The organism is Microvirga sp. Mcv34, from assembly GCF_024519725.1.
GTDB lineage: Bacteria > Pseudomonadota > Alphaproteobacteria > Rhizobiales > Beijerinckiaceae > Microvirga.
Genome location: NZ_JALJRK010000043.1, coordinates 1 through 44,409 on the forward strand (window position 1 = coordinate 1; position 44,409 = coordinate 44,409).

General features: G+C 58.1%; 42 protein-coding genes. 11 read left to right on the plus strand and 31 right to left on the minus strand.

The genetic code is table 11. From position 1 onward, the window contains the following. Positions 1-151: 151 nt before the first annotated feature. From OC446_RS19935 to OC446_RS19975, 10 genes are all read right to left on the minus strand, one after another. On the minus strand, positions 152-1,162 hold the full coding sequence (locus OC446_RS19935; RefSeq protein ID WP_262030765.1) for a hypothetical protein: 1,011 nt from the start codon (positions 1,160-1,162) through the stop codon (positions 152-154). A gap of 162 nt (positions 1,163-1,324) precedes the next feature. Next, entirely contained in the window at positions 1,325-2,020 is a 696-nt protein-coding gene (locus OC446_RS19940; RefSeq protein ID WP_262030766.1) for a thermonuclease family protein, read from the minus strand. Positions 2,021-2,522: 502 nt separating this feature from the next. Then, positions 2,523-3,233: an XF1762 family protein gene (locus tag OC446_RS31080; RefSeq protein WP_410055101.1), complete on the minus strand. Its 711-nt coding sequence runs from the start codon at positions 3,231-3,233 to the stop codon at positions 2,523-2,525. Next, positions 3,199-3,651: a hypothetical protein gene (locus OC446_RS19945; protein ID WP_262030767.1), complete on the minus strand. Its 453-nt coding sequence runs from the start codon at positions 3,649-3,651 to the stop codon at positions 3,199-3,201. The genes OC446_RS31080 and OC446_RS19945 overlap by 35 nt, the downstream gene beginning before the upstream one ends. Positions 3,652-3,671: 20 nt before the next feature. Then, positions 3,672-4,322, minus strand: coding sequence for a hypothetical protein (locus OC446_RS19950; protein ID WP_262030768.1), 651 nt, complete (start codon positions 4,320-4,322; stop codon positions 3,672-3,674). A 174-nt stretch (positions 4,323-4,496) separates the two neighbouring features. Next, positions 4,497-5,294, minus strand: coding sequence for a hypothetical protein (locus OC446_RS19955; RefSeq protein WP_262030769.1), 798 nt, complete (start codon positions 5,292-5,294; stop codon positions 4,497-4,499). 80 nt (positions 5,295-5,374) lie between these two features. Further along, positions 5,375-5,674: a hypothetical protein gene (locus OC446_RS19960; RefSeq protein ID WP_262030770.1), complete on the minus strand. Its 300-nt coding sequence runs from the start codon at positions 5,672-5,674 to the stop codon at positions 5,375-5,377. A 173-nt stretch (positions 5,675-5,847) separates the two neighbouring features. Continuing rightward, positions 5,848-6,051 (minus strand): hypothetical protein, encoded by a 204-nt coding sequence (locus OC446_RS19965; protein WP_262030771.1) that lies wholly within the window; start codon positions 6,049-6,051, stop codon positions 5,848-5,850. A 10-nt stretch (positions 6,052-6,061) separates the two neighbouring features. Next, positions 6,062-7,216: a M50 family metallopeptidase gene (locus OC446_RS19970; RefSeq protein ID WP_262030772.1), complete on the minus strand. Its 1,155-nt coding sequence runs from the start codon at positions 7,214-7,216 to the stop codon at positions 6,062-6,064. Between the two features lie 120 nt (positions 7,217-7,336). Further along, complete coding sequence (locus OC446_RS19975; protein ID WP_262030773.1) at positions 7,337-7,624, minus strand: hypothetical protein; 288 nt, start codon at positions 7,622-7,624, stop codon at positions 7,337-7,339. Positions 7,625-7,746: 122 nt separating this feature from the next. Between OC446_RS19975 and OC446_RS19980 the strand changes: the two genes are divergently transcribed. Continuing rightward, complete coding sequence (locus OC446_RS19980) at positions 7,747-8,637, plus strand: M10 family metallopeptidase C-terminal domain-containing protein (protein WP_262030774.1); 891 nt, start codon at positions 7,747-7,749, stop codon at positions 8,635-8,637. 112 nt (positions 8,638-8,749) lie between these two features. Here OC446_RS19980 and OC446_RS19985 read toward each other — a convergent pair whose 3' ends face one another. The 14 genes from OC446_RS19985 to repC form a co-directional block, all read right to left on the minus strand. Next, on the minus strand, positions 8,750-9,391 hold the full coding sequence (locus OC446_RS19985) for a hypothetical protein (RefSeq protein ID WP_262030775.1): 642 nt from the start codon (positions 9,389-9,391) through the stop codon (positions 8,750-8,752). Positions 9,392-10,477: 1,086 nt separating this feature from the next. Beyond that, on the minus strand, positions 10,478-10,858 hold the full coding sequence (locus OC446_RS19990) for a hypothetical protein (RefSeq protein WP_262030776.1): 381 nt from the start codon (positions 10,856-10,858) through the stop codon (positions 10,478-10,480). An 87-nt stretch (positions 10,859-10,945) separates the two neighbouring features. Then, complete coding sequence (locus OC446_RS19995; protein WP_262030777.1) at positions 10,946-11,281, minus strand: hypothetical protein; 336 nt, start codon at positions 11,279-11,281, stop codon at positions 10,946-10,948. Beyond that, positions 11,247-11,660, minus strand: coding sequence for a hypothetical protein (locus OC446_RS20000; protein WP_262030778.1), 414 nt, complete (start codon positions 11,658-11,660; stop codon positions 11,247-11,249). The genes OC446_RS19995 and OC446_RS20000 overlap by 35 nt, the downstream gene beginning before the upstream one ends. Before the next feature lie 20 nt (positions 11,661-11,680). Beyond that, positions 11,681-12,229 (minus strand): hypothetical protein, encoded by a 549-nt coding sequence (locus OC446_RS20005; RefSeq protein ID WP_262030779.1) that lies wholly within the window; start codon positions 12,227-12,229, stop codon positions 11,681-11,683. A gap of 21 nt (positions 12,230-12,250) precedes the next feature. Next, positions 12,251-13,522 (minus strand): hypothetical protein, encoded by a 1,272-nt coding sequence (locus tag OC446_RS20010; protein WP_262030780.1) that lies wholly within the window; start codon positions 13,520-13,522, stop codon positions 12,251-12,253. Positions 13,523-13,560: 38 nt separating this feature from the next. Then, positions 13,561-14,880 carry a site-specific DNA-methyltransferase gene (locus tag OC446_RS20015; RefSeq protein WP_262030781.1) on the minus strand — a complete coding sequence of 440 codons (1,320 nt, stop codon included), beginning with the start codon at positions 14,878-14,880 and terminating at the stop codon, positions 13,561-13,563. 98 nt (positions 14,881-14,978) lie between these two features. Beyond that, complete coding sequence (ssb, locus tag OC446_RS20020) at positions 14,979-15,398, minus strand: single-stranded DNA-binding protein (RefSeq protein WP_262030782.1); 420 nt, start codon at positions 15,396-15,398, stop codon at positions 14,979-14,981. Between the two features lie 95 nt (positions 15,399-15,493). Next, positions 15,494-16,516, minus strand: a complete 1,023-nt coding sequence (locus OC446_RS20025; RefSeq protein ID WP_262030783.1) for a GcrA family cell cycle regulator — start codon at positions 16,514-16,516, stop codon at positions 15,494-15,496. Positions 16,517-16,848: 332 nt separating this feature from the next. Beyond that, positions 16,849-18,576: an AAA family ATPase gene (locus OC446_RS20030; protein WP_262030784.1), complete on the minus strand. Its 1,728-nt coding sequence runs from the start codon at positions 18,574-18,576 to the stop codon at positions 16,849-16,851. 275 nt (positions 18,577-18,851) lie between these two features. Next, a complete protein-coding gene (locus OC446_RS20035) occupies positions 18,852-20,216 on the minus strand; it encodes a DUF192 domain-containing protein (protein ID WP_262030785.1) in 1,365 nt (454 codons plus the stop codon). Positions 20,217-20,220: 4 nt separating this feature from the next. Next, positions 20,221-20,976: a tetratricopeptide repeat protein gene (locus OC446_RS20040; protein WP_262030786.1), complete on the minus strand. Its 756-nt coding sequence runs from the start codon at positions 20,974-20,976 to the stop codon at positions 20,221-20,223. Between the two features lie 98 nt (positions 20,977-21,074). Beyond that, a complete protein-coding gene (locus tag OC446_RS20045) occupies positions 21,075-21,407 on the minus strand; it encodes a hypothetical protein (protein WP_262030787.1) in 333 nt (110 codons plus the stop codon). Positions 21,408-22,092: 685 nt separating this feature from the next. Continuing rightward, positions 22,093-23,394, minus strand: coding sequence for a plasmid replication protein RepC (gene repC / locus OC446_RS20050; RefSeq protein WP_262030788.1), 1,302 nt, complete (start codon positions 23,392-23,394; stop codon positions 22,093-22,095). Positions 23,395-24,233: 839 nt separating this feature from the next. Between repC and OC446_RS20055 the strand changes: the two genes are divergently transcribed. Continuing rightward, entirely contained in the window at positions 24,234-25,043 is an 810-nt protein-coding gene (locus OC446_RS20055; RefSeq protein WP_262030789.1) for a hypothetical protein, read from the plus strand. A gap of 65 nt (positions 25,044-25,108) precedes the next feature. Here OC446_RS20055 and OC446_RS20060 read toward each other — a convergent pair whose 3' ends face one another. Then, complete coding sequence (locus OC446_RS20060; RefSeq protein WP_262030790.1) at positions 25,109-25,351, minus strand: hypothetical protein; 243 nt, start codon at positions 25,349-25,351, stop codon at positions 25,109-25,111. 898 nt (positions 25,352-26,249) lie between these two features. On the opposite strand from OC446_RS20060, the gene OC446_RS20065 reads away from it, so the two are divergent. The 3 genes from OC446_RS20065 (at position 26,250) to OC446_RS20075 (ending at position 30,870) form a co-directional block, all read left to right on the plus strand. Beyond that, the gene (locus tag OC446_RS20065) at positions 26,250-26,630 is read left to right on the plus strand and encodes a hypothetical protein (protein ID WP_262030791.1); all 381 of its coding nucleotides are present in this window, start codon (positions 26,250-26,252) and stop codon (positions 26,628-26,630) included. After that, positions 26,614-29,760, plus strand: a complete 3,147-nt coding sequence (locus OC446_RS20070; protein ID WP_262030792.1) for a hypothetical protein — start codon at positions 26,614-26,616, stop codon at positions 29,758-29,760. Before OC446_RS20065 ends, OC446_RS20070 begins: the two co-directional genes overlap by 17 nt. A 516-nt stretch (positions 29,761-30,276) precedes the next feature. Next, entirely contained in the window at positions 30,277-30,870 is a 594-nt protein-coding gene (locus OC446_RS20075; protein ID WP_262030793.1) for a hypothetical protein, read from the plus strand. Between the two features lie 73 nt (positions 30,871-30,943). On the opposite strand, the gene OC446_RS20080 is transcribed toward OC446_RS20075, so the two are convergent. Further along, positions 30,944-31,246, minus strand: coding sequence for a hypothetical protein (locus tag OC446_RS20080; RefSeq protein ID WP_262030794.1), 303 nt, complete (start codon positions 31,244-31,246; stop codon positions 30,944-30,946). 585 nt (positions 31,247-31,831) lie between these two features. Here OC446_RS20080 and OC446_RS20085 point away from each other — a divergent pair. The 3 genes from OC446_RS20085 to OC446_RS20095 are packed head-to-tail and all read left to right on the plus strand — an operon-like array spanning position 31,832 to position 33,702. Next, the gene (locus OC446_RS20085; protein WP_262030795.1) at positions 31,832-32,233 is read left to right on the plus strand and encodes a hypothetical protein; all 402 of its coding nucleotides are present in this window, start codon (positions 31,832-31,834) and stop codon (positions 32,231-32,233) included. A 44-nt stretch (positions 32,234-32,277) separates the two neighbouring features. Next, positions 32,278-33,153, plus strand: a complete 876-nt coding sequence (locus OC446_RS20090; RefSeq protein WP_262030796.1) for a hypothetical protein — start codon at positions 32,278-32,280, stop codon at positions 33,151-33,153. Between the two features lie 15 nt (positions 33,154-33,168). After that, on the plus strand, positions 33,169-33,702 hold the full coding sequence (locus tag OC446_RS20095; RefSeq protein ID WP_262030797.1) for a hypothetical protein: 534 nt from the start codon (positions 33,169-33,171) through the stop codon (positions 33,700-33,702). Between the two features lie 25 nt (positions 33,703-33,727). On the opposite strand, the gene OC446_RS20100 is transcribed toward OC446_RS20095, so the two are convergent. Beyond that, positions 33,728-33,964: a hypothetical protein gene (locus OC446_RS20100; RefSeq protein WP_262030798.1), complete on the minus strand. Its 237-nt coding sequence runs from the start codon at positions 33,962-33,964 to the stop codon at positions 33,728-33,730. A 1,555-nt stretch (positions 33,965-35,519) separates the two neighbouring features. Here OC446_RS20100 and OC446_RS20110 point away from each other — a divergent pair. Next, complete coding sequence (locus OC446_RS20110) at positions 35,520-36,272, plus strand: hypothetical protein (RefSeq protein WP_262030800.1); 753 nt, start codon at positions 35,520-35,522, stop codon at positions 36,270-36,272. Between the two features lie 35 nt (positions 36,273-36,307). On the opposite strand, the gene OC446_RS20115 is transcribed toward OC446_RS20110, so the two are convergent. The 4 genes from OC446_RS20115 to OC446_RS20130 form a co-directional block, all read right to left on the minus strand. Beyond that, the gene (locus tag OC446_RS20115) at positions 36,308-37,075 is read right to left on the minus strand and encodes a hypothetical protein (RefSeq protein ID WP_262030801.1); all 768 of its coding nucleotides are present in this window, start codon (positions 37,073-37,075) and stop codon (positions 36,308-36,310) included. Positions 37,076-37,609: 534 nt separating this feature from the next. Next, a complete protein-coding gene (locus OC446_RS20120) occupies positions 37,610-38,404 on the minus strand; it encodes a hypothetical protein (protein ID WP_262030802.1) in 795 nt (264 codons plus the stop codon). Between the two features lie 223 nt (positions 38,405-38,627). Further along, complete coding sequence (locus tag OC446_RS20125; protein WP_262030803.1) at positions 38,628-39,320, minus strand: YcbK family protein; 693 nt, start codon at positions 39,318-39,320, stop codon at positions 38,628-38,630. A gap of 96 nt (positions 39,321-39,416) precedes the next feature. Next, entirely contained in the window at positions 39,417-41,981 is a 2,565-nt protein-coding gene (locus OC446_RS20130; protein ID WP_262030804.1) for a DEAD/DEAH box helicase, read from the minus strand. A 139-nt stretch (positions 41,982-42,120) separates the two neighbouring features. On the opposite strand from OC446_RS20130, the gene OC446_RS20135 reads away from it, so the two are divergent. Beyond that, positions 42,121-43,707 carry a hypothetical protein gene (locus OC446_RS20135; protein ID WP_262030805.1) on the plus strand — a complete coding sequence of 529 codons (1,587 nt, stop codon included), beginning with the start codon at positions 42,121-42,123 and terminating at the stop codon, positions 43,705-43,707. 9 nt (positions 43,708-43,716) lie between these two features. After that, positions 43,717-44,361, plus strand: coding sequence for a hypothetical protein (locus tag OC446_RS20140; protein ID WP_262030806.1), 645 nt, complete (start codon positions 43,717-43,719; stop codon positions 44,359-44,361). Positions 44,362-44,409 lie beyond the last annotated feature (48 nt).

Sequence of the window (44,409 nt, forward strand, 5' to 3'; positions counted from 1 at the left end):
CAACATCGCACGCCGGACCAGATTTCGGAATCGCTCGTCAGTGACAGAACACTAGGGCAGAGGTAGAGGCGAGGAGAAGAACGGCCGTTGCCGATTTGAAAAGAAGCTTCATGACGTTAGGCTCGATCGTAGTGGCGGCTGGAATGGTTGCTTATTGCTGCTGCATTTGAAAGCAGACGTCCTCGGGCCCGATGTCCCGCTCACCGTGGCGCTTGAAGGTTTGTCCGCCCCATTCCAGGTCTTCCCTCATGCAGCGGCCGCCGGCTTGCCAGAAAGCAACTACGAGGCGGCTGTTCAGGCGATAATGCAGGTCGAGGTACATGTTGTCCTCTCCGCCGAGTGGGAAGTTGTAGACCTGGCCCGTAGAGACATCAGCCGCGTACGCGAAGCGGCAGCCTGCGCCGCATCCGATCTCGATCATCGCGAGGCGCCCGGCGAAGTTCGCGCCATCCTTCATGCCTTCCCGGATCCTGGTCCTGTAGCTGTTGGCGTCGCGGTCCCGTCCCTTGAAGTCGGGGAATTTGACTGGTCCGCGGTAGGAGTCCGCGAGGGCATAGCGGCCGAATTCTGCATTGCCAGGAGCCTTAGCTGCCGAACTTTGGCTGGGCGCAACCTGCTCTTTGGGGGCGGCACTCCAGGACATGGTTGAGCCACTCGGTGGCGTTGCACCGGAGCATCGCGCCTGGACTTTCTCGATGACTGCCTTAGCGCCTTTAAGCGAGACCCAGTCTCGTTGTCCTCCAGGCTTCTGATACTGAGCATCCTTTTCGATCTCAGCGATGAGGTCACCTTTGAGTAGGTCGAAGAGGGCATGCCTTACGGGTTGCTGAACCGAGAGGTCCCATTCGCCGGTACTAACGTTCTCAACGAGCGATCCTTTGAGGCTCACTTCCTTGCCGCCGCGCCGGAGCGTGATGCCTGCGGGACCGCCATCGCCCTGCTTGCCTTCTGGCATCGGGGCGTAATTGGCGAATATGACGTCGATGGAGCTCTTTTGGCTGCAGGTAAGGGTCAAGACGATGTCGTCGGTGTCCGGGGTTCCGAGCGCGGCAGAGGTTTGGTCCTCGGCGGCTTCCCAGACATGGCTCGGGCTAGGCTCACGGATCTCCACCGCCAGCGCGGCTGTTGAAATGGACGAGAGAATAAAGGCGGCAACGACCACCTTCCCGGAGTTTCTGAAATTCAACACGGTTAATGCCCCAACTTCGTATGTCCGCGTTTTTAGGTGCGGTCGCCCTTTGACGCATCCTAACACGATTTATACCCGAGTTAGACCGCAGTCTTTGTCCGCTTCCTTTGCTGATTTGCTGACGCGAAAGGATACTTATCCTCGGGGGGCCCGCCAGCCGGCTGCGACTGCTTCATCTTCGGAGCAGAACCAGCGTTCGCCTGCCCCCTCATTGATTGCGGTTCGCTCATAGCTGCCGCTTCCTGGCAGATGATAAATCTTCTCGCCTTTTGCGCTGATGTTTCCTTTGATCTTGCAGCCGCCGGCCACTGAACCTGGGATGGAGTTCGTCGGGCGAGCCGGCACAGGGGCTGAGGTTTCCCGCTCCCCGCGGCGCCAATCCCATGGTGGGGTAAAGGATCCAGCCCACAGCCCCCGCTTCGCCTTCCGAGCCGCTTCCTCCTGAGGAACGTAGTCCGTCCCGTATTGGCGATAGGCGAGAGCATACCCCTGTTCGATCAGCCACCCGTTGAGGTCGGTACCGTTAACCGAGCATTGAGCCACCACGCGTTGGTACCGGTCGATATCCTTTTGCCGACACGTTACATTCGAGGACCCGATTTTGTCCGACAAAGCGAGGGCGGCCTGTTGACCGCATCGATAGGCTTTCCCGTCTGCTCCCTGGCATGTCTGGGCGCTCTCCGGGGCGTCGGCACCGTGGAATCTAATCCGGGTACCCCGAATTTCGATTGTGTCGCCGTCGATCACGCTGGCTCGGCCAGTAACGGACTGAGCCATAAGCGGGCTGACGGATAGAACGAGTGCCGTAAGAGCAATTGAGGTTCTGAGCATTTTTGATTTGCGGATTTATCGTACGAGGAGTGATCAATAGCGTGATCGCAGATGAGGATCACCATTTGGCTGAGCCTCATCCACGGGCCAAATCAGAAGCTATGTCGATATCCTGAATTGCTCTACGGTTCCAGTAAGGCCGCAGCATCGGCAGACGCACTGGCTGCTATCGTCCCAGTCATGGCTCTGATCTTCAGAAGCATCGGGATCAGTCCCGTCCGGCGTTTGCCGGACCCAGACCAAAGCGGCGATATCGATCCGACTGCTGTCCTTGCATCCAGGGCAGGATAGGGGACTATGGCTGGCATCATCGGCGGTGAACCGGCTGGACTGCGTCATGGTTCGCGATCCTCCTTTATGGGGGTTACTTGGTTTGAATGGCGGGCCTCCTCGGCAGTGATCGCTTGCTCAATTTGCCTGGCCGCACCTGGTGGCGCTTTGGGAAGATTATAGCCGGCGCTGGTGAATGTTGCGCTTGTTCGCCCAAGGCGAGGCCAGAATCTTAAGGCGACGCAATCATCCGGTAGCCTTCCCGCCAGATTTCCCAAAGATCGGCGCCGATGAAGTCAACTTGGGATACGCCGTCGTTTCGCAGAACCGGGAACGAGAACGGATTGGCTGAGATCTTTGCTCGGGCAGAAGCCGCCGCACGTCCCATTTCGAAAGCGGCGTCGTCATTGTGAGCCGTAGGGAGAAGCTTGATCCATCGCAGGCGGGGCTCACCGAGAGGTCGCGCGGGGCGGGTACGTGACTTGTGCGCCCAAGATTTAGGCTCGATGGGGACGATCGTCCGTTTGACCCCAAGTCCGTGGCGAACGAACCGCGAGTGGTGCTGAATGTCCAGTCGCCAGCCAGCTGCCCGAAGTGAGGCTCCCGTCTCGGATATGCGGGTATAGGTCGTTAGGCGGTAAGCCGTATGACCTCGAAGCCTGATCGATTGCGCTTCACGAGCCAGAGCCCCAAGGATCGCCGAGCAGGCGTGCGGCGTACCGTCCGTCGCTGTCCGACTGACTTCGAGGGTCAGACCATCGTCGAGGATTTGGGAGACAGGGCGGCCTAAGATGCCCACGCCGAGAATCTCTTGGGAATTTCTGTCCCGGATAAGGATCTGCCGCACCGACACGCCGATCTCGGCCGAATGCCGGTGTAGCTGTCTAACCACGGCATTCGCCGTAGCCTTATCCGTGATTTCGAATTGGAAGCGTTTCGCCAAAGGCAGAGGGTACTGTTGGTGGGATGCGGACGAGAGGGATAGAGGCCAGGTTGGAGAAGTCGGTTGTATTCAGAATCATCGCGACTTGCATGGCGAGCCGCACGTTGTCTTCTCCGTCTTCCGAGTCGAGGATTTCGATCCGGACATCTCCGTCGATGTCCAGGATCAGGACACCGTTGTCGTCAGGATCTGTGCCCACCGGGCGGTCAATGATCCAGTCCCCGCTCTCATGATATTCGTCGATCTCAGCTCCCGAGTTGAGTCGGTCGACAATCAAATTGGCCAACAGACTGTTCCCCGGCGCTTTCTCCTCTTCTGAGATCGCGATGCGGGATTCGCCCCGGTACCACAAGACATGCATCGTCTCGTTTTCCCACATCGGGCGTCGGAAGATGGTCCAGTCGGCTGATTGTGTCATGGCGAAACTCTCACTCAGATCTACGCAACAAGGGCCTCCGCCAACCTGAACAGGTTGACGTGGCGTTTCACGGCCTGCGAGGTGGCCTTAGTCCAGGTATCGGCGGAACCGCCGTCCTTCACATCGCCAGCGCTGCTGTCGCTGAACCCAGCATCGCCGGGGCGGAAATCGACGGCGGCGCCTGCCGATGTGCCGAAGGTGAAGCAGAGCATCGCGCCCGATCTCGCGACGTCGCTGTTCCGATTCTTAAAGCCGGGGTTCACGACGAAGCGGGCGCCCCGCTCCTGCGCCACCGCCAAGTCCCGAAGCGTGTCGCGGTTCAAAGCGCGGGAAAAGATCTCATGATAATAGTTCGACGTCTTTCCCGGATTGAACTGGATGCTGGCATCCGGGATGAAGCGGCGACCGTCGAACTCGGCCGGGATGTAGAGCGTAAGGCTTTCGAGCGCGCCCTGCAGAAACGAAGTGACCGCGCAGTGATCGGCCCAGGCTGCGCCACCGGAAATTCCATGCCGGATGTCGAAGTCGTTTATGGCCCGAAATGTTTCCCGCATCATAAGCTCGTAGAGATACCCGGACATGCGGGAGGCATCATCTTTGCGACCGGCAGTCCCGATCACGGAGAGGGTCGCTTCAAGTGACATACGGCGGCTCGCGAGACGTCCGATCATGTGATGCTCCTGGGGATTAGTCCCTGTTTCAGATCACCGGTTCAGATCGAAAGTTGTTCACACGTTGACTACAGTTTCTAAGGCACATTATCCCCTGTTTACTCCGCGCAATCTATCGCCGCGGCAGACTATCAACTGCCTTCTATTGCTGGATTCATTGTTTGGTTAACGAGATCACTCCGCAGCTATTAACCGTATTGCCTGCTTCTGGAGCTTTTCTTGCCGTTTGCGTTCTGAAGGGGAGATCCATCCGGGCACAAACCGTTCGGCAAGCACAACGTCTGTCGGCAACGTAAGGCTTTCCCTGCAACCCGGCGGGATGAGGAACGTCGGGATGAAGAATGGCTGGGTCTGCACTCGCGGCCACTGGCCCTGGTCATCTCGCGTCCAAACGTACCAGGCATAGGCTGTCGCAGTAGAGAGTTTTGGATCCCACCCTCCAAGGCACATGGGAAGCCGCTCGGTGAAAACTGCGACAACTGAAGGAGGGGTCTGCGTCCAAAGGCTGTTATATCGCCCCTGACTTTCCAGCCATGCGAGGCGGACGAGGAAGGCTACTCCCTTCCGGGCGATCCGCAGCGCCTGCTCAAGAAATTCGTAGGCGTGATCGAAGGGCGGATTGGTAATCACCCAATCGACCAGTGCCGTGTTCGGATCAGCCTTTGTGAAATCTATCTGGGCGTCGAGGTGCGAACCATAGGGAAAGATGTCCGTGGCCAGCGTCATCTGCGAGAATTCGGTAAGCGGGGTACTCATATGGCCAAATCCCGCGGCCGGTTCCCACACGGTTCTTATGCGCGTCGGGAGTTGAAGCGCCGGCATCACATGCTTGAAAAGAGCTCTTGTTCCCCACGGTGGCGTCGGGAAGAGGTCGAGCTTCCTCCATTGTTCCGCGTCGGGTAAGGCGTGGTCGGCGTCTTGGCCGAGACGATGGGCCATCACCGCAGTACCACCACGAGGGCTCTTACTCATTCTCGATGCATATCCCCGTTGGAAATGGGCCGGGCTGACAAGCCCGAATAGCTTTTACCAGAGCGATTTTGATTTGAGTTTCATCGTCTGGGATCTGGCCTTTTGCGGCTGCGCGATCGCAATCGGCGTCGCCGCGGAATCGGATCGTTGAGCCGGCCGAACAGCGCCAACAGCCCACGAATACGGGCTTGATCGTGGAAACCTCTGCGTATCTCCTGGAGCTCCAGGTACAGGCGAACTTTTGCCGGGAGTGTTCGGTCGGTCAGAAGAATGTCAAGGAGGCCATCTGAGGCCTTTCCGACCTTTGTGGCGTTAGCATAACCCGATGCAGCGTCTTTCAGGACATCGATGGCTTCGAGTAGAGCCTTATTGTCGGGCATGGGTGGACCTCCCTTGTCATGGGATCATGGCGAGCAGCTTCTCGGAGGTGGTGTCATGAGGTGGCAGGCGACCTGCCGGATGGCACGAGACGACGCCGGACTTGCGGCGAGTGCCTGAAGAGCGGAGGAGGGCGAGACCACAACGTCTCAAGCCCTCACTCAGTCTAATTCATTTATGCGCGCTTAGGCCAGATGATCTCATCGATCGAGGCCGGCTCTTTTACCCAGCGAATGTACTCTTCGATGGATAATCCAAGGAATTCATGGAGCTCAAGATCACTCGAACCGGTATGCCATCGTTCGACCCAGCGATCGATCTCGCTAGGGGCAGCATCGCCTGATCGACAGGCCGCGGCGAATGTTGCGTTAGGATCCATCGGAGGACTCCTACCTGAAGAACAGGTGAGCGACATCGTTCAAGGTCGCAAAGATCATCAGTGACAGGACGAAGGCCAGGCCGACACCATAGCTGAACTGTTCGACCTTCTTGTTTGGCCGCTTCCTCGCGATTGCTTCGTACCCAAACATGGCAAGATGCCCACCATCCAGGACCGGAATCGGCAGAAGATTCATGAAGCCGATTGATACGGAAACGAAGCCAATGAGCAGAACGAGCCCCTCGATTCCGTGATCCTCAGCATACGTGCCTGAGACCGCCGCCAGCCTGACTGGGCCAGAGAGGTTCTCGATCCCATCCTCGCCGGTAACCATCCGCTTCAGAGACACGGCTGTAACCTCGGCTACCCGATAGGTCATGGTGAAGCCATGGAGGACGGCATCGCCAATGCTCATCGGGACATGGAATACGTTGTCCGGGCTTGTGGCAAAGCTGAACCCTACGACGGGATAGGCCTCGGTTTCCGATCCATCGGCGTTCCGCGTGGTCTTGAGAACGGCCGTAACAGCGAGATCCAGGGTTTCCGACCCGCGCCGGATCGTCATGACCATCGGAGTGTCGCGGTTCTGTTGGACGGCAGCGATGATGTCCTCTGCGGCCGGCGTAGGCGCCCCGTTGACGGCTGTGACGATGTCTCCCGGCTTGATACCGGACCTCTCTGCAGGGGTTCCCGGATTGATGCTGCCGACTTGCCCCTTCAGCGCGGGTGCTCCTTGGATGTATGCGATCGCCCCGAAGGCGAGGATCGCGAGAGCAATGTTTGTGAGTGGACCGGCCGCAATGGTGCAGGCTCGGGCACGAAGAGAGGCGTGAAAGAAAGTAGCCCGTTTCTCGGACTTACTCATAGCGGCCACTGCCTCGTGAGACACCTGGCTGGCGGCGTTCTTGTCGCCTGCGAACTTCACGTAGCCGCCGAGGGGTATCAGGCAGATCCGCCATTCGGTCCCTTTCCGGTCGGTTCTTGCCCATAGGCACTTTCCGAACCCGAGCGAGAAGACCTCGGCCTTGATGCCAAATGCCCGGCCAGTGAACAGATGCCCTGCTTCGTGGACGGCAATCACGACGCCAAGCACGAAGATGAAGGCGGCAAGGGTCAAGGGAAGGGCGAGCACCAGTGAGTATATAGAATCGAAAAAGGCGGCCATGATTCGAGAATTCCTATTTCGCGTTTCAGCTTTTTAATGCGGATCGCGTCGGAATGGCAGCTAAAACCCGTTCGGGTCTTGCCGAATGCCGAAAGAAAAGTCGTGATTGGGATCGGACGGTTACAAAAGGCTGAACCGTGCTGCAGCCGTATCGCGAACTTTTGGGCCGAGGGTCGTGTCCTTAACGGACCGTGAAATCACAAATCCTTTCGCTGCGAGCTGGTCAAGAATGGCGTTGGCCGCGATTTGGTATCCGAGATCCTCCTCGTCATCTCCTTCGGGTGCATCTGTAGGGTCGCACGTCGATGGGGAGGGGCCATTCATCGCGGTGAGAATGCGTGCAAGTGCGGCGACGGCATCGGCGTCAGGGATGGGCTGGTGTTCGACACGAGTGAGACCGCTGCGCATGACGATTTACCTTTTGGGGTTTGATTGTGTGGCCTGCTGCATCAGCCAAATCTCATTGAGAACAGACTGCAGTTCAGCTATCTGGGCAGGGGGCTAATCACAAGCGTGCCTAGGGGCTGAAGATGCTTAATGGAACAAAAGTACAGCTGACCGTTTACTCGCCGGAGCGCGACAACGAGATCACCAAGCCTGCGACAGCGAAAATCTCTGCCAGTAAGATCGAATTCAACAACTCGAAATTTTATGAGTTAGACGGCAGTCCTTATAGCGTCGTGCCGGCGCAGTTCGATATCTCTGGCAGCCGGTTCAACTATAAGGTCATTAGCGGAACTTCGTGGTACTTCGCCGACGTCCCAGATAAGGGCGGGTTCAACGGGTATGGCCTGAAGTTCTATGCGCTGGGAGGAGGATCGAGCAAATCCCTCTACGCCGCAGACATTGTGGCTTCCGATACCTCCTTAGATATCACGAGGAAAAGTGTAACGATCACCAAGAACTCGCTTTATGTGAATGTTGATGGTCTCACGTATGATCACGGAGACACAGTCTCGATTGAGCTTGGGTTCGCAATCAATGGCAACTCGGCTGCGAACCGCCTGAATGGCGGCAATGGCCGGGACAAGATCTCTGGTGGCTCTGGCAATGATACGATTTTCGGGTCTGGCGGGAGCGACCGTCTTTATGGTGGGACCGGAAAGGACGCATTCGTGTTCAAATCCATTGCGGACTCCACGGTCGACAGCGGCGGCCGGGACACGATCTTTGACTTTTCGAAGTCTCAGAAGGACCGTATCGATCTCAGAGCCATTGACGCCGACCTCTCCAGAGAAGGGAACCAGGCTTTCAGCTTTATCGGGAGCGCTGCCTTTAGCAAGAAGGCTGGAGAACTGCGGTTCGATAGGGCAGCGTCGGATACGTACATCTATGGAGACGTGGATGGCGACGGGCAAGCGGACTTCTCGGTTCACCTCGACGACGCCATAAGTCTTTCGACGGCGTACTTCGTCCTCTGATGCCACGATAGGGGGCTTTGGCTTATTTCCTGCTTCGTTCAAGGGGTACGCCTACCCGTTATGTACGGACACCTGCCGTTGGCAGGTGTTCGACTTTTGAAGTTACTGAACATTAGGTAGCGGGTGCTTGGGCTGCTCTATCTCGCTCACGTTCCGCTTCGAACTTCGCGTTCTGTGCTAGCTCGAGGCGGGCTCGCTCAGCCATCCCTTTCGTGTGGTACTCCTGGCCATTGAACAACCAGGTGTTCGAGATAATGCCTCCATTGCGCTCAATCGGCATGCTCATGACGCGCTCGTATGCGATAGGACCCGCGTTCCTTCTAGCGTCTTCAGCGGCCGCTGCCAGTCGAGCGTCCTCTTCGGCACGCTCTGCGGCCATTTTTAGCTCCTTCTTGCGGCGGCGTTCAGCCGCCTCGGCATCTGATATCTCTCGCCAGCGCTGTGCAATAATAATTGCCCCCGCTGTATAGGTCCCAGTGATAGTTTCAGATCCAGCATTGGACTTGACCAGGCCTAGCATGTCTTCAGTGTTTTGAAGAACTGCTGAGACGAAGTAGGTCTCCATGATCGGCGTGACGGATTTAATCTCCCATTCGTGTTCGCTGAGTTCCTCAACAAGCCTCTCAACCTGTTCATGCAGGACGCCGTATTCTGGCATAATGGTCCCGTATTGTGTGTTGCCGCGGGTGCTGTTGTTACCCACGGTTCCGCCCCAATAGAGCCTGGTGTGATCTGTCTCAAGAATTCTAGGCACGCTCTACCCCCCAAAGTGGCTGCTTAAACTTGGCAACCGATCGAATTAGAAATGAAACCTTAATTCGTGCTTACCTGCGAGGGGCCTAAACGTCAGTCTCACAGATTCGCCGTCTACGAGTAGGCGCGTCGTCTCTCTTCTTCGACACGTTCCTCTTCCCGGCGCCGTTCCTCCTGCGCCCGCTCTAATTCTTCCCGTAGGCGCGCTTCTTCCTGGAGACGGGTATTTTCCTGGGCCCGGAGGGCTTCTTCCTGGAGTCTGCGCTGTTCTCCACGGAGCCGCTCGGCCTCAGTTCGCTCTGAAGCGATATGGGTGTTCAGCCCTTTCCGGATGATATCGGCCGAACGGTCCTGAACTGCTGGGGCGCTGGAAGCAAAGGCGGATCTCTGCTTCGAGGGACCGGACAAGCCCTTGAGACCTGCTCCACCCGTCGCCGACATGGCTCCACCTCCACCACCGGACGATGATGATCGAGCTCGACGGCGTCCGCGTGGCTTCGGGGCGCTTGCTGTCACCTCTGGAGCTTTAGGGCGAAGGCGAATTTTGAGAAACCGTATCGAGCCGATGCCCATGATGCGAAGGCAAAGCCAGACGATGACGAGAGGGGCCGCGTAGATAAGCAACAGGAGATGTTTCATGGATTCGCAAAAGCTCTGTCGTTGTCACCACTTTTAATTCGGATTTGGCTCACTGGGTAGTAGCGAGGCCAACACATCAAAAAGAAAGGCCGCTCGGTGAGGAGCGGCCTTTCCTACGCGGGACATTGGTTGGGGGCTATGAAATGTCGCCAGCGTTATCGGATCTCTTGGGTTATCGGTATCGACTGATCCGCACCGGCTGCAGTTGGCGCGGTGGCCGGACAGCCCCGTGTGTGACCCAAAGAGCGAAACCGACGGAAAGGCCTAAGAGGCAAGATTCAAGGAGCATTTGAGATCTCCGCCTATGAACGGAAGAACACCAGATATCCAGATCCTGCTGCCATCGTGAGGGCGACGAGGAGTGGGAGCAGTTTAGACATTCTCTGTCTACGACCTGGATATCTGGAAAGGACAAAGGTGATCAGGACTAAGGAAAGGGTGGAAGACCTTAGTTCAGCTGGCGTCCAGCCTCCCGCTCCCGTTCGACGACCGTCTTCACGTTACGGGCAAGGTTCTCCATCTTGTTCCTTGGAAAGGAGAGGCCGAGATCCTTGGCAAATTGCGAGATCGAGTTGCACACCCGGCCAAGGCCCTCACGGGCATGAAGCTTTGCATAGTGGGTAGCCGCCAGGCCAAAAGCCTGCTCGATCGTTTTTCCGGCGGCCAGATGCCGGAGCATGTCGCGTCCGAAGGGCGTCCGGGCGGCGACGGCATTAAGGGCGGACCGGTGGGCGAACTGGGCGGCCTGGAGCGTCTGCTGATTTTGCTGAAGCAAGGCGATCTGGGCGGCTTCCAAATGCTTCGGTTTGGTGACCATAGCAAAATCCATAATCTGCGCTCCTATTGGCGAGTTATGAATAACTCAAACCGAATTAAAATGCAATGAATCAGCCTGTGCCGCGGCTCGTTTGAGCTTTTAGGCCGGGATCGCCAGATCCTGAGCGGGAGGCTGCCTTATTGTGGTCAATCCAGCAAAAAACTGGTTTGTTTCTACAATGAATCCGGCACTTGCGAGAGCCGTGACAAGCCTCTGGGCTTCTGCAGCGGGGTACGCGACATCCTCTTTCACCCACGCCTCCCGGTGGTGATTATACGAGAACCCGTGCTTGCGGACCTTTGCTTGAATCTTATTGCGACGGGTTTCAGAAAACTCACCCATGTAGCCGAAGCGAAACGCGACGGGGCGCCAGAGTAATCCGTAGGCCTCATCACGGAAATTAAGCTGCACGGGCGGGATCGACTTGGTTTTCATTGTGAGCCTCAAAGGAGTGTTTTTTGCTGATCGACGCCACAGACTTCTCATCATCTTTGAGAAGTTTCTCATTTTCTGGGGTCAGTTTCTCACTATTCGGCGAACTGTGGACGTCGCCGGCGCGGCAGGACTTCCTGATGGCTCGGGCGATGTGTTTGGCGTAGACGGCACAGGCGCGCCAATACGCCGCCATCGGCCCCTTCCTTTTGAGCCAAGAGGCCTGTGCTTTGGCCTCCGCATCTTTCGAGAGATTATCGAGAAGGCCCGCGACTGCGATCTTCGCAGGTTCTGGAAGGCTGTGCAGTGCTTTGAATGCGGGGAGCGCAAGTACTGGATTGCGAACTTCGATTCGGCTTGAGCGGGGGAGAGGTAACGTCATTATCGGGATCCTGATTTGCCTTAGAACAGGCTCAATTGCATCGGGGCGGGCGGCGGAGGATTGATCACGCGCATCAGAAGGTCGATCATCTTGGCTGCCTCGTCGCGGGCCCGCTCTGAGAGGCAGCTGTTCCCGGATTCGATTTGCCTCTGGAACCAGGTCTTCGCGCTGTTGGCATAAAACCTGATGGCGTCATCCTTCTCGGCAAAGGCTATGCGATCCCAGACTCCGGGGGCGCAGCCAGCACCGCCGATGTTGTTGCGAAAGTCATAGCCGGTGAGCCAATGGCCGCGGCCGGTCCGGGCAACTTTGACCTTCGCCCTAGAATGACCGACTTCGGCCATGAGGATCTCTTCATGGTCGACGATCACGCCGGCGCGGTTGGTTTCGACCTGGTGCCAGGTGGCAAGGGCGACTGTAGCTGTGTCGTACTCATCACCTCGCAGCCCGTAGCCCCCGGTCTTAGCAATTAGGTCGGCTAAGTCGATTAGTGGAACCATCCTTGTCCTGTCCTCTGTGTTGGCAGGCTGTGCAGCCGGAGCGGAAGCCTCTTTCGTGCGGCGCTCCATGCTGCTGCTGATTGAGTGGGGTTAGTCCTTCTTGTCGAGCAGGGAGGCTAGCTTCGGGTTTTGGCGGACAACCTCTTTCACGATCCGGCTCATCGCTTCCTCGATGATCTCGTCGGAGGTTGCCTTGTGGATTGCCTCCTGCCAGTCGTCATTGGTGTCGGCGAAGTGATCGGGGAAGCGCTGCAGCGCTGCCTTGAAGAAGCGGTTCTCGGCGTCGATCTGACGCTCGGACCCCCAATCGTCGTCGGTCTTGCACTTCGCGGCCTCTGCCAGCATCAGGAGCGTATTGTAGTTCGGCGCCGTCCCTGCAGGCGGGGAATAGCCGTCCAGGAATTCCCTCACCAAGATCCACTCGTCAGCCGCGTAGAGGTCTTCCATGGTTCCGTCGTCGAGCTCACGGCAGACACCAAAACGAAGGTTCTCTGCAAGCTCGCGATCCTGGGGGTTGGGATGATCCACCCACAAGACGAGATCCCGCATAATATCGTGGAACCTCGGGCAGGCATCATTGTGCCAGGAGTAATCCTCGAATGATGGTGGAAGCTCGGGAATCCAGTCTGCCTGAAATCCGTGAAACTCCCGCTTCCATTGGGGTAGCTCGTCCGCCTGGGACACTTCCGGCTCGGCAAGGATTGCCGCGATGGCCTCGGCCTCTTCTGGAGCGACGTAGCCGGAGGACTGAGCGGTGGTCAGGATATCGCGCAAGGTCGCGATCGTAGCCTCCTGGCCGGCGGCGTAGCGCGTCTTCGCGAATGCCACAAAGGTCCCGATGACGCTCAAGGCCTGACGCGGGGTAGCGGTCGAATTCAGCCACCATTCGTCAGTGGGATGATATGCGCCGATCAGACAGGTCGGATCATCTGGGTTGTCGGGGAGGGACGCCCCATCTTCGGCCGTGAGCCAGAAATACCATCCGTCCTCATAGTGACGGGCATAGGCAAGGCATCCGCCCCCAGTATGGTCGACATCCAGCTGCGATTGTTCGGCCAGAGCCTTCATCGGTTTTGGCTGGCGCTGGACCGTTTTCTCGATCGCGTCCGAGAAGTGACGGACAGCGATTTCGCGATCCACTCTGGTTGCGGACTCAGCGGCGATCCGAACCATCTCCATGATCTGGGGAATGCGTAGCGGCGTCACCGCTGCGCCAGCCCCGCCGTAATCCGCCGGGAAGATGTCGCGGCGGAAGGCATGAGCCTTGGCCTCGGGGCTGTCGGCATATCGCTCAAGGGCCTCGAGGATCGTGGCGACGTCGTTCAGGTCGAACTCGCCGTTTAGCGGGAACTTGGGAAACATGGGCTGCCTTTCTGAAGACAAGCGATAAAAGGGGTGCGTCAGGCGGTCGGAACTGCAAGCCCTTCAGGGAGAGGGTGGCGACGGAAATCTGGTCGCTGATCGAACCGGAGGGCGGAGGCGCCGAGATAGGTCAGGGATGGCTCGGAAGCGATGAAACGCCGGCCGAGATCGAGGGCCACCTTTCCGGTCGTGTTCGACCCGGCCATGGGGTCGTAGACAATCTGACCTGGTTCGGTTGTAAGCAGGATCACCCGCTTTGGAATTGCTTCGGGGAACCGCGCCGGGTGCGGAGGCAGTCCGGCCTCTCTGCACCGACGGCTGAATTGATCGTTACCTGGCGCTCCCGCGGCGACGATCAGGTTACCCGGCAGTGGGCCGTCACCGGTTGGCGCAAAGGCCCGTTCATTGATGTTGTAGCCGCAGGGCCGCTTGCTCGACGGCCGTTTCTGCGCCCGATCCCAAGCTGCGACGGTCGAGGCAGCATAGGGTTCGGCAGGCAGTCGGCGGGTGTCCCAGTTGGGGTTAGGGCTCTTGCTGAAGAACAGGAGGTGCTCGAGAGTGTTGCGTGGACGGAGGCGCGTCTTCGAGGCCCACTGGATGTTGCCCATCTTCGTTGGGCTGTGCCAAACACTTCGGCCCGAAAGATGGAGCCCGAGTTCATCGATGCAGCTGAGGGTAAGCCGCTCGACGTATGGCGAGAGATTGGGCGTCCCGCTGACGAACGTATCCATAAGGTTCAGGCAGATTGTCCCGTCAGTGGCTAGGAGGCTCTTCCACGCTGCGAGGAGCGACCGCATCCAGGAGAGCCAATCGGGAACGGAGAAACGCCCATATTCGCGAGAAACGGTCGGATATGGGGGGGACGTAAACACGAGGCCTAAAGAGCCGGGCTCTATCGCCCTGGCAGCATCCTCAGCATGGGCCCAGAGCGCCACCCCGTCATCAAGCGAGTAGATCAGGACGGCGACACCGCGGCGCACCTTCTTCAATTTGGCATAGCCGGGATCGGCGAGTTCCCAGATTCCGCGCTCGCCTTTGTGAATCAGGCCAGCCATCACGGCGTTCTGGCGAGCCCATCGCACCGCCTGCGGAAAGACGGAATAGGTCTGTCCGTCTCCGCAGGAGCGCTTTTGGGAGCGTAAATCGTCGGGAACATCAAGCCGATCAGCAAGCGTCTCATAGAGATCGCTCGGCTTGGCGCGTCCGCCATGGGATTCCAGTTCTTCGAGCAAGGGCAGCTGTAACAGCCCCTGAAGCGAGGGCCGTGGGGTGAAGGCGCGGGCGCGATCCTCGGTTTGGATGCCCTTTTCGACGCGGCGGGCGCGGGCTCGCGCCGCTGTGGCTTCAGAAGATTTCATGTCAGGTACTCAGTTTGCTCAACCAGATGCCGACATGAAAAAAGCCGGACGAAACCCGTCCGGCTAAGTTGTCTCCTCGCTTCAGAGATAATGAAATTCTAGTCCTTCCAGGGATCGTCCTCGTTCCCGCCAAAGCCATCGGTGCTGCCGCCATTGTCGGCGCCATTTCCGTTGCCAGCCGGGATCAGGATGAGGTCGCCGCCGAAACGCTGGAGAACGAGGTCAGTGACCTGGCGTTCAACCTGATCCTTATCGGTGAAGGTGCGGTACTGGATCTTCAGTCCCTTCAGTAGGATCGGAGCGCCCTTCTTCACGTACTTCTCGACGGTTTCGATGAGGTTCGGATTGTAAATGACGACGTTGTGCCACTCGGTCTTGGACTTCTTCTCACCGTTCTGCGTCCAGGTTTCGTTCGTGGCAACACGCAGGTTGGCGACCTTTTCGCCGCTGCCCAGCGTGCGGATCTCGGGATCTCGGCCAACATTGCCGAGGAGCTGGGCTTCATTGATCGACTTCATCGGAGGGTCTTTCCTAGGTTTCGACTGTAGGGTCGGAGTGAGGGACTTTTGGGGATTGCTTTAGGCGTTGACCAACCTTCGTTGGCTTTGAGGTTTCAGCGGAAATTGATCCCGTTTCTCATTGAGAAAGCGGACATCTTGCGCTTCGGAGGCTTATTCGAAGCGGCAACCTTTTCAGGCTTTTCGTACGCGATGGATGCGCAATGCTCGCAATACGGCTTGCCATTTATCGCGGGCTCGCTGCAGTAGAGCATGGAGACGCCGGTTCCGCTGACCGGGTAGCGGCAATGGCGGTCCCGAAGATCAAAGATCGTCAGGCACTTAGAGAGGTCACGTTCCGGCTTGGCCTCAGCGATGGGCGCTGCCTTCTCCAGCACGGAGACTGGTTCGGGCGCAGCGACCACAACGGCCGGGATGCTGACAACTTCCGCGATGGGTGCCGGGGCGGGCGCAGGCTCAGTAACGACAGGCTGGATCGGTTCTGCCACTTTGGCAGTCGTCTTGGCCTTCTCGGCTCGTTTCTTGTAGCGCCGGATAAAGTCTGCGCCTGACGTATTCAGCTTTGTGTCGGCAGTTGCAGCGGCCTCAAACAGTGGCAGCGTAAGGAGAGCTTTGTCCGACGGCTTCCGGGTGCTTGCATTCCGGACAATCCGTGTTCCCTCAACGGAGCGTGGTTCACGGGAATCGGGCAGGGCCAGGATGACTTGTACGTCAGATTGGCCGCGCTTCAGGATGCGCTTTCCAATCGTGCGCTGCTTGGGAATGTGGTTGCGTGATGGACGCTTCTGGCCCACCTGCCAGCCACGGCGCCAGCAAATGCCGAGGATCTGAGAGCGGGTGACGGGAACTTCGGGGGTCGAGATTTCCGCCGCGATGGCTTCGGCTGTGAGCTTGCGGGCGACGAGCTGTTTTATCTTTTCGACGGTTTCGTCGTTCCAGATACCATTGACTTTGATCTGGTTGGCTGGAGCGCCTGATGATTGAGAGGCGATGACCGCGGAGAAGCCGCTGGTCTTGTGAAGAGCCGTTGGTTGCAACGTTTTCATCATATCGACCTTGGTTACGCAAACGTCCGCTTTCGCATTCCATCGCTTAGGACGGGCGTCTGTGTCGTGCATCGATGATCATGAACTGCGCGCGGGGCGAGGCCTGATCCTGGTGAAGCCTGCGAGCTTGTTATTTGTTAGTCTCACAGGAGAAGCTCAGCCTTTGACTCCCATTCCGTCATAGAATGGTAAGCTTGCCAAAACCGCCGGATCATCTAGCGGCTTGCCGTAGCTCCAATGTGGCCGAATTATGCCGTCTGGGCCTCGAACCGTCAAGGCAGAAACGAATTAGTAAGAGGTCGCCCGAATTAGAAAGCGCCCCCCGAAACGACATGATTCGAGCCGATCCGAACGGGTGCATCGCCTATGGGACACACCCGTCTAGCAGGAAAATATGTTCAACTTCAATGATGTATGAAACCCATCTGGAGGCTTTTCGCTTTCTTGTGGGAAAGCTCCTCCTGCAAAGCTGCGACAAACCAGCCCGGGTCATCTTTAATTCGGAGAACAGAAGCCTTCTGCAGAACCACGTCGAAGTCACCAGGGGTAAGGTTGGTGAGCTTCAGGATGTCGGCCGGGGCTGGCATGTTGAAGAAGCGGGTGAAGGCCTTCGCCGCAAGTTCCGGCGTCAGGGCCTCGAATTCGAGCTTGAACACAAAGCGGCGCAGGATGGCAGGGTCGATGTCCCGCTTGTGGTTGGTCGAGCAGAACACCGGAAGATCATGGCTGTCCAGATGGGTCAGGAAAGCATTGGTGAGCGTCTTCTGGTAATCCTGGGTCGCCGTTTCCCGGTCGGAGAACATCGTTTCAACTTCGTCCATGATGATTGCGAAGTTGTGCTTTCGGGCATCGGCGAACATCTTGTCGACGGCCTTCTCGGATTCAGAGAGCCAGCGGCTCGTCAGATCCGAATAGCGATAGACCTTGGACTGATAGCCCATCTGGTGGGCGACATAGCGGCCGAAGGCGCTCTTGCCCGTACCGGCCACCCCGTCGATGAGGACCGGCATGCGCCCACGGGGCGCCGTGGTCATCTTCTCGATCAGATCCGGTAAGTCCTGCTTGCAGACGTACAGGGACATATCGAGGTCCGCGATTGCGATCGCGGGCGTGACGGAGGCCGAGGATCTGGCGATGACCTCTAGGGCGGACTGGGCCGATCCGGTCATCACAGTCGAGTAGACCGCCTGGCGCCGCTGGGCTGGAGTCAGGTCGAGCCGTGCGATGGCCGCAATATCGGTCGGTGGCATCTCCTGACCCGGAAGGGTTTGGGCGACGGCTTTGATCTCGGCGATACGCTCCTCGTATGAGGGCTGGGGCGGCTGATAGGCGAGGGTGAGCCGGTTTGCGATTGTCGCAATCAGTGGGATCTGAGAGCGGGCAGGACCAATTATCGGGGTCTTGCCGTGAGTGATGACCGAACCAAGCATCAGGTGCGCGAGGTTCGGCCCTATGTCGTATCCCTTGATGACTTCGGGATCATCGGGGCTGATCATGGGCTCGTTCGACAGGGAGGCCTCGAAGAGCGCCGGATAGGTCGGGACGAGGATAGCAGCGGGAAGTTCCGCATAGGCTGCGGCCAGAACAGCGATGTCCATGATGACGTCGCGGGTTTCTCGGTAGTGGCGCTGGATCGTCAGCGGGAGCATGCCGTGAGATGACAGGACGTGCTCGATCCGTGCTGCAGCATAGTCGAGATCCTCGCCGGGATGGTAGGTCGAGACAAAACCAGGAATGGACGACGGGGCGAGGCGGCGAATGGCATAATACCGGAGGAGAGCGGATGCCAGCTTGTCTTGCGTGGCCGTCGCAGGCTCGGTGTGAGGTGCAGCTGCGTTCTCGAGGGCAATCGACAGAGAATGGAGGTTGTGCTGAAGGCTGATGGCTCCGTCCTCAATCGTGAGGATCTTCAGCATGGCACACGGCAGGGACGCGAGCTCGCCTGCCAGAACATTGGCATCAGTCGCCCAGTTGGCTGCATCGATAGAATTCTGCAGAAAGGCCAGAGCCGAGATAAGAATGCCCTGTGCCTCGGCGCCGTCAGCGGAAGCAGGGCGGAATAACGGAACCTTGCGGTCTTCCGTTGTGAAGGCGGAGAGGACCTCGGCGAATGCTGGATAGCGACGGTCCATCAAGATCGTTAAGACCGGCCACTGAAGAGACGGCTTCCCATCGCTGACAATAAGAGAAAGCCGCTCGATCGCTTTCAGATCGGCGGCAAAGAGGTGATCGGTTAAAGCTCGGCTCGACCATTCTCGGTGCAGTGCGGTGGCTTTCTTCTTAGTTGCCACTTGCTTCGGCATTACACGCGATAACATTGCGAGAAGATAAAGAGCAAAATTCATAGTGACCCTTGGCCTGTGGCGGGCTTCTTTTGGGGATTGAGAGGGGTAGGCTGCGGATTAGGTCAGCGTCGACCTAAATCCGCCTGAGCCTGGGTCTGAGGTTTCACAGGAATGCGAACAGGCGAGTTATTCACCTTTGCGTCCTGAGCGAAATATTCTGGGGGGATGCCATTCTCGAAGATCGCGATCCGGCAGTCAGGGGTAAGCGCGAGACGTTCGATTTCATTCCCGCGAAGAGCGATGATGCCGTCGGCCTTCGCCACTTGAACCGGAAGTTGCTGGCGAGGCTGAACGTTCTTGAGCATGCCTGCGATGTTGCCGTTTCGACGGAACGAGATGAGATCCACTGCGAAGTTGAGATCCCGCGTCATGAAGTCGAAGGTCGTCTCAGCGCTCAGGATCGTGGCGAACCCCGTCGACGGCGCCATAGATGCGCGATGCGAGAGTCCAACGGCGGCCCGGACGGGCGAGCTGGCGAACTCTACGGCAACAGGATGCATGGCCGTCGGACAGACGAAGGCGGCAGCCCGGATGACGTTGTTCGTGAAGCATCCATCCGTAGACGGCTGCTGCGCGCACATCGAACTGTCGCGAGTCTGCTCGGCAGGCGAATCTGACGTTAGCGAGACCCGCGAAATCAGATCGTTCTGAACCCGCGTGACGATCCTCTTGGCGCTAGGCACGACCTCGAGGACCTTTGTCGGGCTTCCCGCGGTGAGAACGAGTGCTGCGGCCGTTGCCATGGTTCCGATCAGAACAAGCGACCCACGGCGCTTCTTTGGCGGCTGGTTCTTATTCATCAGGCGCTGTCGCAGCGCCTCTTCTTCGTTCACTGAGATCCCTGTTCCCCAGTCGTGATCGTAGGAGACGTTGACCTCGGAGGCAGCGGCTCGGCTCCACGGCCACCGACGCGCTTTGCGAGCCTCTGGTGCATGGTATGGGCCGGGAAGGGTATTGCCTGTAACGGAAGCAAGGGCAGGAGCGGCTTCGGCAGCAACCTGGTCGGGGAGAGGAGCAAAGGTTTCGAGATAAGGATCGTGGACGTCGATAACCGGGTTATCCGGATCGACGGGCCCTGCCGGATCATCTTCGGCAGATGTCTGACCCTCAGCCGGGTCGGCGTTGACCACGGCTTCAACCACCTTGCCGGCGCTGTGATCTTCTGCAGGAGCGTCAACCGTTTCCCCAGCCTCGCCCAGTGGCTTGCCTGTGAAGCCTCCGGCCAGAACCACGAAATCGTTTGCGTGGGTGTCGTCGATTTCTGCCTCAGGAGCTGGATCTTCGGCTGGCGGTTGGAGCTGGCCGCCGACCAGAAGAATAAAGGAGTCGTCAATCGTATCGGAGCCTGCTGGGCTCGACGGCTGCGCCTGGCCGGCCTCTTTCGAGGTGGCGCCAGACTTAGAGGGCCAAAAGCGTGTCAGGTTCATGATCTTATGCCCGCTTTGCAGCCTTGCCCTCAGAACGGGCATTCGGGGAACCAAGGCTCTTGAGATAGGCAATATGCGAGTCGATCTCGGCGGCCGCGACGTCCGATTTCAGGAGGTCCCGCGCCTCGGCTTCTTTGCCAGTCATCACGAGGACGACAGCGAGGTTCTGACGGACCTTCTGGTCAGCACCAGGCGCGATGGAGGCCTTGCGGAGATACTGTTCGGCAGAGGCCATGTCGCCGGTCACTGCATAGGAGAGACCCATGTTGGTCAGGACCATCGGATCTTCCGGTTGGATCTTGAGCGCCGCGGTATAGAGGGAGCGAGCGCGATTGTGGTCGCCGGACTGATCGGCGATCACGCCTTGAGCCGAGAGAACCCGCCAGTCGGGGTTATCTGGGGTATGGGCTCGGTCCAGTACATTCGAGGCGAGCTGGGTCTTGCCAACGGCGATCAGGGACTTCCCGTAGGCCGCGATCACCCCCTTGTCGTTCGGGAAGCGGAGAGCCGTCTGCTGGAGAACGGCAGCCGCTTCCTCATTGCGATCGAGGGAGTTGAGAGCCTTGGCATAGGCCAGAGCAGCCTCCGGGTTGTCCGGCTGGGAACGGTAAGCTTCTCCCAGACGCTCGGCTTCCGAGCGGATCTGGCCCTGAGAAGGCGGGCCCGAAAGACCCAGGCTTCCGGTGGTTGTGGTGCATGCGGAGGCTAAAAGCCCAGCGGCCGAAATCAGCGCAGCACGGAGGATGAGGCTGTGTCTCATAACAATGTCCCGGTTAAAACTACGATTCGTGTTTTTCTATTTCGCCTCTTTTCGCATTTTCACGTGCGAAGGGAAACGGGTTCAAAGCGTTCCGCACGCTAATTCGCAGCCTCAATCGGCGGCAATGCGATCTGGTCGGGCAAGAAGTGGAAGTCGATCCGGGCATCGGAAGCAGGATCTGGGTCAGACCCAGAGGCCAAAAGCTCAACCAAGCCATCGACTTGATCCAGCCGGATCGGGGACTGGAGCATCAGGAACCATGAGCCGATTAAGCATGATTGAGAAAACTCGATCGGGGTCGTTGTGATGAGCGCTTCCGGGTGATCTTGGCTCAGACCCACAGCGGTCCGTTGCGCTGCCGCTCCATCGAGAGAAGCAAAGAGTGGAACAGCACCCGCTGCGTTCTGAACGGCGACTAGATATGTGAGCATGATTCGAGAATGTCCTGGTGGCGATTCTTGTTGTCGGACGGGTAAATCGTGGGTTTCGGCGGCCGCCTTGACCTGATCTCAACACTTTAAGAGAAATATTTTTCTGTCAGGTTGTTTGTCGTTGAACGCTGATGAAGTCTTTTGATTGCGGGTAGACACTCGATGAACTTGCAAGCCGAAGCTATAAATGGCGATGTTTCGAGCTTGTTTATACATATTCAAAACTAGCCCATTTCGCTCCGCATATCCCGCATTTTATTTCGGACTGCGCCAGACAGCGAACGGACGAAGATCTGAAGTCTCGGGCGCGAGTTTTGGCAGAGCAGGCTGGCAAGTGGAGTATCGTTTCCGTCTACTTGCGGCTCGATTAGAAGACAGTCTGCACAAAGGCAGTTCTGCAACATTTTGGGACTGATCCCGGCAGGGGATTAGATATTGTCCCGTCGTAAGAAGTATACCGTGAACTCAATCTTGTGCTCTCGGAAGTCTTCGCGCTGACTCGCTACGATTGAACCCTATTCAATCCGTCGTCCTGACTTCCGCTTGCATTTGACAGACGTTGCGCTCTCCCGATCTCGGTGGCATGTTCATGGGGAACCCGGCAATGTCGCCTCTTCCTGGTGAGCCAACATTGTCGAAGCGGGTCTACGCCCGTCTGACTGGGCGGAACTGACAGCCGTTGATTTTATCCGGCATGTCGTTCCGCCTCTTTTTTACCGAGCAGCGGAAACACAACAGAAGGTCTCGGATCGTGCGTCCGGCTTGCTGCCATTCTCGCGATGACCTCCCCCATGCTGGGCTGGTGCGAGCCCGTCTTGCTTACGATGCTGTGCAGATAACCGCCGGGGTTCGAGATCCGCCCATCTTCATGCCCCTGCAGAATGACCAGAAGGCTCAAGGAAGCCTCAATCGGACCGAGGGACCGCTGGGCTTCATCCCATAGCTTTCCAGAAATCCCAAGGAGCCCTCTGAGCTGGTGAATGCTAGATGCCAGCTTATGAACCGACGAGAAGGCGTCAGGATAATACTGGGAGAGGGCGGGGCAGGCACGCTGCACCTGATTCAGGTCCAAGGATATGCCTTTGGTACGCTCCTGCTGGATCTCTGCCTTTGGGGCGTAGGGCGCAGCCTTGATGCCATCTACATCTTCGGCAGCCCTTTGATTCAAAGAGTCATCCTTTTTATGAATCAGATTAGGATTCTGGGTGAATCCTTTGTCGCCTGCGGGCGAAGAATCTTCGACCAATTCGGTTGCATCGAGATGCTGGTTCCAAGCCGATTGAGCCGAAACTTCGAGTGTGATGAGTGACGACAGCAGCGTGTGCAGGTCAGCCAGCGAGGCCTTCACGGTCCGGGTGGGGCGGCTCAGCGTCATGCCGTACTGCTCCCCGAGACGAGCGAAGGTTGCGGCGAGTTCGACCCAGGGACCGGCGATCTGGCTGTCCTGGCCGCCGGCGATCAGGCGGATGACCCTGATCCGGGTTTCAGAAATGAGTTGAGCGAGCTTCTTCCGCTCTGCGAGCTCGGCCTGATGAGTTTCGGCCAGTTCAAGAAACTGCTCCCGGCGGATCATCAGGGGAGTAAGATTGATACCGCAAGCCTGAACGATGCGATTGTTGACGCGCGTACCGAAGCGTTTGCGGGTGGCGCTGTCGCTGTGGGCGATCAAGCCCATTTGGACCAGGCGTCTGAGGTGAACCTGAATGCTGCGCACATCGACACCCACGCGATCGGCCAGGGCGGCATTGGAGGGCCATACCACGGGGCCGATCTTGCGATCCTCCCAGTCGATCGGATGTGAGAGATCGCAAAGGACGCTGAGGAGCCGCCACGTGGTGGGGCGGAGTTTAAGGGCCGGAGCTGCCTTTTTAAGAGCGTAGAGCACTGCCGACTTGGTCGTTGGCTTTTCGTTAACGAACTTTTCTTTCACGGCCCGTTCGACACGGGCGTGCGCAGCCGACATCGGCCGCAATCCTTGCGGATTCATGGTCTTGACCCCGATTGTTTTTGGACAAGCGAGACCGATCGCCGAAACGACGTTTCCAGTTGACAGGGATGTCGGGGGTGTCTAAGAACATTGACGCCAATCTAGTTCTTAGTCCGGTCCCGTTGGGTTCAGTCCTTTCGATACCGGCCTCTTCAAAACCCCTGCCGCGCCAACGGCGGGGTTTTTGATTCTTAGGCCTTCTTCAAGCCCTTCATGTCCTCATGTGTTGGATCGATCCGAGAAAATGCCGCCAAGCATTCGGGTCGACTTTTAGATGTGAATACCGACCCGGGACTCTTGCTCCAGACGCGCCAACGCCTAAATTCCGAATCTGATGGGCCAAGTGGATTCACACCGGCAAGGTGGGTTGAGTCAAGGGCAAACGAATTAAAACGCGGATTGCCAGAATTAGAGTTAAAAAGCCCGGCCCTTAATTGCTATCTTTCCGGATAGGCTGTTTTGAAATTCCGGCTGCGATTCGGGATAGTTGACAGCGTGGCAGCTTGCCATTTCCGAATTCTTGTGCTTCGTAAAACCCGTTCTCAAATCAAATTCGGATTTTCGAAATGGGAACAAGGGGAACGAGAAAGCGGCAAACTTGCGAGCTTCGGAAATTGCCAGCGAGCGCGCAACTTTAGATCGCTCCGTAACTTGTACTGGATCGGGATTTGCTAAACCAACCCGGCCAGTGGCGGTTCTGGGTTTGGATGTGGTATTTGGGGGAACGGATGACCCGTAGGTCGTTTTCGGAAGACGATTTCTCTGAAAGCAAAACGCTTCAGAATGTGAGCGCAAACCTTCAGACCATCAAGAAGTTGATGGGATGGGGAACCACGGAGATGTCGAAGCAGATCGGCATCAGCGACCGGCATCTGGATAGCTTGCTTCGGATGACCTCGAATGTGACCGTTCTGGTCCTCGAGAAGATCGCTGAGGGCCTGGGAATTCCTTTCCAGCGCCTGACAGGAACTCGGATCGTCGTCAGGGGCCACGTTTCTGGCGGCAACTACCTTGAAGAGCTCCAGCAGGAGCCCTGGCACATCAGCAGCGACGAGATTGAGGCTCCAGTGGCTCGCTCGTCGCGTGAGGCTCCTTCGCGCAAGGCGAAGAAGGAGACAAAAGCACCGGAAGAGCCGGCGTTGCCTCCTGGAATGGAGGGGATCTTCCAGCGCCTCATCGATGTACAGGAGCGGCTCACACAGGATCAGAGCCGGACGGACGCCAAGGTCGATAAGCTGGCCGAGCAGATGCAAGACCTGGCCAGTGCGGTCAGAGGTCAAGCACCGTCGGCGGCTACGGCCAAGAGTGAAGCCGCCGGTTCAGGAGGCGGTGCAAAGGGATCGCGCAAAGGACGGACAAGCTCGGAGGAGACCTCGTCCAAGTCTGGCAAAGGCGGACGGGGTGCGGCTGCCCGTTCCGGCGCCGGCGCGACGGTCTCAAGTGGGCGTACCGCGGATCCTGACGGAGACCTGTTCGACCGGAGCACTCCTGAGGCTCCCAAGCGCCGTGGCCGACCTCCTAAAGCCGAGGGCGCAAGCCGGACGACCCGCGAGGCAGCTTTGAAGTCCCGAGGGCATGAGAGCGTAAAGAAGGCCAGTCCTTCCAAAGACGACGGGCGCACGAAACGCCCCTACAACCGGAAGAAATAAAAAAAGCCCGCGAGAGCGGGCTTTCTTGTATCGGCCGGGGAGGGGCGAGAAACCGTCTCTCCCGGTTAGAATACCATCGTGAAGACGTAGGCGATTGCCGCCAGAGCGGCGAGGAACGCCCCGATCTTGACGACAGTCCAGCCGAGGACGAGGGCCATCTTGACGGCGCCGAGCGCCAGCAGGACCCCGAGGGCGCCAAAGACGCCTTCGTTATAGACCCACATGATCATCGCATGAGCGATCATGATGAAGGCGACAGTGGGGGCCAGGGCCTTGAGCTCGACCCGGAGAGCTTCCTTGAAAGTCATGGCAGGATCCGTTTCTTATTCTTTTTATTGGATCCAGCGCGGGGATGTCTAGGCTAGCGTCTAGTCCGTGCTGGTTCTTATTATTGTTCTTGGCACGGCCGCTTTTGCCGCCGTTCTTTTTTGGGGTTTCAGAAGACCCCTTATTCACCTCAAAGCCATAGCTTCAAGAAGTGTCTCCCTGACCGGAACCGGTCAGGGTCAGCGTTCACCAGGGCATGCCGAAATAGAGATCCTGCTGCCCTGCTCTCTTATCGTTGTCAGTGCGTGGGGTCTCGGAGTTCGGGGATGAAGGACGAGGAGCCACGACGTGGGGGATTGTTCCCAGCGCTCTCACGAGCGCCTCGATGAGACTGATCTTATCTCTTGTGAGATTTCCGGATCCGGGCACCGGAACGACCGTGATGATGGAACGCCGAGAATGATATCTCCATCCCATACGCTCTGGGGCGCCGCCTGGACGCGAATTGGAGACCCGGGCTCAGGCAGGGAGACTGGGGTCAGACCGTTCCTGATCGATAGCCGGTCGGTATCGATGACCGCTCCGAGAATAGAATGGGCAGATCCGACATTGTTGAGCCCCCTGACCTCGATGACATCGCTAAGGGCAGCGGGATGTCGGCACCGGTCCGCTTCGGCAGCATGCAGCGCCCGACACAGGGGAACTCCGTACTCCTTTAATATATGGCGCAGTTGAACCTGCGGGTCCGGCTCGATGAGACGGAACGGGATCGTGACCTCCGCGTGACCGGCCCTGGGGGTGTGGAGCACACATATTAAGATAGCAAACCGAATTAGGCAGAGGTATTTTAGCCGCGTAACTCGGCGCAGCCGTTCTCGAATCATAATTCGGGAGCCGGATTGCCCTGAAGCCCGCGCACGCAACGTTTCCGAGGTTTCCATGGACAACGATCTGATACCCACCAACAAGCCTAATACTACCGACCAGGCATCGGGTTCAAAAGGCCTGTTGAGCTCAATCAAGGGGACTTTGTCCGACGTCGGCAAGCAGGCGGTCGATGGCGCAGTGAACCTCGTGACACCCGAGGGTCTGAACGCATTCTCCGGTCGCATGCATCTCCACGGGGCCGAGGGTACGGGACCAGCCAGCCTCAAGGACGTTGATAGCGTTCTCTCAAAGGCAGGCTCCAAGGGGCTCGACGCCCTCATGGGGCCGAACTTCGAGAAGCAAGCGCTGCGGGGCGCGGAGGAGGTGTTCTCGCGCATGGCCCACGGCCGTGACCGTACTCGGGTCCGGGACGGTCATGACATCGGTGGCTAATCCTGCCGACAGCCGGCTTTTCGTGGGTCCATTTTCGGCGGTCTCGGCCATGCGAACTGTTCTACGGCGGGTCCCCGGGTATGGGCGGCTGAGCCGGTTGTATCGCGGCATCGCGATCGCAGCAGTCGGGGCGGTCCCGATCTGTCTGTTGCTTGGCTCGGGTTGGGGCCTGCTGTGGGGCTTGGTCCTGGCTTTGATTGTCGACCAAAGTCTTTGGCTGGGTAGAAACTTTGTGGCCTGGACCGCAATCTGGTTTCTCGTCTGGTCGTTTTCGGTTCAAGCCGGATCGTACTTTCTACCGCTCCACAGCGAGTTCTGGCTGGTTCTCGTTGGGGTCTGGAAAGCCGATGGGATTGTTTTAAGGGATGTTGGAATCCCCCTCCTTGCTTCCCCAATCGCGTGGTTTGTTCTCGGTTTCCCCGGGTCGAAGGGCCTGGATGCCCTCTTCAAGCATATTCAGCGGGATCTGGTCGAGTTCCCGCTGCTCGTGGCTTCCGCCACTGTTTTCACGTTCAGCTGGTCGGCGCCGCAAACCCCGGGCGCCGTTCTGATCGGCTCCACAATTTTCGCAGGGATCATCGGCATGGTTATGAACTTTCTCAGGCGCGGACTGCTCAAGAGTGCGGCGGCGATAGACAATAAGATTGAGGCATTGGAGACGAGGCAAGGCGGGACGCAGGTTCGCGAGATTAACGTCCCGGCCCTCGGACAATCCGGCCGCCCGAAGCGGTTCGTGTTTGACGATGACGAACCTGAAGCGGCGGCTGCACCAATAACTGCCGCCCACTATCCCGCGCCAGCTGCACAGGCGGTCGCTGGAGCCGCAACTGCGGAGGCTTCTCCCCTGGAGGAACATGTCGAGCTCACTCCTGACGCCAGTCTCTGGGACGAGGACGGCGGTGATGAAGCGGAGGTTGAGGCCCCCGGTCAGGCCGATGACCAAGGGCAGGGGGCCGACGGTTCAGGGGAGCCTGAGGATTTGGTTTTCGATGACTCGCTTTTCGCGAGCGACAATGGGCTTGGATCTGAGGCAGGTCCATTGGGAGATGAGGTTTCAAGCGAAATGAGCTTCGGTGCGGAAGAGACTGTGGAGGGAGACGCCCGTCGAATTGCGTTCATGGATGCTCGCAAGCTGGTTGATGCCTATCACCTATTGTCCGAGCAAGCGGCAATCAGCGACGATCCGGTCTCAGTCCGGGAGGCGGTCGGCACCTTGGCCGACATGATTACGAACACCACCCAGCTCTCGCGCGATTGTCTGACGGAAATCGATCATCCTGAGGTGATTGACGGGTGGATCCTCTCCGCAACATTCAACGAAGACGCCGATATCGAACGTGAGATTTACGACCACTTCATGAGTCCCGCGGCGGAGCCGATGGATGAGTTCGCAACGCCGGTCTTAGACAGTGTCGAAGAGGTTTCCACGCAGCCCGTAGTGAACGTCGCCGGACCGCCAGAATGGGAAATGGGGACGACGATCCTAATTGATGCCCCGGTGATTGAGGAGCCGCAACCTGAGGAGGCGGCTGTGGATACCGTTTCCCATGTGGCCCCGACCGAGGAGGTCGATGTAGCGGTGAAGGAGCCGGAGAAGCCGAGTATCCCGACGCCCTTGCTTGATGGAGACCTTACTGAGGACGAAAAGAGCCTCGTGACGTCCATCTTGGAGGATCAAGACCTCTTGGAGAATGGCTTGCGGGCCATCGCCGGCTATGATTTCCGACCGAAATCGCTCAGCCTCCTGAGCGGCCGGGTTGGGGCATTGCTGCGCGCCCGTTGGAGCGAGGTTCTAGGCGACCTGCGTCTCCAGCGGGTTTTCATGACCGTCCTCGAGCGTGTCGATGACGAGTTATACGAGAAGGTAGGGATCCGCCGCAGCATCTGTTCAGTACGCTTCACCTCGTCTCTCGTCCAGGAAGAGACGGAAGCGTTCATGATGAACGTCGAGGAGAAGCTTAATGCGGGGATCGACACGAAAGATGATTACGATTTCCTCCTTGGCTGCAGGGACCGGCTTGAAAGCCTCACCGAGGCGTTCGGCGAGGTCGTGCCAAGCCTGAACGAATTGGATCAACGATTCCGGAAGGACCTGGAGGCGTCAGGGCGGGTCTACGCCGAACCCTTGACCCCGGTGGTGGCCGAGCTGACCGGTGTGCATGCGATCGATCCGGGCTCGATCAAGAGGGGAATGGGGCATGTCCTGGCATCGAGCTTGGATCAGAACGACCGTGACCTCCTCGACGGCTTCATCGCGGTCGCCAAGTCGGTGAAGACGCTCGAGCAGCGGGTGATGATCGAATCCCTGCGCCGGCAGACGGATGTGTCGACCCATCCCCTGTACGACTCTGTGATGGCTCTCAAGCAAGAGGCTTTGGCCAGAGCAAAGTCGCTCCAGGATCGGGTCACGCTCTCGGGAGGAGGAGAAACGCGCCTCAAGAACATGCTGCTTTCAGGTGGGGAGGATGCAGCTGAGGTTTTCGCAAATATCCTCCGCTCTGCGCAGGAGGTGGAAAACTACCGGATCGACGGCAAATCAAAGAGTGCTCTGCTGGCGAGCTTGGAATCCCAGATGGCCGCTCTCAATCGGCTCGGTGAGGAACATGCTGTGGAAAAGCGGGAGCTGCGAAGGCAGGCAGATGCAAACCTGACGAGCGACAGCATCGAGGCTCATATCAGCCTATTGGCTGAGGTGTTCTCGCAGAAGAAAAATGCGGGAAACCACAAGATGGTCACCGACGCCGAGACGGTTCTGACGAGGCCGAAAACCGGCCCGGCTCAGGCGATCTACCGGACCAAGGATATCACCTACGCATTCTGCTTCATCTACGGACAGAACCGTAACGACTGGTATATCAAGGATGCCGAGATGCTGCTCTGCAGGTCGAACTCTATGGCAATCTCGCTCAAACAGGCCCGAACCCAGGTCGGCAGTCTTGCAGAGGTTCAGACTGAGAAGGTCCGGATGCGTTTCATCATGGTTCACGGGAACGTGGAGGCGGGGATGGGCATCGCCTTCTCCGCAAAGCAGGCCCTTGAACAACCGGACTTGCTTATGAAACCGAGTGAGCTCGATCGCGGCTTGGAAAAGGTCTCGGGGGATGAGCAGCAGGTACGGCCCGCCGCGTAACCGTCGGTGATCTGAGAGAAGGGGTGCAACAATGCTGTGCGATCCGGTCAGCCTGGGTGACCGCTTCCCCTGTTGCATCCCTCACTGCGGCCGAACGGTCGCCAAGACAGTCGCCAAAGAAAAGGGTTGGGGCGAGTGGATCTGCGGCGTCCACTGGAAAATGGTCCGCCCTACTTATCGGCGCGTCCACGCGCGCATCCTTCGTCGCGGACGTCGGGGCCTGGCGGTGCGTCCTATGCGGGCTGATCGCATATGGGCTCGCGTTAAACGGGCGGCGGTGGAACGGGCCGCTGGTCTGAGCTGATCCCCATCAGACGCTGGTCCTGGCGCAATAAAAAGCGCCATTCTGCATTAAACTGCTCTTTTCCGAATTGTGCTTCAGAAAACTTATGCTAGGATTCCTTTGCTCGTCATTGACGAGTGCACTTGTACGCCTGGTGTGGAGGTTCGTCCGCTGGGTGCGTCCTGTGCAACCTACCGAGCCCAATGCTCGGTCAAAGCCAAAGGTGTCCAGCAATGGCTGACAACCAGAACACGGAAGTGAAGAAGCCCACCGTCTCGGAGATCCTCGAAGGTGCGACCTCGCATGCTGCGCTGATGTCCGATCGTAGCCCCGAAGGCCTTGAAGGCCGGAAAGCGGCTGCGAAGGTGATCAGTGACAAGCTCGACTACCAGCGGGACTTTAAGGGTGCCCCTGGTGTTAAGAGCCTCGCTGGTTTCCAGACTGTGGTGACCAAGGACGGCGATCTGAAGCTGCATTACGCGAAGAGCGAGGTCGAGATGGCCAAGACGATCGCGGCCAAACAGCAGCTTCCGGAGGGGCAGAAGCCGACCTCCAAGGTTCGCTTCCTTGCATTCAACATGAATGCAGCGGTCAATCGCACTGCGAATACGACGGGTAAGGACGCTCTCCATGAAAAGGACGGCGGCGTTATCTACTTCGACACCAAGGTCCTGCAGGAGAACGTCAAGGTTCTCTCGAAGGCCGCGCAGCGCGATGCCATGTCCTCGGCTCTGCAGGATGCGATCGACTCAAGCCGCCTGAAGTTTGCTGAAATGCAGGCTTTGCGGGGTCGCGCGCAGCAGCAGCAGCAAGGCATGGCCGCCTAAAAAGGCTTCTCTTCCCGGCAATAGGAGGCGTCCAGAGAGATCTGGCGCCTCCTTTCTTATGTAGAGTTCCTGGTCAGCGCAGGCGGTCTGGTCCCGTAAGGATCAATGCCGAGCCGAAGATGGGGTCACCCGAAGAGATACCCCGTGCTGCATAAGCAGCATCACGGATGGCGATTGCCGACGGGTTCAACGGCAGCTTCTTATGGGCGTGGTCTTCGTCCACGATCATCTGGGCGGGCTCGCCCTCATACTCATCGACGCCGCTAACAATCTCAATGCCGCTGGAGTTCAAAGCAGAACAGGCTTCATCAAGATCTCGGGGAGCAGCGGCCAAGGCGGTTTTCTCACCGTCGGCGCTGATAATGAAGCAAGGCATAATCGGATGGCTCCTATAGGGTTGCTGTCTATGAATTAGACCAGAGTGGATGGTTTAGCAATTTGCGAGCTGCAGTTCTTTTTTACCGCTTTAAAGGGCGGTATCACGGGATAGAATGCAGGACGTTTCACGAATCGTAATTGTCCAGGATTCGAGAAGTTGGAGAGTACGGATGTTGATGACGCCAGAGACGATGGAGGCGTTGGAGGTAAGACGCAGCCGTCTGGTGGAGATGTTCGCGGGATGCCTGAGGCGACCTGACGTTCACCGGGTTTATGCGACACCGCTTTCGCGCCGGCAGAAGACCGCAGAGCTTCCGAAGCACTTTGCACTCGGTGGGCTGCCCGACGCCGCCGTCGAAGGCGGCTTAACGAGTGACTTCATGGCTCTCGCCCATGTGGCCTCTTCCGATGCGGTAGAGCCGGACGATATTCGATTCCGGCGGCTTTGGAAGGATGTCCGGGAGAGTGCCCATGAGGCAGCCCTGGCTCTGCGTCAGCGCCTTCATGTCGAGAGAATGATGCGTCTTGGCAGCACCCGTATCAGGGCGCCGGCTCAGGCCCAGCAAGCAAGTGGAGGTCCGCAATGACGGCTCACGCGCTGGAGTCTGATGGGATGTCTAATCCCGTCGGGCCGCTGCTTAAGCGGGAGTTCGCCCCCTATAGAGTGACGGACCGGGTCGAGATCCAGACGAGGGTAGACGGCCGGTTCACCATCATTCTCTTCGGCGATTATGTGCCGGAGGAATCGCTACTCGGCGGAAGGTTAATTCTGACCCCCGCTCCAAGCAGAATGCGGATCTTCGTTCGGCACTATATGGACGAAAACTATGACGAGGGCACAGTGCTGATTGCGGAGTGCCCTGACCCGAAACCGGAGCTTCTAGAGGTTTGTAGGGCGCACGAGTTCCTCGATGTGCTGATCTACAATCAGACAGAGAATCCTCTTGAGTTCCAGAACCTGTTGGCATGGGTCGACGAAGATTAGCGATCCCATTCCGAGACGATGCAACCATTCATGAAAGGCTAGCTATGGATACTCTTGCTTTTACCAATGACCAGTCGCCTTCCTTCATCGTCGGGACACGTACCGGCGGTCAGGGCAAGACGCTCGTCTCTCAGGTCATTCAGTACATCTTTCAGGGGCATAACCAGCCACTGCGAGTGATGGCTGCGGATACGGCTGGAGACGAAGGCAGTGCGACGAAGTCAAAGCTCGCGCGCTTCCTTGAGGGTGAGGTGGTCGTTGAGGAACTCGGAATTGGTGTCTCCTTGACTTCCATTCGTTCGGACGCGGACTCTGCTCTTCAATACTGGGAACGGCTGGGCGAAGCTCTGGCTGAGGGCAATGTCCTGGTCGATGTCGGAGCTAACGTTTTGCCATCAATCTGGAACTGGGCTGTGGTGATCGATGCCGGCCGTGTGTTCAAGGCCGCGCCTCCGATCAACCTTGTAGTCCCCGTGACTGCACAAGCGCAGAGCCTGGTCGATGCTGCGGACCTGATCCGGCATGCCGAGAAGAATCGCAAATACCTTCCGATTGCGGGATATTTCGTGGTCCTCAATGAGCACGAAGGTAAGTTCGATAGCTTAGTCGAGACCTCTGAATATCGCGATCTCATGAAGCTCGTTGCCGATCACGATGTAAAGACCGTGAGGCTGGAGCGCTGTAAGAGTTCTGTTTGGCAGAAGATCCAGGCAAACTGTATTTCGCTGACGGAAATGAATGCACTCCACTTCTCCGATTATGCGCCGAAGTTTGGGATTGGTTCCTTTATGGCATCGGCGGCCGAGAAAGACTTCACGGGTTGGCTTAACGCTACTGTGGAAGAGTTCCGGCAGGCCAGCTTGGTCCCGCGGGAGCCGGGAGGAGCAGGAGGCGCCAACCGTATCAGCATTGAAGCCTGAAGATCGATGGTCCCGATGAACGATTTCTTCGAGAGGCATGCTCGAGAGCATCGGGAAGCGCTAGTTCGTCATGAGAAGATGTGCAGGGAGCGGGAACGCTCTCTGCTTCATCTCCTAGAGCAGGCGGTTTTAGAGGGCGGTAGCGGCCAGGTCGTTACTGTCATCGAAGGATTGCCGGAAGAGGATCGGGAACTGATCGTTGAGCGTTTTCCCGATCTTCTCTCTAGGCTGATGGCGACAGCCAATCGGGCGTCAGGAGGATCAGGCGTTGATCTTGGGGCGGCCTTTCGGGCGATCGAACTGATCCGGCAGGCGAAACAGGAGATTGGGCCGGCGCCGCTCTCCGACCCTCTCGGAGTGTCCATCAGCCTTCCCGATCTGGTCACACTGGCCCGTAAGGGCAGGGTCACAAGCGCCAAAGGGTTAATCGCGGCGCGGGATCGGGCAGAGGCCGAAAGGAGAGGGATTTGGGCCCTCTTCAGCCTGGTTGTCCGACGACAGGCGTGGTTTTGCTGGATGCGGTTAAAAAAAGGAGCCGGGGCCCATTAGGGGCTCCGGCTCTTCACATTGGGGATCAGTGAACCTCCGCGCCACGACGCAGGAAGGGCGGGATGTCCAAATTATCTGCGCTGACGATGGTCACCTGATCGGCCATCTCGGCATGATCGCCAAAAGGACCGTCATCATCAAAAATGCTCTCATCGGGCTGGTCAGAATGCGCGAACTGGCTGGCCGTGAGGCTAGATGCCGTGTCAAGAACGATGACGGAAGCATCCTGGGCTAGGTTCAGGTCAGCCTCGGGAGAGCTCATCTGCTGGAGCCGCTGGTCTACCGTTTCTTCGTAGCCGTTCTCCCAGCTCTGGCGCAGCGGCCCCGGAGCATAGGGGCAAGTGCTCTTGGGTTCATTGGCAAGGGCTGCCTGAGCCCCTCGTCCCGAGCCTTCGTCAGAAAGATCCCGTCAGGCGAGAAGGTGACCATCTCATCGCCCTGCTGGACCGAGTCATCGGCGACAGGGGCAGTTGTCTGGGTGTTCACAGTGTCGAGCGGTTCGGAGCTTGCAGCGGTCACCGCCTCGTCCTGAGAGGAGACGGCCTGCTCCTGCAGGTCCGTCATGCCTTCGGCCGGAGCCTCCATGTCGCTCTGAGCGTCAATCTCTGGGGCAGCGACAGGGGCCGGCGTCTCGGCAGGGGGCGTAGCAGAAGCGAACTTCTCCTGGGCGGCCTCACCCTCTTTGTCCTTGGCGCCGGCATCATAACCCTGTGCGTAGGCCGTCTGGGCTGAAGGGCGCTTGTAGAGGTTGATGTCCTTTACCTGGCCGGTGATCCCGTCGTCATAGCCCTTCTGATAGGCCGAGCGCGAGCGGGGAACGTCATCCCCATAGGGGTTGTTGGGTGCGGGCGTTGACGAGATCGGAGCGACGGGAGCGGCTTCGGAGAGAGGCGCTGCGGGCTGCATGGAAGGGGCGGCTACCGATAGGTCGATGTCACCTCCGACGAGACCGAGCTCGATGAGCGCTCCGACACGCTTTTGGATCATGTCATCGAATGCAGGACGCGGAAGGTTGGTCTCACCGGTCACGGAAACCGCAAGGTCATCATAGTTCGTCTGGGCGACAATCAGGGCAGAGCGAGCGGCTTCCATTTCCAACTGCAGCCTGTCCAGCGTGCGCTGAGCAAGAATGACGGCGATGTGAGACTGTTCGCCCTGGGAGACAAGAGCCAGGATTTTGTCGTTCATGTTGTGCTCTCTAGTTTTGGGGATTGAGAAATCTCGTGATGTGCACATCGACTTGGGATGTGGATTTCCTGTGTGGGCATCTGATTTCAGATCGGGTGCCCAGGAATGAATCTATTGGGGGCTGGATTGCTCCCCGTGCAGGCAAAGATCCTGCATGTCGTTTTCTCGAAATTCGGCAGGGTTCTCCCGCTCCGCACGCGAAAGAACGCTCGCAGCCGTACCGGAGACTCGCGGCTCCCGAATTAAGATTGGAGAAACTTGAATTAGATAGCATGTGTCGGAAGTAATCTCCCGCCCAGGTATCGGTGATGAGTAAAAGACCGTCTCAGGATAGGGGACCGGACCCAGTCTTTGGGCTGCTCATTGGCGCTGTCGCTGGGGGGTTGGGGACTGGCGGCTATCACATTCTAAGCGGCGTTCGCCGTTCCCGGGTTGATACAATCACCGGGACAGTCGAGACGGATCTCGCGTTTGGAGTTGGGCTAGGGATGGCGATCGTTGGTATCGTTCTTCTCGTGAAGTCTTCAGCCGGCCGCAACCGGTAGACCGTCTCCGCGAGAGGTCAGCCCTAGGCAATCCACTACCTGGTGTGATGAAATCCAGGCTCAGGGGCCATGGGTGGAGTTCGGATGTCCAGGGTATTGATCATTGCGGGGGTGGTTGTTCTTGGAACGCTTCCTGTTTACGGGCAGGCCGGCTCGCCCAAGCAGGAGGGGCGTGTCCGGTATAAGCCGGGCTGGGTTGAAGCGACCTGCGAGCTGGAGAAGCTCGATTTTCTCGAAGCCGAAAAGCGCAAGGAAGCACGGCGATCCTTTTTCGATAGGCCTTACCCTAAGGAGATTGAAAACTACGTCCCTGGTGTCTTTGAATATGCCGAGCACATCCTCACTGGAATCCCTTGTTATGTGACCCCAACGGTCGAGATCCGATTGCCGGAACGTTTCCGTTGCCGCTTGGATCGGGTGATTTTCCGCGATCCCGAAAAGGGAGAAGAGCTAAAAGCCACCGGCGGGAGTTACAACTTTCAATTCGTGTACCTCGATCCGACCGATGAGACGGTCGAAGATCGGCCTCGGGCTCTGAGTAAAGGACCTCCGAGCGTGGTGGGCCAAGTCTTGGTCAGAGGCCAGGTGGCCGGGAAGTCCTATACGATTTCGCGAGAGTGGATGGATGGGAGCCCGGCGGAGGCAACCGGCTCCCGGGAGACGCAGGAAGCCAATCCGGGTGACGCAGGCCTGCCGGCAGACAAGCTACCGTTCGTGACGGCTTCGAACGCCTCGATGTTCGTGTTTGACCTAAGGAACGACTCGCCGATCGTAAAGGAGCTCACCGGCGGGCCGCTCAAAGAGTACCAGTTCATTCCGCATAGCTGTCAGGGATAGGGCAGGCGGCTCGGCTGTACTGGCAGCAATCTGCATCAACACCCGGAGGCGGACCGGATCCTCTCGATCCGGACTCCCTCGGAGGTTTGGACAAGGCTCACCGTTGCCTCGCCATTGCACGGCCTTCGCCCACTTCGGTAGCGGTACCGGACCTTTACCTGCATTGGACCCGCCTCGTTGACCGAGAGCAGCTTGAGTGGCTCGTCGAGGGCGCCGTAGAACTTGGTCAGGGCCTGAGCTGTGAATGGACCACTCGCCTGCTTCTCTGCGATCACTCGTGCCGACGCTGCTCGACCGTCCCCGCGCTCGAGTGCTCCATAGAATTCGCTCACAAGGGCCACAGCCGTTGCCGATCCGGGCGTCATCGGCTCAGAGGCGTGGGATCCGCGGCTCTCCTGTGGTGTCCATCCGGCAAGCATTTCGGCGGCGATGGCCGGATACAGCGCGGCATCGTTGCCTGAAAGTCGGACTTTCAGGAGGCGGACGGAAGGCTCGACAGCAGGATCTCCGATTAAGAATACGAGACCCTGAGTGGCGAGCGGCGGGACGGGCTCCTCGCCATCCGTGCCGAGCCCGTTCTGTCCGGCAGGGGTTCTATAGCTCACCACATCCTGGGCCAAGTGGCGGATTTGGTCCGATGGCCAGGGTGCGAAGACATAGGCGTTCGCATCATCCATGCCTTCGTCGCGGACGCCTTCAGCAAATGCGCGGGCCTGCGGGAAAACGCGGGCGGCGACCCGTGCGACGGCAAACCGTCCCGAGGTCCCGCCTTCCGAGAACCGGCGGACGATCTGAGGTCCCATCCAGGGATCGTCGAAGTTTGCAGGTGCCTCAGGAGGGGTGACATATAAAACGTCTCCGTCACTCCCTGACACGGCTCTGCAGGACCATCCTCTTGGGCCGAGAACGCCGCCACGGCGCGATGGGTTGGCTGTGTAATAGGCCAGTTTCTGAGCCGTGCCGCCGGGAATGAGGTGCCTTGCTGTTTTCGGAAGGACAGGCGGCTCACGCAAGCCCATCTGTCCGTCCTGAGGACACCCTATGAGGGGCACTTCAGCACTGGTTAAAGAGGTCGAGGACTGTGTGTCGGGAAGGGTCTGCCGGAACGCCTCAACCAATTCCATGGCAGTCTCGCCGGCATCTGCTGCAGTTGCGAAAAGGGAGGCCGCGGCAACGGTGGATGCAAGTCGGATCGATAATCTCACGGTACGCTCTATGGCCTGGAGGCGAGAAGGAACACGTTAGTTGAGATTGGGCTCGTCGCCAATGCAAGGCGAGGGGTCAGATGGAGGCTGGAGTTTCAATGACGAAGCACTTCCTTGACCCTAAGGCACGCCTCATTTTTCCTGGCTGTCCGCGAACTGTTGCACTCGTACCCGGTTTGTAGATCGTCTCCACCAGCCGAATAGTGCTACCAAGGGCCCCCCGATAGCCCCAATCCCACCGATTATCTCCAGGACCGGCCTCCAACCAGAGAAGAGAATTCCAATTCTATCAATAGGTGAAATTTCTATCTCGATAGGCTGGCGAAAGGTGCTTATCGCGAGTGGTTTCTGCCCACCTTCGAAGTCAATATATGCCAGCAACTCCAGCGTCAGATTGGCTGTCCCTTCCCCTACTGCCTTGACGTCCCAGACCCACTGAACCGTCTCTTCCAAAGTGATGGCTTTGCGCTGAACATCCTCGCCTCCTCTGGGCTTTATCTCCACCAAACCATCGGGCCCGGTGAGATAGGCGCGAACATCATTGCTTACGCGGACGTTCTGTGTCCTCACAGTACCTGGGAGGTTCCGAAGAAGGTCTGCCCCTGTACCTACGCCCTTGGGTTCTAATACGAAGCTAATCTCGGTTGAGCGCCCATATTGCAGCTTCTCTGGTGCGTTGTATCGTGCAGGGACATCCTTCAATGCTTTCGCGATTGCTTGACGTAGTTCTTCAAACGGGTCCGATGATGGAGCCGGGGTGTTATTTCTCACATTGGGAGCTATGATCCCGGCTGACTTCTGCTCGAATTGATCAAAAACAATTCCGTCAGGGTCTCGGTCGAGCGAGGGCAGGACGAGGTAAAAGCCGATGGCACCTCCAAGAACTAATCCAACAGCGGTGGACACTATCTTCAGTGAACGTTTCATTTGAGTGCCTGCGCCGCCGAGACCTAGCTTGTGAGAGGAGTGGCAGGGATTACCACGACAATTCAATTAACGTCCACGGCATTAAAGAATGGCCTCCCATAGGGAGGCCGAAGGATCGCTCGTTATGAGCATTCACGATAAAGATATTAGTCAAACTTCCGTACAACTCGGGGCAAACTTCTGCGCGTTTGAGTCAGAGTTATAGTTATGTAACATTGTTACCTTATCCCACCCAGGTACGAATTTGGCCTGTGTCGACGTGGGTGAAATTTCTATATTTTCCTATCCCGCCGATGCCTATCGCTTGAGCGTATCGAGCGATTGTCTCTGCCGGAACTTTATTGACCACGATATCGGAGGCTTGCGAGTGCATGTGCAGCGAGTTGATGGCTGAGCCTTCATCTCGGAGCATGTCATTAGTGGTCTTGGTCCGATAGCCGGACGTTATGATGATTGGCTGCTCAAAGCCAATCCGGTGCTGGATCGCCCAGAGCAGGTGAAACAGCTTGGGATCCATTGCCATCGTGACATTCTCACGCCAGTCGCGAAGCATGTGGCACAGCTGAGAGTAGGCCGGCTTGTCGTAAACGCCCTCCTTCCAGAAGACGGTCTTAACTTCCTCATTGGTGTTGTAGTTGACCAGCCAGAGCCCGCGGTGGGCCGGAAGTCCTGCTTGGGTCAACGGAGCCCTTGACGTGATGGCCGCAAGATCCGTGTTCTTCATGTCGTTCGGCAAGCTAGGAGCCTCGGCAGACGGTTCGAATTCGAACGACGGCATCTCGAGGGTTTCGGGACCGGCAAGTGACGGGATCAGTTGGGTGCCGACGGGAAATGCGACCTGGGCACGGGCGAGGGTGCTATGGGCGAGGCCTGCAGATGCAGCAAGACCGGTAAGGATTTGGCGGCGGTTAAGCATGGATCGTCCTGGTGGCATGATTCGAGAATCGAAATTCCCGCTCTTGGTCTTTTGAATTAGCGGGGAACTTATCAGCGTTTTAATTCGGCGGCAAACTCAGGCGGCCGCGGCCATGGCAAGATCGCTGCCGACGGCGCCGTAGATCTTGTCCTCATCGCCATAGATCTCGTTGGCGATGCGGAGCTTGGTGTCGACGATGCTGCAGATGTAAGCGTCAATCGACCCTTTGATGACCATGTACCAGACATTGACAGGCCTGGACTGGCCGTGACGGTGAGAGCGATCCTCGGCCTGCAATAGGGCAAAAGGATCCCAGTCGACTTCGCAGAAGAGGACCTCCGCGGCACGCGTCATGGTTAACCCTGTTCCTGCGGCCTGAATGCCCGCGACGATCACGTCGATTTGGCCTGCCTGGAACTCGTCGATGAGCTTCTGCCGCTTGCGAGGCGTGTTGGCGCCGCCGTGGAGTTTGGCCACTTTGGGCCCGAAAGCGGAGATGATGTCTGCAAGCTGGTCGATGATCTCCTGGTGATGAGCAAACACCAGCACCGGCTCGCCTTGCTCATACTTGGTAATCACCCATTCGACGGCATAGGAAATCTTAAACGAAGCTGTCCTGCGGCGGAGCGCATTGAGCTTCGTCATGATTTTCTTTTTCTCGACCTTGTTCTCGGTATTCTTCAAGGAGTCAAAAATCAGGTTCTCTTCCTTGAGGAGGTCCACAAGGGTGGGGTCCATCACGTCGAGTTCGATGGGCCGGCGTCGCTTGGGAGGCAGACCCTTCTTGAGACGCCGCAGCATAATGCTGCCCATGATGATGCGGCCGAGTGTCTTGCGACGTTCCCTCCGCTCCTCGTTGTCGGAGTCCAGGTCCCCAAGGCCGTAGACCTTCGAGAACCGCCCGAAGTCGTCAAATGCCTGAGGAAGCGAGAGGTGGAGCGGGGTAAACAGGTCTTGGGGACGGCGGGTGAGGGGAGTGCCAGAGAGGAACAGTCCTCCAGAGAGCTTGTAGCCGAGTCGTTCGATGACGGCCCTTGCACGCTTGGCAGTCTGGTTCTTCAGCTTATGGAATTCGTCAAAGACCGCGTAATCCCACGGGTAGTCGAGGAGTTCCGGATTGTTCAGGATGGATTCGTAAGAGGCGACCGTCACACCTGGCTGGACCGGCGTCTTGGTAAGATTAGTGAACAGGTTGACGTGTGGTTGGTATGACACCCAATCTGTTACAGCCCTGGCGAAAGCTGGGGTGACGGAAGCAAGAGTGAGGATCAGCACATAGCGAGGACGGAGCACGTCAATGACGCCGACCGCTTGCATTGTCTTCCCGTAACCCATGTCGTCTGCGAGAACCGCCCACTGCCGGGTTGTGGCGAAGTTGATGCCTGCAATTTGATCCGGCGTATAGCTCTGGCCTTTGAGAGGAGCCGGGACAGGCGCCGGAACTCTTGCTGCCGCTGCCGCCGCATACTCCTCTGCGATCAACGTCTGGATCGCGATCTCGGTTTCGTCGTCTCCCCACTTCCGGTATTTGGAGGCCGCCACCGGGTCGGTGGTCATCCAGACAGCGTCTTTGGCTACGGTCCAAGCATTGTCGTTGGCGGCCTCAACCCGTGTCGTGAAGAAGCGCTTCTGCTTTTTCACATACCGGAGCTCAATCTTGAGCGCCCGGTCAGCCTCGGATTTCTTCTGTTTGGCGCTGCTGTCGGTGGAGACGACCTGGCCGAGAAGGGCCGAGATGTCGATCGAGCCGATATCGAGGAACTGGAGCTTCGATGTGATCGCTGCCAGCCCGGTGGCTAGGATTGGATCGGCAAGCTGGGCCAAGTCGCATGCGGCCCGGAGGTTTCGGGTCGTGAACCTGCCGCTGAAGGCATTCCGTGTACCCAGCGACATGCGAGCCCTGAACCCGTAGGGCCCTAGGACAGAGCGCAGATCCTCCTCCCCATGGACAACAAGACGCTCCTTGCGGGGATCATACGTCATCCAGGGGCGGCCAAAGGTCAGGCCCTTCTTGACGGCGGCGAGAAGTTTCAGGCCTGCCAGTTCCTCCTCGATCTTCGCCCGGGCCTGGGGTGTGGCGAGCTTATAGAGTCCAGCCGCCTTGAGGGCAGAGTCGGTGTACCAGAGCGATCCGCTTTCGCTGAAGGCCCATCCGGTGTTCTTGGCCCACCCGCGATGGCTGAAGCCCCCTACGAAGATAAAGAGGTCACGACTTTTGATATAATGAACGCAGGGCGCTGCGATCGGCTCTTCCAGGACGTCGAGGTGTGGGCACTTGTCCTTGAGGTTGCGCCGGTCTGCCTCGGGGGCAAAGCCGCACAGGAGGCCGACCTCCCGAAGGGTAGATACGCGCCAGGCAAGTCGCTGGGGGTCATATTTGAGCCCAAGAGTCTGAGCGAGTGGCGCGAAGCGAGGAGACTTCAGAAGAACTTTCCAGGCGGTGACGTCGTCAGCTTCTCCATCCGGGAGCAGGATCGCTCCGTAGTTTTTTCCTGAGTTCCATTCGCCGGCAGAGTAGACCGCGGGCAGGTCATCGCCGGCCTGCAAGGCGCGCTGCAAGGCGTCGTTCTCACTGGGATGCTGGTCGGGGTGGAGTGCAGCTTGTGGCATTACCGATGGACGAGTGGGAACCGAGGCAGAAGAGAGCAGGGGCTCTATCACTGGGATGCCGTGCAGAATTCCGCTGAACCACTGGAGTGCTGGCTTTTAGCTCTCTCGCTTTCGGCAATCATGTATTATAGGTCGCCCTGTGACCATTTTAAAACGCGAATCGTCAATGTATTTCGGAAGGGACGCGATCATGCCGACCGTGCGGATGCGCAATCAGGCTAAAGTCGGCATGACGTTTTGGGGATTTTTGACAGTGATGGCCCTGGTGACAGGGCTTGTTTCGGCCTTCGGGATGGGTTCCGCCTACGCTCAAACCCCACCAGCCCAGACCCCTCAGGTGGGAACGACCGAGTGGTTCCAGCAGAAGTTCAACGAAAACAGCCAAGCGCTGCTCAGCAAGGGCAAGCAGCTTAAGGACTTCGTGGACGCTTACGGTAGCTGCGTCATGAGTGGATCATCGGACTGTTCGGCCGATAAGATCACTAATCAGCTCATGATGACCAACCTGCAGAACGAACTCGCGAGTTCCGGCAGTTGGGTCCGGGAGGTGGTCTCGAAGCTGGATGCAAGCTGCTGGTCGTGCGAGACTTATTCCGCAATCTTCGGCGCCCTGATGGGGCTTGCAGGCGAGACGTTCTCTTTCTTCGTCGAAACAAGAGAGATCGTGGCGCTCGCCGTGGTTGTTACGCAGATCATTCTGGTAATCAAGGTCTTCCTGATCATCAGCGCCCCCGCGGCTCAAGATTTCAATTCGGCGTATGGTGACGTGTTCAAGTACATAGGTCGCGTTGGAGTTATTTTTCTTCTTTTCCTGACGCCTTTGACAGCACAGGCGTTTAAAACAAATACCGGATCTGGGAGTGAGCATCCTGCGAAAGTCCTCTTCGTGGATGGGCCGCTTCTGCTCGGAACCCAGGTGGGGAAGATGCTCGTTGATGAGACGGGGCAAATTACAAAGGCGAAACTGCAGGATCGGACCTGTGCTGACCCGACGACTGGATCCGGGTCGCTGTCCGACATGGCGAGGGAGCACCTGAAGATCGCCTGTAAAATGCTCTGGTCGTTCCACTCGATGGGCGTCGCGGGGATTGCCTCTGGCACCTGGCTCATTACGGAGGCTCCGAGGTCCATGAACAATCCGTCCTGGGGCGCGCTCGGTGCGGTTATCGTCGCCGGCCTCGTCATGACGGTGGCGTTCCTGTTTTTCACCATCACCTTCGGGTTGCGGTACCTGGACGCACTCGTTCGTGCGGGTTTGACCCTGGCGCTCCTGCCCGTTTTCCTCTTCTTTTGGATCTTCCAGTCCACTCGGAGCATCGCCCATGCGGGTCTGCGGTCACTCCTTTACATGGGAGCCGTGTTTGCCGCCTCAGGCTTCGTGTTCGTGATCTGCAATGAAATCATGAACTTCGGGTTCTCGAAGGCGCTCGGCTCCAGCGTCACGGCAGACGGAAGCCAAGCATTCCTGAACGCCATGTCCCAGGGTGGGTTCAACTGGTTCGTTGGCACCGGCAGCGGTGGGGATGAGGCTAATTGGCTGTCGTTCTTCTATCTGATGGGGGCTTGGGGCCTCGCGACCAAAGCGGCCAGCATCGTGTTCCAGCTTGCGGAAGAGATTACCCAGTTCCAGGGTGGCTTGACCGGTGCGGGCAAGGAGACTGAAGCCGACCTGAAGGACAAGGCAAGCTCGGGTATGAGCATGGCTGGCGGAGGTGCAAAACTGATGGGTTCGGGCGCGATGTCGCTCGGCTCCGGCGCCGTTCGGATGATGAGGTAAGGGGCGGCCATGCAAGACTGGGTTCTCGATGCTCAAGCCGACCTCGCCATGTGCCGGGACCAGGCGGCCGGTGCATCCTATTACGTCAAGAAGAGCGGATCAGATCTTTCCCTGACGATCGAGGTCCATCGACAGGGAGGGGCGCTTTCGCGCCTCACCATTCTTCCCTTCGGCCACTTCGGGGTTGCTGTTGAGACGGCTCTGATGTGGCGCTCTGAGATGATGGGCGTCGCGAGGGTCTCGGCCGATGAAGCCGACTTTCGGATCAGCCGAGGGAAAGTTCGCAAGCCCGAGGCTCAACATGTAATCCGGCTCGGCAACTGGATGACACCAAAGTTTGCCTGCGGGCTTATTGTTCGGGCGTTCACGGCGGCCGACTTAGGGAGGGATGTGACGGCCGCCGCCAAACGATATGCAGACAGGTATCGGGATGAGAAGGTGGATACCGGAATCGCGTCCGGTTACCGGCTGCAGCACAACATCTTCGAGGATGAAGGTGGCGGAGCAGATCCGAAGGTGGAGCCAGTATCCTCCGTGGCTGTCGCTCCGGCGCGTCCGCAGAAGCCCAAAGTTGAGACGTCGGTGGTGCCGCCGGGGCCGATTGCTGCGAAACCAAAGCCCGCCTTCCGTGCCCAGCCGCCGATCCCTATTTAGTCGGCCCTGAACAACCCACAACTGATTGAGACAGAAGGATTCTTCGCC

Coding starts and splice junctions, on each gene's coding strand:
- OC446_RS20110 (WP_262030800.1), top strand. CDS start 35,520: ATGTCCAGGGTATTGATCATTGCGGGGGTGGTTGTTCTTGGAACGCTT.
- OC446_RS19980 (WP_262030774.1), top strand. CDS start 7,747: ATGCTTAATGGAACAAAAGTACAGCTGACCGTTTACTCGCCGGAGCGC.
- OC446_RS20055 (WP_262030789.1), top strand. CDS start 24,234: ATGTCGAAGCAGATCGGCATCAGCGACCGGCATCTGGATAGCTTGCTT.
- OC446_RS20060 (WP_262030790.1), bottom strand. CDS start 25,351: ATGACTTTCAAGGAAGCTCTCCGGGTCGAGCTCAAGGCCCTGGCCCCC.
- OC446_RS20015 (WP_262030781.1), bottom strand. CDS start 14,880: ATGAAATCTTCTGAAGCCACAGCGGCGCGAGCCCGCGCCCGCCGCGTC.
- OC446_RS20025 (WP_262030783.1), bottom strand. CDS start 16,516: ATGCACGACACAGACGCCCGTCCTAAGCGATGGAATGCGAAAGCGGAC.
- OC446_RS20090 (WP_262030796.1), top strand. CDS start 32,278: ATGGATACTCTTGCTTTTACCAATGACCAGTCGCCTTCCTTCATCGTC.
- OC446_RS20135 (WP_262030805.1), top strand. CDS start 42,121: ATGCCGACCGTGCGGATGCGCAATCAGGCTAAAGTCGGCATGACGTTT.
- OC446_RS19960 (WP_262030770.1), bottom strand. CDS start 5,674: ATGCCCGACAATAAGGCTCTACTCGAAGCCATCGATGTCCTGAAAGAC.
- OC446_RS20100 (WP_262030798.1), bottom strand. CDS start 33,964: ATGAGCTCTCCCGAGGCTGACCTGAACCTAGCCCAGGATGCTTCCGTC.
- OC446_RS19970 (WP_262030772.1), bottom strand. CDS start 7,216: ATGGCCGCCTTTTTCGATTCTATATACTCACTGGTGCTCGCCCTTCCC.
- OC446_RS19955 (WP_262030769.1), bottom strand. CDS start 5,294: ATGAGTAAGAGCCCTCGTGGTGGTACTGCGGTGATGGCCCATCGTCTC.
- OC446_RS19950 (WP_262030768.1), bottom strand. CDS start 4,322: ATGATCGGACGTCTCGCGAGCCGCCGTATGTCACTTGAAGCGACCCTC.
- OC446_RS20115 (WP_262030801.1), bottom strand. CDS start 37,075: ATGGGACCTCAGATCGTCCGCCGGTTCTCGGAAGGCGGGACCTCGGGA.
- OC446_RS19975 (WP_262030773.1), bottom strand. CDS start 7,624: ATGCGCAGCGGTCTCACTCGTGTCGAACACCAGCCCATCCCTGACGCC.
- repC (WP_262030788.1), bottom strand. CDS start 23,394: ATGAATCCGCAAGGATTGCGGCCGATGTCGGCTGCGCACGCCCGTGTC.
- OC446_RS20010 (WP_262030780.1), bottom strand. CDS start 13,522: ATGTTTCCCAAGTTCCCGCTAAACGGCGAGTTCGACCTGAACGACGTC.
- OC446_RS19965 (WP_262030771.1), bottom strand. CDS start 6,051: ATGGATCCTAACGCAACATTCGCCGCGGCCTGTCGATCAGGCGATGCT.
- OC446_RS20070 (WP_262030792.1), top strand. CDS start 26,614: ATGACATCGGTGGCTAATCCTGCCGACAGCCGGCTTTTCGTGGGTCCA.
- OC446_RS19990 (WP_262030776.1), bottom strand. CDS start 10,858: ATGGATTTTGCTATGGTCACCAAACCGAAGCATTTGGAAGCCGCCCAG.
- OC446_RS20125 (WP_262030803.1), bottom strand. CDS start 39,320: ATGCTTAACCGCCGCCAAATCCTTACCGGTCTTGCTGCATCTGCAGGC.
- OC446_RS20065 (WP_262030791.1), top strand. CDS start 26,250: ATGGACAACGATCTGATACCCACCAACAAGCCTAATACTACCGACCAG.
- OC446_RS20085 (WP_262030795.1), top strand. CDS start 31,832: ATGACGGCTCACGCGCTGGAGTCTGATGGGATGTCTAATCCCGTCGGG.
- OC446_RS20005 (WP_262030779.1), bottom strand. CDS start 12,229: ATGGAGCGCCGCACGAAAGAGGCTTCCGCTCCGGCTGCACAGCCTGCC.
- OC446_RS20030 (WP_262030784.1), bottom strand. CDS start 18,576: ATGGACCGTCGCTATCCAGCATTCGCCGAGGTCCTCTCCGCCTTCACA.
- OC446_RS19940 (WP_262030766.1), bottom strand. CDS start 2,020: ATGCTCAGAACCTCAATTGCTCTTACGGCACTCGTTCTATCCGTCAGC.
- OC446_RS20035 (WP_262030785.1), bottom strand. CDS start 20,216: ATGAACCTGACACGCTTTTGGCCCTCTAAGTCTGGCGCCACCTCGAAA.
- OC446_RS20040 (WP_262030786.1), bottom strand. CDS start 20,976: ATGAGACACAGCCTCATCCTCCGTGCTGCGCTGATTTCGGCCGCTGGG.
- OC446_RS20140 (WP_262030806.1), top strand. CDS start 43,717: ATGCAAGACTGGGTTCTCGATGCTCAAGCCGACCTCGCCATGTGCCGG.
- OC446_RS19995 (WP_262030777.1), bottom strand. CDS start 11,281: ATGAAAACCAAGTCGATCCCGCCCGTGCAGCTTAATTTCCGTGATGAG.
- OC446_RS20080 (WP_262030794.1), bottom strand. CDS start 31,246: ATGCCTTGCTTCATTATCAGCGCCGACGGTGAGAAAACCGCCTTGGCC.
- OC446_RS19945 (WP_262030767.1), bottom strand. CDS start 3,651: ATGACACAATCAGCCGACTGGACCATCTTCCGACGCCCGATGTGGGAA.
- OC446_RS20000 (WP_262030778.1), bottom strand. CDS start 11,660: ATGACGTTACCTCTCCCCCGCTCAAGCCGAATCGAAGTTCGCAATCCA.
- OC446_RS20075 (WP_262030793.1), top strand. CDS start 30,277: ATGGCTGACAACCAGAACACGGAAGTGAAGAAGCCCACCGTCTCGGAG.
- ssb (WP_262030782.1), bottom strand. CDS start 15,398: ATGAAGTCGATCAATGAAGCCCAGCTCCTCGGCAATGTTGGCCGAGAT.
- OC446_RS20095 (WP_262030797.1), top strand. CDS start 33,169: ATGAACGATTTCTTCGAGAGGCATGCTCGAGAGCATCGGGAAGCGCTA.
- OC446_RS20045 (WP_262030787.1), bottom strand. CDS start 21,407: ATGCTCACATATCTAGTCGCCGTTCAGAACGCAGCGGGTGCTGTTCCA.
- OC446_RS20120 (WP_262030802.1), bottom strand. CDS start 38,404: ATGAAACGTTCACTGAAGATAGTGTCCACCGCTGTTGGATTAGTTCTT.